The organism is Fibrella aquatica (assembly GCF_041321135.1).
Classification (GTDB): Bacteria; Bacteroidota; Bacteroidia; order Cytophagales; family Spirosomataceae; genus Fibrella; species Fibrella aquatica.
This window is the reverse complement of record NZ_JBGGWF010000004.1, coordinates 115,343-173,013: the sequence shown is the minus strand read 5'-3', so window position 1 is coordinate 173,013 and position 57,671 is coordinate 115,343. Positions and strand designations below refer to the sequence as shown.

Genomic DNA, 57,671 nt, shown 5'->3' with positions numbered 1-57,671 from the left:
GATGGCTCTTTGTGATAGTGCACCTATCTATGTCGGGTTGTGCTTAAACACCCTTCAGGAGTGCAGGAATCCGTAGGCCATCAGAGCTACCAGAACGGATTCGGCTACCCAAATGTGCAGCGTGTTGTCACGGGCTATGCGGCGCACAACAACGTGCAAGCCGAATGCGCCGACCGCGATGGGAATACCGAAGAGAAATTGCAGGATGTTGTTCTCCTGCTTCATATCGATAAATCCATAGAGAATAATCACGACACCCATCAAAGCGACCAGGATGAGTGGCGTGATAAGACGGGCAACTTTCGAGATATCCATCGACCTGATATGTTGAGCTTCCGCTTGTCATAATTTTAACATGAACATAAATAGATATGTTTGATTCGTGTGTGCATCCTGAATCTTGTAAGCAGATGGGATTATCGTTACACAATCCGGCAGTTTCGCCGAAACACAGCGGCCTATAGTAAGTAAATAATGGATATGAGTAGACTTTTGTGGTCAGTGACGGTGAAGTACTTCAGCATTAATTACAGATTGATAATGAGTGTAATACAGAAAAAAAAGTACGTGAGTTTGACTGGAAGCCTGGCTATCTGGTTGTTTTTAGGCCTCAGTATGGCGGCACAGGCCCAGCTACGGTTGCCTAAATTGATCAGCGACGGCATGATTTTGCAACGCGACACCAAATTGACCGTGTGGGGATGGGCTAAGCCGGGTGAAAAAATCACGGTGCAGTTTAAAAATAAGAAGTATACGACGGCGACGAAGCCAGATGGACGGTGGCAGGTCGAGATGCCACCCATGCCATCGGGTGGGCCGTTTACCATGGATATTGCCGGAACAACTAAACTGCAGGTGAAGGATATTCTGATTGGTGACGTCTGGTTTTGCAGTGGGCAGAGTAACATGGTACATCAGCTGAATATTCATGATGTCACGTATGCCAATGAAATCAAAACGGCCAACTACCCTCAGATCAGGCAGTTCTGGGTACCTACCCTGACCAATCTCCAGGGTCCGCAACGTGATATTCCCAACGGTCAGTGGAAAGCTGCTGTGGGCGAAGACGTGCGGCCGTTTTCAGCAGTAGCGTATTTTTTTGCCAAGAAAATTCACGAGAAATATAAAATACCCGTTGGTATCATCAACGCCAGTGTGGGTGGTACGCCCATAGAAGCCTGGCTTAGCGAAGAAGGATTGGTTGATTTGTCGGCCCTGAAAGCAACGGCGGAAAAGAATAAAGACACCACCTATATCAATCAGCTATCGCGTAGGGCGGTCCCTACTACACCCCGTCCTGCGGCACCCGTTGATTTGGGCTCGTCGGGCAGCACGAAATGGTTTGACGTTGCATATGAACCGAAAGGCTGGCGGCCAATCAATGTTCCCGGTTATTGGGAAGATCAGGGCGTAAAAGACCTGAATGGGGTGGTTTGGTACCGCCGGGAAATGAACGTACCTGCGGCTATGACCGGTAAACCCGCTACTGTTTTTCTGGGCCGCATCACCGATGCCGATGAGCTCTACATCAATGGTAAACTGGTTGGTAGAACCACGTATCAGTATCCACAACGCCGGTACCCAGTGCCAGCCGACGTGCTGAAAGCGGGTAAAAACACGTTTGTCGTTCGCGTGACCAACACCGCCGGGAAAGGGGGATTTGTGCCCGATAAACCATACTGTTTATTCTCGGGTGCCGATACGCTCGATTTGAAAGGCACATGGCAATACAAGGTGGGTACAGCTTATCGTCCGTTCGGGGGAGGGGGTGGTTCTGGAGGGGGCGGAATCAATGCCCAGAATCAGCCAACGGCGCTGTATAATGCCATGGTAGCCCACGCCATCAACTATGCTATTAAAGGATTTTACTGGTATCAGGGAGAAACTAATGCCGGCCGGCCACAGGAGTATGCAAAATTACAGTCGGCACTGATTCAGGATTGGCGGCAGAAGTGGAATCAGGGCTCGTTGCCGTTCTTATTCGTCCAACTTCCCGGCTATATGGACTATACGTACATGCCCGGCGAAAGCAAATGGGCCGAATTCAGGGAGGCGCAATTGAGTACGTTGTCTGTGGCCAATACGGGCATGGCCGTGGCTATTGATCTGGGCGAATGGAACGATATTCACCCCGATAACAAAAAAGATGTAGGCGAACGCGTGGCCTTGTCGGCGCTTAAAGTAGCGTATGGCGAAAATGTGGTTCACGCCGGTCCGTACTACCAATCGTCGACCGTCGACGGCAATAAAATGGTGATCAGCTTCACCAATGTTGGCGGTGGTTTGCAGACAAACGATGGCGAAGATCCCGGTGACTTCGCGATTGCGGGCAGCGATAAAAAGTTTGTATGGGCAAAGACAAAAATCGAGGGCGACAAAGTGATTGTCTGGAGCGATGAGGTTCCTGCGCCGATGTACGTCCGTTACGCCTGGGCCGATAACCCGGTCCACGCAAATCTGTACAATAAAGAGAAGCTCCCCGCTTCCCCGTTCAGAACGGATAAATAGGTGATTGGGTAATTGCTGACGCGGGGCCCTTCGACAGGCTCAGGGTGACATCAGTCATCACCATGTTCAGGCTAACATCCTGATGGTAATTGTCACCCTGAGCCTGTCGAAGGGCCCCGCGTCAGCAATTACCCAATTACCAATCACAACTCCACCGGAACGGCTACCATCGTGGTGTCCCAGCCTATGTACATGGTTGCAGTTTTGGCGTCTTTTTTGGCAAACTGAATCGAGAAATTTTCGATGGGCGTTTCTGATTTCTGAACAGGTACGTTCACCCGAGCTACGTCGAGCGATTGGTTGTAACTATACGCTCCCCACTGATCTACGTCTGAGCTAAGAATGATGGTCCATTCAGTCTCGTTCGGGATGGTCAGTAAGGCGTAGCTACCGGCGGGAATTTTCTTGCCGCCAATCGTTACATCCTGATAAAATTTGATTTCCGGTGCTTCGTTGGCACCCGCCCGCCACACTTTGCCGTAGGGCACCAGCTTGCCAAACACATCACGTCCATTTTTAGCCGGTCGGTTATAGGTTACCCGAACCATGGCTTTGTCGGTGCCAATTTTAGCAGGTGCAAATTTGCGGTCATGGGCGTAATCGTCCGGGTAGTAAGCCATGTCCATCGGCGTTTTGTCGACACCCCGGAAGGTTTGGGCCAGAGCTCCGGTAGCCGTGACGAACAGGAATCCAAGTAAGAGAATGGTTTGTTTCATGCGGTGATTTGTAGGTACGCTATTTTACGTTCAGAATACGACGGACAATATGCTCGTCTCCCTGCCTGATGTCCACCAAATGTAAGCCATAAGGTAATTTGCTCAGGTTGAGGGTGGTTGAAAAGTTGCGCTCTTTTTTCTGAAATGTCGACGATTGGTGAGTGATACCCAGGTTGGCGTCAACGAGGCTGATGGTTACGTCGCCCACATAGTCGCTCCCCCAGCCAATGGTCAGCTCACCGCTTGCCGGATTTGGATACACGCGTACGGTGGTTAGCCCCTCAATGAGTTCGGTGTTGGCCGCCATACGGGCCGAACCTGTTACGCCCATGACAAAAATGGGGGTTTCGGTAAGGGTCAAGTCCAGTTTGCCATTGGTGGTGGGCATCAGTTGAACGGCCATGGTGTCTTTGCCGGCTTGTGGGCTGTATACCCGCGCGGCCGATTTGCCATTCAGCTCTAATGTGTATTTGCCCGTCCGTCCGGTTTCGTCGGGGATCCAGAGGGCATAGGCCGATTGGCCGTTGTGCTCGTAGCGGTCCACGTTCGGATTGGTGCTGATGGTTTCCTTGAAGGCATATTCTCCCATCAGCTTTTTAGTCTGGTAGAAATAATCGGCGGTTAGTTTACGGCTGAAATCTTCGTTAATGAAGCCCATCGAACAAAACTGAGTGGCACAATCGAGATTCAAGTCGTAAGTCTGGTAAAAATCAACGCGGTCGATACCTTCGCGACCATATAGCAGGGCGGTGCGGAGGTTCCAGTCGGCCTGAGTTTGGCTTACCGATTTGTTGCCAATCGCGATGGCTTTCAGCGGACTGCCCTGGTGGAGGTCATAGCCCGTTTCTGAAATGTAAACCGGCATATCGTAACAAGCTTCATGAGCCAGTTTCAGCACGTTGCGGGCTACCTGTGCCGCCACTGACAGTTCGGGAGCTGACCCCCGCGACGAAGTGCCGCTTTGCATCGAGTTGGCATTGTCGGGGTACAGGTGATAGTTGATCACGTCCCAACAAAGGTCAACCCGTCCGTCAGCTTTGTAGCCTCTAAACTCTTTGCACCAGTCAATCATACCCCGGATATAGTCAGTGCCATTGGAAATAGAAGCTAACCCCCCCATTACCACCGTCATGCTTGGATCGGCATTCTTAACGCCCACGGCTGCCCCCATCGTGTTTTTATGACCGTCGTAAAAGGCTGACATGTTAGCGGCATATTCGCGGCCTGTCTGGTAAGCGGTCCGGCCGCGCCACCATTTGTCGCGTTCGTTTTCGCACTCGATATAGTTGATTAAGCCCAACCCGATTTTTACTACGTTAACCGGGTCATTTGTCCAGCGCGAAAAGGTACTGACCTTCATCAGAGCGGGGTCGACCTGTGTGTTTTTACCATAGCGGGCGGCAAACTGAAACGCGGCCCGGGCCTGCTCCACGTACGATTGTGGTTTGCTGTAATCACTGCCAAAACGTACGGGTACGTTGTCTGTTCCCTGCTGATCGGCTGGGTACGTTCCTTTCAGGTATGGCGAAATGTCTTTGAAACAGGTCATGATCTCAATGCCTTCCGCTTTGCTGCGTTCATACATCAAATCATAGTTCCAGCCGCCGGCATGAGTTGGGTTGAAGGTGTAATTGCCTTCGGTCAGCTCCAGCTTTTCCCAGTCCATGTAGTGTCGGATGACGCCGAAGGATTGCAGGGCCTTTAGTTTCGGAGCCGATATGCCCGGTACGCCCGACTGGTAAAAATCCCACTCGAAGGCGTTGATACCCAGTAGCCGTTTCATCGTCGGCGATTTTCGGGGGGCTGTGCTTACCGACGGGGTACCTGCTTCATGCGTGCCGTACAACTCGATCTCGCGCGGCCAGAAATCAGTAGTGTTGATAACCAGATACCGAGCGTCTGAAATAACATTGTCGAGCAGGAATTTACTGTCACCGTCGGGCTGCTTTGTTGGATAAGGGCCAACCCATTCGTTGTATTCTAAACCCTGAAACTGGGCTATCTCAACGCGCCGCCAATCGCTGGTAATGATCGATAAGCGAAGCGGATGGTTGGGGCTACTTCCGTTGCCGTCGTAAAATTTAATGGCTTTAATCGCCATCGATTCGCCTGCATTGAGCGGATAATAAGCATCGTAGGTCGGCAGAATCTTGCCCCAGCCCGTTTGAATATCCGTGTCGGTGTGGCCGTCGAAAAGGCCACCGAGGCCACCACTGGTGTTGTTGAGCTGATACCAGCGGCTGGCATCCAGCGGAATTTTGTTACCCAGGGAAACCACCACCGTAGTCGATGATTCAGGCGTGGTCTCGGCTGGTTCGGCCGGGTGGCCGAATACCTTTATTTTCAGGGGCAGTGCATTGCCATGTTTTCGAATCACGATGGCGTCGGCCGTGAGGGTTTGAAAGGTCAGCGGGAGCCAGGCCATATATTCTGGTCCGGTGAAGTGACCGAGTAGGGTGCGACTGGTGCCGTTGAGCGCATAAATTTCGGCGGGTTTGTGCCCCCAGGTGTTGCCCCCGTCGAACAGCTCGAGCTTGTGAATGTCGCTGCGGCCTTCCAGTTTCAGGGTTAGCTCGATCCAGCGCTCGTTTTCGCCGCTGTAATTGTCGGCTACGAGGCTGTTCATGTCGTCGTTCAGGTAGGCCGAATATTGCTGCGGAGTGGGCAGGTCGGTGGTTACCGAAATAACCTTTACGCGCTCTTCAGCACGCAGAATAGCGTCGAGCGGGTCGTGAGGAAGCGCTTTACCATAAGCCCGTATTTTCACCGGAATGGCGTTGCCGAATTTATGGATTAGTATGGCGTCGGCAATCAGGGGTTCGGTGGGCGAATACGGTTTGAACGCCTGGTAGTCGTTGCCTGTGAACTGGCCAATCAGTGTTTTCTCTTTGCCGTTGAGCAAATAAACCTCCGCGGGTGTTGCCTCGAAGGTACCTTCATAATCGTACAGATCGAGGCGGGTAACCAGGCTTTTTTTCTCCAGTTTGATCGTCACATCGGTCCAGCGCTGACTGCCGGGTTGCCAGTAAGAAGGTACTAGCGCCGACATGTCGTTGTTAAGAAATGCCGAATAATCCTGGCCTGTAACGGGCTTGTCGGTGGCGGCAACGAGTTTCAGGAGATCGAGCGCCTGAGGGAGGGGTGTGTTGCTGGTGATGGGTTGCCCGTAGACCTTTATTTTTTGCGGAATATTATTGCCGTATTTATAGATCATGATGGCATCGGCCACCAATGGCTGAAAGGGCGTAACGTTGACCCAGGTTTTGTAGGTCGATCCGTCGAAAGAGCCGATTAAAATCCGTTGCTTCCCGTTCAGGGCATAAAGCAGGGCCGGTTTATCGGTGAAACTGCCCTGATAATCGTAAAGCGAGAGCCGGGTGATGATCGATTTCTGCTGAAGGGTCAACGAAACCTGCACCCATTTCTGGTTCGCCGACCAGGCATCCTGCACCAAAGTAGACAGGTTGTCGCTGAGCCAGGGCTGGTAGTTCTGACCCGTATTTTCAGCGGGCGTAATAGCGGTGATGGTAATGCGCTGTTCGGGAGTACCTGCCTGTGCCGTAGCTAGTTGAATCGATGTTAGCCAACAAAGAATAAGTAGTAGTAGTCTCATCCTGTTTTTCGTATAGATAAAATAATATGTAAAAGCAGTCATGTAAAAGTAATCAGTATTACCCGATCTAATTGATAGATGATACCTACCAATTCGCCTTTTTATTAAACGAAGATTGGCAGGCAGTAAAATTCAGAGGATCAAAAGCCGTGCCGGTCAGTATGTGCTATGCTAGTGGCTCTTTAACAGACTGTATCAAGACCATCATCGCCCCTTTATTCCCAGCATGATCACAAGTAATCCCGACCTTAAACCGGCCGATTTATCCACAAAACTCCAGCGTTTCTGGGAGCTCTCCGCCCAAAAAATTAGACTCATCGAGCGTACGTACGATCCGGCAAAAGGCTCACCGGTGTTCACCATGCAAGGGCGTTATACCACACGCGGCTGGACAGAGTGGACACAGGGATTTCAGTACGGGGGTGCCATTCTTCAGTTCGATGCCACAAACGACTCCGAATTTCTGGAACTAGGTCGCCGGAAAACGCGGGAGATGATGGCTCCGCATGTCAGCCACATTGGTGTTCACGACCACGGATTCAATAATGTGAGCACCTACGGAAATCTGCTGCGGCTGATGACAGAGGAAAGAATTCCGTTCAACGAGTGGGAAAAGAATTTCTACGAACTAGCGCTTAAAATTTCGGGGGCCGTTCAGGCCAATCGCTGGACACCGATCCGGCCGTCTACGCCGCAACTACCTACCGCTGGATTTATTCACTCATTTAACGGGCCGCATTCATTGTTCGTCGATACTATTCGCTCGTGTCGCTCTTTGATTGTCAGCTACCTGTTAGGCCATTCGCTTCAGGGGGAGGGCGATGTTCACGTCAATTTACTCGAACGGGCGCTGCTCCATATCAAAGCTACTGCTGATTTCTCGGTTTACTATGGCGAAGGCCGCGACACGTATGATACGTGGGGCCGCACGGCGCATGAGAGCGTGTTCAACGTGACAGACGGAAATTATCGCTGTCCGAATTCACAGCAGGGCTACACTGGTTTCAGTACCTGGACACGGGGGCTGGCCTGGGCTATGGTTGGTTTCGCCGAAGAACTTGAGGCTTTAGCTACCATTCACGACGATGAGCTGACCGGTTTGGGTGGCCGCGAATCGCTGGAGGCTATGATGCTGAAAGCGGCCCGCGCCACCTGCGATTTCTACATCGAAAACACGCCCACCGACGGGGTTCCCTATTGGGATACCGGCGCGCCGAACCTGCACCTGCTGGGTGATTATCTAAGCCGCCCCGCTAACCCGTTCAATGCGCACGAGCCGGTGGATAGTTCGGCCGCTGCCATTGCCGCTCAGGGTTTACTGCGGCTGGGCAACTACCTGATGAACAAACAGCGGATCAGACCCGACACAACGGATGAGATTGGCTTGTTGGGGCAAACGTTCTGGCAAGCGGGACAAACCTACTGGCAGGCCGGCCTGACGGTGCTAAACACGCTGCTGGGCGAACCATACCTGAGCACAGACCCAAATCACCAGGGTTTGTTGCTTCACTCGATCTACCATCGGCCCAACGGCTGGGACTACGTACCCAAAGGAAGCAAGATACCCTACGGTGAATCGAGTATGTGGGGCGATTATCACCTCCGCGAGGCGGCCCTCTATGTGCAACGCGCCATAGACCAGGCTCCCTACTACCTATTTTTCAACTGCGTCCAGGCATGAAAAAGAACTAGTCAACTTCACCTGAAGCTAATTCACTACAAAGCATGAGCGGTAAATACAAGCCGAAGTACACCCGAATGGCGCAACTCAAAACGGCGTCGGAGTTGGCAACGTACCTGGAAAGAAATGGCGTTGCCTTGCCATTCGATGAGGTATTACTGCCCCCCGCCGAAAGCCCGTTTAACAAGCCTATCCAACTCCGGTCGGGTAAGACCATTGGTAATAGCCTGTGCATTTTGCCGATGGAAGGGTGGGACGGTACGCTGGACGGGAAACCAACGGATTTTACCCGAAAACGCTGGCTGAAATTTGCCGAAAGTGGCGCCAAATTGCTATTCGGTTGCGAAGCCGTAGCCGTATGCCATGAGGGGAAAGCCAATCCCAATCAACTCGTTATTAACCCGGATACCATCGGTGAACTGACAGAGATGCGCCAACTGATTCTCGACAAGCACAGCGAGCAGTTTGGCCGCACCGATGATCTGGTTATTGGCCTCCAACTCACGCATTCCGGCCGGTTTTGTAAGCCAAATAGCCACAAAAAGTTTGAACCCAAAATCCTGTATTCGCATCCATTTCTGAACCACAAATTCGGGCTGGAGGCTGATTACCCAACGCTGACCGACGATGAGATCGACGCGATTATTCAGCAATACATTGCTGCGGCAGTACTGGCTCAGCAGGCCGGTTACGATTTTGTGGACATCAAACACTGCCACGGCTATTTGGGCCATGAGTTCCTGAGTGCCGTTAATCGAGCCGGAAAATATGGCGGAAGTTTCGAGAACCGGACCCGTTTTCTGCGGACTATTGTCGACGGGATTCGGCGGGCGGCTCCAGGGCTCGAGCTGGCTATTCGACTCAGTGCGTTTGATCTGCTACCCTTTCGGAAGGGCGTAAACGATATTGGCGAACCCGAACAGGCCGATACGTACCCACATGCGTTTGGTGGGCAGGAATCGGGGTTATCCATCAATCTGGATGAACCGAAAGCGTTTCTCGAGCTGGCGCAATCGCTGGGTATCCAGATGATCTGCATCACGGGGGGGAGTCCGTACTACAATCCGCACCTGATGCGCCCGGCTCTGTTTCCGCCTTCCGACGGTTACCTGCCTCCCGAAGATCCACTGGCCGGTGTCAAACGTCAGATCGACGTGACCTGTGCCTTAAAAAAAGCCTTTCCTGAACTCGTTATCATTGGTTCGGGGTATTCATACCTGCAGGAATGGTTACCCCACGTGGCGCAATACGTGTTGCGCACCGGCATGGCCGATAGCGTGGGATTCGGGCGAATGGTGCTTTCGTACCCAACCATGCCCGCCGATATGACTGCCGGTCGATCGATGATCCGAAATCAGATTTGCCGCACCTTTTCTGACTGTACTACGGCTCCGCGAAATGGTCTGGTGTCGGGTTGCTATCCGCTCGATCCGCTGTATAAGAAGTTACCCGAAGCTGACCAGTTAAAAGCCATCAAGGAAACACTGTGACGAAGCCTGAAAATCGGCCGGTGGCGCTCATCACGGGAGGGAGCCGGGGAATTGGTCTGGGTATTGCCGTTCATCTGGCCCGTAAAGGGTTCGATCTGGCTATCAATGGGGTTCGATCCGAAGTTGAGGTAGGGGATATACTCGCTCAACTGCGCAGCGAAGGGTCGGAGGTAATTTACTGCCAGGGGAGCATTGCTGATGCCACCGAACGGGCGGCAATGCTAGCAAAGGTAAAAACACACTTTGGGCGGTTGAATCTGCTCGTGAACAACGCCGGCGTGGCTCCACAGGTACGTGCCGATGTATTGGAGGCTACCGAAGAAAGCTTCGATCGGGTAATGAACATCAATCTGAAAGGCGCTTATTTTCTAACGCAAGCCGCCGCTATCTGGATGATAGAGCAGAAAACCGACGATGCTGGCTTTCAGGGATGTATCATCACTGTTTCGTCAATTTCAGCCACGGTGGCTTCTATTAATCGGGGTGATTACTGCATCTCGAAAGCGGGTCTGAGCATGGCCACGCAGTTATTCGCGGTGAGGCTGGGTACGTTCGGGATTCCGGTTTACGAAGTGCGGCCGGGGATCATCAAAACAGACATGACGGCCGGTGTTGCCGGTAAGTACGATACGCTTATTGCCGAGGGGATTACCGTTCAACCGCGTTGGGGAATACCCGACGACGTGGGCCGCGCAGTAGCAGCCATTGCCGGGGGCAATTTTCCGTATTCGACCGGCCAGGTATTTATGGTCGATGGTGGGCTAACCCTGGCAAGATTGTGAATAATGCGATTACCAGTAATAAGTGCGAGTACCTATTCCTAACAGATAAATCCTTCTCTATTCATGGAAAATGCCCCTTTCTCCCGGCGCAAGTTTATACAGACCGCTGCTGCAGGTACGGCTGTTCTCGGACTGCCCACCTTTATTCCGAATACGGCCTTCGGGGCCAATGACCGACTGCGTGTAGCCGTTATTGGCCTCAATGGGCGGGGGAAAGACCATATTGCCGGCTTCTCAAAACTGGCCAACGTAGAGGTCGCTACACTTTGTGATGTCGACGACGTAGTGCTTCGTAAATCTGCTTCGGAGTTTGAGGAGAAGTACAAGAAGAAGGTGAAGATTGAGCAGGATTTGCGCAAGGTGTATGACGACAAAGACATCGACGCCGTAAGCATTGCTACGCCCAACCATTGGCACGCTTTGGCCGCGATCTGGGCCTGTCAGGCCGGAAAAGACGTGTACGTGGAAAAACCGGCTTGTCATAACCTGTTCGAAGGTCGAAAACTGGTTGAGGCAGCCACAAAGTACAACCGGATTGTGCAGCACGGCGTACAGCTCCGTAGCTCGGCGGCCATTCAGGAAGCCATTCAGCACCTGCGCGACGGGCTGATCGGCAAGGTATATATGGCGCGGGGCACGGTCTATAAGTGGCGCGCCGACATTGGTAATCTGGGTAATTCACCCGTTCCGCAGGGCCTCAACTGGGATCTCTGGCAGGGACCGGCGCAGGCACGGGAATTCAGCAAAAACTACGTGCATTATAACTGGCACTGGTTCTGGGATTACGGTAACGGCGACATCGGCAATCAGGGTATTCACGAAACTGACCTTTGCATGTGGGGCCTTGACGTAGGTTTACCTGAGAAAATAACCTCCGCAGGGGGCAAATTTCTCTGGAACGACTGCAAGGAAACGCCCGAGGTACTCACCTCGACCTATCATTACCCCAAGCAGGGCAAGATCATCGAGTTTGAGGTTCGTCCCTGGATGACCAATAAAGAAGATGGCGTTGAAGTCGGCAATATCTTTTACGGCGACAAAGGCTACATGGTCATCAACGGATACAACGACTACAAAACGTACCTGGGACGTACCCGCGAACCCGGTCCGGCGCGTAATGCTGGTGGCGATCACTACAAAAATTTCGCCGACGCTGCTCGGGCTCATGATAAGAAAATGTTGAACGGACCCATTGAAACGGGACATCTGGCCTCTTCGCTGGCGCACCTGGGCAACATCGCCTATCGCCTCGGTCGCACCCTCGACTTCGATCCGCAGAAAGAGCAATTCATAGGCGACAAGCAGGCCAACGCCATGCTCACTCGCAAATACCGGGCACCCTACACGATTCCTACAAACGTTTAGTATTTAATCTTCGGCGTAGCCCCCCGCCCTGAAGGGAGCCTTGCTTGCGCATAACGACTTCGCGCAAGCAAGGCTCCCTTCAGGGCGGGGGGCCACGCAGGAGAGTGATCCCAACCTACTACCATGATGTCTCCGCCTGTTTCGTCGCGTCAGCACTTACTTCAGATACCGGTTTTGGTGGCTGCGCTGGGCTATTTTGTCGATATGTACGACCTGTTTCTGTTCAGCGTGGTTCGGGTGCCCAGCCTTAAAGCGTTGGGTGTGGGCGCCGATCAGTTGCTACCAGAAGGGATTTTTCTGCTGAATATGCAATTGATCGGTTTGCTGATCGGCGGCGTGTTGTGGGGTGTTCTGGGCGATAAACGGGGGCGGCTGTCGGTGCTGTTTGGCTCTATTCTGCTCTATTCGCTGGCCAACATCGCCAACGGGATGGTTACCAATCTGACACAGTATGCCGTTTTACGCTTCATTGCCGGTGTTGGACTGGCTGGTGAACTGGGTGCGGGTATTACGCTGGTCGCCGAGATTTTGCCCAAACAGTTGCGGAGCTACGGGTCCATGCTGGTGGCTACGATGGGGGTTCTGGGGGCGATCACCGCCTATTTTGTGGCCGATTTGTTTGCCTGGCGCATGTCGTATTTCGTAGGCGGTGGACTCGGCCTGTTGTTGCTCGTGTTGCGCGTCAACGTGTTTGAGTCGGGTCTTTTCGAAAATCTCAAGATGAAGCAGATCGAACGGGGGAATTTCCTGAAGCTATTCACCAATCCAAACAGTCGACGCAAATACCTTCAGGCCATAGTGATGGGCATACCGCTCTGGTTCGTGGTCGGTATCCTGATTACGTTCTCTCCGGAATTTGGCCGAAATGCCGGGCTACTTGAGCCAATTATAGCCGGTAAAGCCGTTATGCTGGCTTTCGCCGGTCAATCGGTAGGCGATATCGTGAGTGGGTTGCTCAGTCAACGATTACAAAGCCGTAAAAAAGCAATCCGCCTCTTTATTCTGCTGTCGTTTGCCATGATGCTTGTCTACCTGCTGGTGCCGATTCAGAGTACGGCTCAGTTCTACTTTTTCTGTATCTGTCTGGGTTTCTGCAACGGGTACTGGACGCTCTTCATTGTACTGGCCGCTGAGTTGTTCGGTACCAACCTACGCGCTACGGTGGCCACGTCGGTGCCGAATTTTGTGCGGGGAGCTACCGTACCGCTTACCTGGCTTTTCGTGTGGCTCAAACCCTCGTTGGGACTCACCTACGGCCCGGTGCTTATTGGTGCGGTCGTTGTTGGTGGTTCCCTCTTGGCGCTCCATTTCCTGGAAGAAACATTCGCTAAAGACATGAATTACGTGGAGGTGTAGAGAGAAAGCCTGGAGAGTTGTATTTACTTTCGCCCTTCTGCATTCCATCACAACCTGTCATCAATGAATCGGTTCCCATCGCGCTTGGTCAGCTTTTTTTTTAGTCTGGTCATTTTCCTCAGTGTCCATTCAGTAAACGGTCAGTCATTCAGTAAGGCCGATATTGCCCGTTGGCAACAGCAGGCCAAGCAAGTCACCATCACCCGCGATACCTGGGGTGTTCCGCACATCTACGGGAAGACCGATGCCGACGTGGTTTTTGGGCTGATGTTCACCCAGTGTGAAGACGATTTTGGCCGGGTCGAAGAAAACTACATTACATCGATTGGTCGACTGGCTGAGATAGAAGGGGAATCGGCCCTGTATCACGACCTTCGGGCGCGGCTGTTCATGGACACTACGCAAGCATTAGCAATTTATAAAAAGAGCCCTGCCTGGATGAGATCACTGCTCGATGCTTTTGCCGACGGGATGAATTATTACCTCTACACACACCCCGCCGTTAAGCCTAAACTGCTGACGCGTTTCCAGCCCTGGATGCCGCTTATGTTCAGTGAAGGCAGTATTGGCGGTAATATCAGCGTGGTATCGACCGAGCGGCTGAAAGCCTTTTACGAGCAACGTAAATCGACCTCTTTTGTACCAACGTTCGACCATTATGAACGTGAATCGATTGGCTCGAACGGGTTTGCCATTGCACCGTCCAAAAGTGCCACTGGTAACGCTCTGCTGCTGATCAATCCGCACACGTCGTTCTATTTCCGGTCAGAAGTACACATGGTGAGTCAGGCCGGACTCAATGCCTACGGGGCCGTTACCTGGGGGCAATTCTTTGTTTATCAGGGTTTTAATGAAAATTGTGGCTGGATGCACACGTCGAGTTATGCCGATTCGATGGACGAGTATCTGGAAACCATCGAGAAGAAAGGCGATAACCTGTTTTACAAATATGGCAGTGAGTTAAAGCCGGTTCGGGCGCAGAAAGTGCGCTTGCCGTACAAATCAGGTAACGGTGTTCAGTACAAAGACTTCACCATGTATTTCACGCAGCATGGCCCTATTGCGGGTGAAAAAGACGGGAAGTGGATTGCCATCAACATGATGAACACGCCGCTGAACGCGCTGTCTCAGTCGTATCTACGTACGAAAGCGAAGGATTACGCGAGCTACAAAGACGTGATGAAGCTGAACGGAAACGCGTCGAATAACACCGTTTTTGCGGATCGGAACGGGACAATCGCCTATTGGCACGGAAATTTCATGCCCCGCCGAAACCCTAAATTTGACTGGGAAGAGCCCGTTGATGGCAGCAACCCCGAAACGGACTGGAAAGGACTCCACCCGATCGAAGACATCGTGCAGGTACGTAACCCGGCTATCGGCTGGATTCAGAACTGTAACGCCACGCCGTTTACCGTTGCCGGGATCAACAGCCCCGACCCGAAAAAGTACCCTGCTTATATGGCTCCCGACGCCGAAAACTACCGGGGAATCAACGCTGTAAATGTGTTAAGCCGCCGTTCGAAGTACACGCTCGATACGCTGATCGCCGCTGCCAATGACCCGCACTTGGCCGCTTTCGATGATCTGATCCCTCCTTTACTAGCCGCGTATCAAACCGTATCGGGCGATGCGCTCAACCAATCGAAAGATCTGGCTGAAGCCATTCAGGTGTTGACAGCCTGGGATAGGGGCTACGGAAAGGCTTCAGTTGGGCAGACGCTGGCTATTCTGTGGGGCGAAAAAATACAGCGTATGGCCCGGACTCGGGCAGCGGCTAATCAGCGGTTCGATAACCTGGGGCTGTCGGCTTTCGTCGTGGAAAAGACAACAGCCCAGGAAAAAGTAACCGCCCTGTCGGATGTTCTAAAAGACCTGACGCGTGATTTCGGTACCTGGAAAACGCCCTGGGGCGAAATCAATCGCTATCAGAGACTAACCGGCAAAACGCAGGAAACCTACGACGATCTTAAGCCGAGCATCCCTGTTGGGTTTACATCGTCGGCCTGGGGTTCACTGGCCGCGTTCGCGGCCCGAACGTACCCGGGCACAAAGAAGCGATATGGTAGCGTCGGCAATAGTTTTGTGGCCGTGGTCGAATTTGGCAAGCGGGTCAAAGCACGCTCGGTCGTGACGGGCGGACAGAGTAGCATCCCCGGCGAAAAACACTTCACTGATCAGGCACCGCTATACACCGAAGGTAAATTCAAAGACGTCTGGTTTTACCCCGAAGACGTGAAGCAGCACGTCGAAAGAACATACCACCCCGGCGAATAGTAACACGGACTTCAGTCCGTAATAAACCAGCCGTCCCTGACAACAGAAGTCCGTACTCCAATGCATATGAAAGCAGGCGAACCCATACCCAAAACCATTGATGAATACCTGTGCGATTTTCCGGAGGCCGTTCGGGTGCAATTAGAGTATCTGCGGCAAGCTATCAGAGATGCTGCTCCAGATGCGCAGGAAGCGATCAGTTATCAAATGCCCGCCTTTATGCTGGCGGGCAAACTGGTTTATTTCGCGGGGTATAAAAACCATATTGGTTTCTACCCAACCCCATCCGCCATCACCGCTTTTGCCGATGAACTGACGGGCTACAACTGCGCCAAAGGCACGGTACAATTTCCACTCGATAAGCCGCTTCCGCTCGACCTGATCACCCGTATGGTCAAGTTCAGAGTAGCCGAGAACCTGGCAAAAGCAGTGGCAAAAAAGAAATGATGGGCACACGGATTCGAATGGGACACGGATTTCGCTGATTTAACGGGATTGACGCTGATTTTTGTCATCCCGACGACAGGAGGGATCTTGAAATGATGTACAACATAGCTGATGAGCGGTCAAGGGTGGTGAACCACCGTGAAACAGGCTCAAAACAACGACCTACCCAGCTCTAAACGCTTGACATATATCAATTTCGGGAATGCTTGACTAGTTGAGGCTACCACTCACTTAAAAATAGGTGCGGTGGAAAAAAGCGCGTTAAAGTTACCGGGTACGTTTTCGCGGATATTCTGAATCTTAAACATGCCCAGGTAATCGATGGGGAAGCCGCGTAGCCAATAGTCGAGCCCATTGCGCATCTGGTTTACGGGCGAGTAGGGCATCATCACCATCAGGTCTGACATGCGCAGCGGTATCTGGCCGGTGGTCCACCAATGAATTGATCCTTGTTTGCCCTCTGTCAGTACATATTTTCGGGTGCGGTAGAGTTTCTCGTGAACGCCACGGGCTTTGATGTGGTCATTATCGAAAGCACGCCGGGCCTTTCGGGTTTGCCAGAACGCAATCTCAGAAACAGGTATTTCGCCCTGCCTGAGGGTGTCAAGGGTTTTCTCGGCTTCGACGCGCCCCTGTTTCATGTCGTTCAGGTGTTTTTCCAATACCGGTATGCCCGCATCGAGTTGGGCCCGGCGTTCGGCCGATGTACCAAGGGCATTACGTTCGGCACGAGCTTCTTCCAGCTGTGTTTTCATAAGCAGCTCCGTAGCGGGTAGTGTCTCTTCCACTGCTTTCTCCATAAGCTGAGTAATGGATTTAGGCACCACTGCCGTGTTGATGCCATCGGCATTCTGCACGACCATAGATAGCATGGGATTACTTCGGCTGGTAAACGACTTGACAATCCCGTCGGGGGTATTTGTAACAGCCACTGCGCTGTCACCTTTAAAATAAAATTGGGTTTCCACCCGCTCGGTGCCGTTACTCATCACCATATCGAAGCTCCAGCCGGGGGCGCAGCGGGGCGGTTCATCGTCACGAACACCCACCGCATACCACGCGTTGCGTATCGAACAGGTTACAGCCGATTCTTCGCCATGTAGCTGAACGGCAACCGTTTCGGTCGCCAAAGAAAACGTTTTGAAATCGCAGGTGGGGCCAATCTGAAACAAGGCATTGTACACAATCCGGGCGGCTACATCCTGGCCTACACGATCTACTTTATATGCATCGTTAAGGTCGTTGGTGCCCTCACCTCCTTCAGAAAGAAGATAAAACCAGTAGCTGATCACACCAGAATTTGTATGAACGCCACCGTAGTCGTTATCACTCTTATACGTAGAGACGTTGGTGTTTTGCCAGTACTTACCCTCATACGTTTTGGGTTGTGCTCCTTGCCGCGAAAGGTGGGGGTTGGCAAGGTTTCGACCCGAGCCATCGGGCACCTGGTTACCATGCCGCCATACGTCGCCCCGCCCGGTCTTGGCATCGGTTATAGATCCCATAATGTCGGCAATGGCTTCGTTTAGCGCCCCCGATTCGCCCCGATATTCGAGTTGGGCGGGGGTTCGGTCAACAACGGCGTGGGTGAACTCATGCGCAGCAATATCCTGCGAAATGTAGGGAGAGCCGTCTGTAGATCGGCCAAACCGGAGTGTTCTGGCCGGTTCGTCCCAATGGGCGTTGGCATCAGTCAATGGTTCGAGAAATAATCGACCGTTTTTGTCGTCGTATCCCCGCCGGTTAAACTGCTGACGGTACATGCCCATTACGCCACGCAGGGCCACAATCTGGTCGAAGTACCCGGCCCTGGTGAATGAGGAGTTGGTCCATTTGGCACTGGTATCGGTCACCGTTCGGCCTTTTATGTCATGTACGTATAGATTTGGCTCAGCCAGATCAATCAGATAAGTGCCATACTTTGTATTGACGGTTTGCTCGCCAAAACGAAATGTCTTTACCTTTTTGGGAGATATCTCCAGGTCATCGGCAGTGCTGTTGCGCTGATTATGATCATGCCCCGGCACCCGACAGGTGCGGATATACGTAGCCTGATAGACGATCAGCTTCTTTACGGGGTCCAGATACACGTATGACTTCAGAGGACGTACCTGATATTGATACACCACCTGAAACGTAGGCGCGTCTGGCTGTCGGCCAGTCTTCATCAGCAACGGCCCGGCCACCAGCTTCACTGCCGACGTGTCGCGGGCATCAATGCCCTGTGCCCGCAATAGGGCAGTGAGCACAGCCAATGATTGACTGGCTGTTGGCGCGGGTGTTCTGGGTAGCGGTAGTTGGTCAAATAATTGACCTGTCGCCAGTGTAGCTATCCCATCGGCGTTGAGTTGAAGCGTGTAGTACGCCGGATCAACGCGGTAATTACCAGCCACCTGATCATACCGGATATAGGTTTGGTTGTCTGGTCCTGCGTAGGTTTCGGCTTCTTTCAGTTGAACGCTGTACTGCTGTTGCATAAAGGCCACAAAGCGGGTGGGTGTCAGTTTGGCCTGCGCGTAGAACAGTATCTGAAACGGCACACCAGCATAGCGCCCCGGTATGGTGTTGCGAATCGGGGGAACTGAATCTGGATTGGCAGTGCGCCGTCGAAGCGACGCCATCAGATCGGCTTCGGGTTTGTCGGCTATAGCGTTATCGGCGGGTTGAGCCGCGGGCTGCTCTTTCTGTTGAGATGCTTCTTTTAGATGGGCGCGGAGTTGTTTTAGCGCCTCAGCTTTGCCTTCTTCGAGTTCCTTTATCTGTGCGGGAGTAGCGCCGTTCTTTCTGGCTTCGCGAATCTGTTCGTCAAATATCCTAGCCATGTTGTCGGGATCGAATGCTTTCTTAAGGGCATCCTGTGCCTCACGTATCTGTTTTTCCTGCTCGGCTTTCTGAGCAGGGGTAAGCTGTTGCGAGAAGCCCAGGCCAACCGATGATAAAAAGAAAATAAGTGTGAGTAAATACCTGATAATCATAATTTTGCGTCGGCGATTCGGTAGGTTTTCAGGTCAATGAAATATTCCGTCGGGGAGATATTTTTCAGCCGTATACCATCCGGTAACTCTTCTGACACCACCAGCCGGTTGCGTGGCACGATCGACGTGTAATCGACCGACTGAAAAATGGGCAGACCGATTTCCAGCCCCAACAGCGTGTTGTAGGCGTAGAGCGGATAGCAGTTGAACGGAACCGTGGTTAAATGGGCGTTCAGGCTCATGCGCCCCGCCTGAAGCTGATAAGCTGAGCCTGTAAACACGGGCCAACCGTATTTATTGGCCCCAAACTGTGCTCGTTTGCCCGTTGGTTTACCCGTCACAGTTTTGGTGTTTCGTAGGGCGGCTTTATTCCTGAACCGCTGGCACACGTTGGCGTCGCTATCATCGGTGCTGCACAGCAGGTAGATCCCGTTGGGGTAAGCCACCACAAAGGATAGCCCCTCGGCGGTGCCGCCAAAAGAATCGTCGTTGGTGAATAGCCAGGTTGATGTTTTCCGGTCGAGGTACACGCTCGTCTCGCGAGGCTGTCCGTTTTGGGTGTGGCTGAAGGTGAGCAACTCGCTGAATTTAAGACTTCCCTGTGCCACACTCACTTGCGTGAACAACAGCAATACGGCTACGTACCTGATCATTGGCGACTTATTTTTCCAGTTTAGTCAGTATCATAGACGACTGTTTCTGGCCTTTTTCGTTGACCTGTTCCGACTTCACCACGCCGATTCCTTTAGCCAGGTATTCGGTTCCTTTCAGCGTGCGATTACCCATCAGGCGCATGTTCATGGTGTAGGTGATCTTCACGCAGTCGAAGGTGCCCGCCGGGGTCTCTACGGTTTCCATGCCCGCCACCTGCCGATCAACGATGTTGGCGGTCAGGGTCATCAGGGTCATGCCACTTTCGAGACCTGATTTTACGGTGATGCTGGCGTCTTTCAATTTATCGCCCACGCTGAGTTTGGCTGGGTACGTTAGCTGATCGCCGGTAATGTCCATGCGGAGGTTAGCTGCTTTCGGAATCATATCGGAGCTAATGTTCCTGACGTCGGTGTAATAATTTCCGTCGACACACTTGCCGAATGATTCGCCTTTTGCCAGCAGTTTACCTTTGGGATCGTAGGTTTCGTTGGAAAAAACGAGGGATGTGCCGCCGTTGACGGGCTTGTAATCAATAATCTGATATTTGAGCAGGGCGGCCGGTTTGTCTTTTTTGTCGTAGCTGGTCATCTCAAATTTCAGCCCTTTCTGAAAAGCAAAATAGCCACCGCAATCCTGCGCGTGAACGATAATTGTAGATAAGAGGATGCCAAAACACACAAGTACTGTTTTCATAAGAAGACGGGTGAAAGAGGTGATAGATTCTACAGTTTGATGAATTCGACGCGCCGGTTGTTGGCCTTTCCTTCGGTAGACGTGTTGGGACCAACAGGCGCGGCTTCACCCTTGCCGTCGGTATCCATACGGCCTGCCTCGATGCCAAATTCGGCCGATAGAGCCGCTTTTACGGCTGCTGCCCGCCGTTTCGAGAGGGTCAGGTTGCTGGCATCGTCACCGTCGGAATCGGTATGCCCGATGATCTTCACGCGCACCCCGGCATTCTCTTTCAACACCGTACCAATCTCTTTCAGCACCCCGTATGATTCGGGCCGGATCTTATCGGAATTGACATCGAACAGAATGCCCGTTGTGCTGAATTTGCCTTCCGTGATCAGTTTTGACCGCGTGTCGGGTGCGCCCACGGCCAGGCGGATATTGGAGATAAACAGCTGAATGCGATCTTCCGACATTTGGGAGTGAAAGCGCATGGCGTTCAACTTCGCATCGGCCGGGAAAATACGGGGTAGGTCAAATACTTTCAGCTCGTCGACGTACACCCGAAGCCGCTGTTTCTGCCGCCACAGGGCCACGTGAAAAACCTTGCCGTTATTTTCTGGATTAATGGTTTGGTCCATGTCACGATCGCCGCGCAGATCCGTATAGCCTCCTCCTTTGTCGGTCTGGTACAGCCCCGCGCTACCTGCGCCCATGCCGCCGTTAAACAGAAAGGTAGCGCCCCGGCCTGCCGCAATGTGGGTAATCTTATCGTCGTTGGTTTTAGTCTCGTGTATGGTGGTGTACAGCTTATTTGAATAGGTATAGCCTTTGTCTACACCAGTATATACCACGTCGTACTCCAGGGTGAAATTGTCGGGCAGGTCGTTCACAAAGTCAGGAATGAATGACGCATGATCGGTCTTGCGCAGCATGAGCCACTTACCGGGTTTACCATCGATGGTAACTACCTCCGCCGAGCCATTGGTATTCCACTTAGCCGGGAAATCACCCACAGCATCCTGACTAAAATCTTCAATGGATACCACCTTTTCTCCCGATACAAAATCAAACTTACTGTATGCCTTCAATGAAGCAGGTTCGGCAGGGCGGCCAGCGACTCCCGACGACGTACCTGTTGGGGTCTCGCCGTTGGGTACGCTGCTCTGCCCATCGGCCGACTGTCCGTAGGCGTCATCGGCTGGTTTCTGCTCTTTGGCTTTTTTATCTTTCTTTTTAAAGATGTTGCCAATGCCTTGCTCCACTTTATCGAGGCCGCGGTTTATGCCCTGATCTACCTTGTTGTTCACCCGATTTTCTACGCTGCGTTCGGTGGTTCGTTTTGGGTCATATACCCGAACTTGTGCTTGCAGGCCTGTGAGGCTAAGTGAAGTGATCAGGAGAATCCCGGCTAGTCTGATCTGGTGCATATTTCGTTGACAGTTAGTTGGTAAGAGTTGATCTTTAATACTGGAGAATGTGACAAATATGGATTAGCGGGTAAGTTAGTCGACAAACTAGTTGATAATACAGTGGTTTGAGTGTGCGGTAGTGGCATTTGAGTATATCGCTGAGCGAACGGTCGATAATGGCCTGATATGCACTGAAATAGCCTATAGGTTTACTCAAATCAGGCACCGATAGGGTTTGCCTTTTTCGCCTTTATACCTTTTTGTAGTATTGCAGTCAAAGCCTCAAGTTTTCTGATACATCATGGTGCGCTGGCTCCTTTTTTTTGCGCTGTTTCTGCCTTTCCACGGCCGGGCTAACCCGTTTCCTCATCAGTCAGATACACTGTACCTGAGTCGATTAACGCGCGGCTACACGTACCTGCGCGATCAAGCTTACCTAACAGTCACTGATCCCGGTACTGCCTGGCAGGATGTTTCTCGAAAACCAACCAGCATCCGGCCCCATCCCTCTTTACTAACCTCAGCCCGGTCGGCTTACTGGTTGCGACAGTGGGTAAAAAACGATACCGATTTGTCCCAGACAACGTACCTGTTCACGGGGAATAATCAGACCGCCACCGCCTATCTGATCGAGCCTGATAACCGTTTTGTTGACTCGCTACAGTGCGGTACCATGATGCCCCGGCAACGGTGGGCCAATCTAAGCGATGACCAGTATTTGCCGGTTACGATGCGTGCCGGTCAAACGCTTCTGCTGCTGATTCGGGTAGCCCGTCAGCCGGGCACACTGCCCGCGCTGACTCATGCTGACCTGCCCCGGCCGTCTATACATCTTCGTTTCGAGGCCGAACTATACCACGCCCAACAACTCACGCGCCAATATCAGCGAAACCTCCCCGAACTTCAGTATCGCTCGTGGGTACAGGGCGGATTACTGTTCTTCTTGCTGTTTGTGGTGCTTATTTACATGCAGTACCGACAGTCGCTTTATGGGTATTATGGCCTGTATGTGCTGGCTGGTTGCGTGTACTCGTTGTTAAAAACCCGCACTTATACGCCCGTTGGTCAACTGCTGGCTGATTTCCCGTTGTTTCGATTTCACGCTCTCGAATTGGTGGTGTGGGCGGGATGGGGGGCCTACATGTTGTTTCTGGTCGAGCTATTAAATCTCACCGTCACCCATCCCGTTGCGGCCCGGCGGTTGCGGAAATGGGGTAGGCTCGCCGTTGTTTATAGCCTGTTTTCAGGTACGTTGCTGATGTTGACCAACGACGGTGGCCTCTATCAGGTCAATTTCTGGCTGTGTCGGATCGTATTTGTCTCCGTACATGTCATTGTGCTGGTCTGGCTGCATAGGCATGTACCATCCGTGCTCACCCGCTATGTAGTACTGGGAAACGTGCTGTTAACAGTAATCGGCGTGTTGGCTTCGCTACGGGCGGGGGAGTTGATTCTGAAAAATACGTCGCTGCCCGGTTTGGTCGATAACCTGCTGATGCTGCCCTTGGGCGTACTGCTCGAAATCATTGTTTTTGCTCTCGCGTTGGCCCATCGCATTCGGCTGGTTGATCGGGAACGGCAGGCCAGTCAGCAGGCCTACGTAGAGGAAATTGAGCAGCGAACGGCCTACGAAAAACGACTGGCTGAAGTGGAAATGCTGGCCTTGCGCAGCCAGATGAATCCGCATTTCCTGTTCAATAGCCTAAATACAATTGAATATTTTGTGTTGAAAGGCGACGAAGCCAATGCCACCCGTTATCTGTCAAGCTTTTCACGCTTACTCCGACTCATTCTCAATCATTCTAACGAAGAAACTGTCCGGTTGTCGGAAGAACTGACCGGATTGAAGCTGTACCTGGAGTTGGAAAGCAGCCGGTTTGATGAGAATTTTCGGTACACGATCGAGGTTGATTCAGCGGTCGCTCAGGACGATGTCATTATTCCGCCGTTGTTGCTTCAGCCTTTTGTCGAAAACGCCATTTGGCATGGTCTTCAACATAGCCTCCGCGCCGACAAACGGCTATGGGTGCGGGTAATGCTGGTGTCAGAAGCACTGATCCAGTTCGAGATTGAAGACAATGGCATTGGTCGAGAGGCGGCCGGGCAGTTAAAAAGCCGACTATCTACCCGCCGTACGTCGCTGGGCATGAACATTACACAACAACGCATCGACCTGTTTAACCGAAACTACCCGGCTCAGCTTCACGTGCAGTTGATCGACCTTAGCCAGAATGGACAATTAGGTACGATCGTTCGAATTACCTACCGCCTTAGCTACACCCAAACACCTGTGAACGCACCAAACTATAGCCGACTATGAACGTGATTCTAATCGACGATGAGAAATACGCCACCGAGTTGCTGGTCATGAAACTGCGTAAGCTGAACATGGATGTGCAGGTGCTGGCCACCTTCAATCAGCCTGAGGCGGCGGTTGAGTTCATCAAATACACACCATTTGATCTGCTTTTTCTCGACATCGAAATGCCCCGGATGAACGGATTTGAGCTGCTGGAACAAGTGACGGGAAGTTTCCATTTCGATGTCATTTTCACCACTGCCTACGACCAATACGCCATTCGGGCGTTTCAGTACAGCGCCCTGCATTACCTGTTAAAACCGGTGCAGGAAGACGAATTGCGCGCGGCCATTGGCCTATGGCAGAAACGAACCCTTCGTCAGTTGCAACAGGCGCAGTTCAGCCTCTTCCGTGAGCAGTACGCTCAGCCTGCTCCCGAACCGCCCAATCGTATTGCCCTGCCGACGCACGAAGGTCACGAAATAGTGAACGTACCTGACATTATCCGTTGTGCGGCCGACGCGAGTTACACGCACTTCTTCCTGAAAAATGGTAGCACCCTACTGATTTGCCGAACGCTGAAAGAAGTGGAGCAGGTACTTGAACCCAACGGCTTTATGCGCGTACACCACTCGCACCTGATCAACCCAATGTACCTGAACAAAATTGTCCGGCAAGATGGCGGATACCTGCTCATGGCCGATGGTGCTCAGGTGCCGGTCACGAAACCCAAGCGTGATCTGCTCCTGGCCCAATTCAGCAGCATTGAGCGCAATGGGTGAGGGGGATTGGGGATGTAGGATTTTGGACGTTGATAAGCAGCGCTTTTGTCATTCAACACGTTAAATAATAGGCCAAAACGTCCAGTATCCAACATCCCAAATCTTACCTCACGCCCACACCTCTTGTTTTCCGCAGCACTACGGGGACGCAGACCTGTACCGGACAATCGCAGGTAGTTGGGCTGAGGGTCACGGTTACGTCGGTGAAACAACCGGCGCTGTTGGTAACCCGAACGGTATACGCCTGCGCCACCACCGGATTCAGCAAATTGGTTGCGATGACACCGTTAGCAGGAATAGGCTGTGGTGCGCCCGAAACCACGTTGGCCGCATCAAATGTAATTCCGGTAGCATACTGGAAGGTATGCGATGGGTTGAACCCACTCAAAACGATCTGCCCGTTTGCCTGTACACTGTTTCCTATGCAGGTGGCCGCAATAGTAACGGCTTGAAAGACAGGCATGGTGTCGGCTTCTACAATGAACGGACAGCACGAGAAGTTGGGACACTGACTGCCTGCTTCATCGATGCCGAGGCTGTAAGAGCCCGGTTCGCTGACGGTCAGTTCGTTGGTGAGTTGTCCCGCAATGAATACGCCGTCTTTATACCAGCGGTAAGTGGCGCTACCCGCTGGCACAGAAAGCACGTATTGGTCGCCCTGGCAGAGTTTGACAGGCACAGAGGTACAAACCCGAACCGTGTCGCCGGGAATAAAGGCGGTGTTGTACAGGATGCCCGATTGGTCGGCGGTAGCCTGGAAGGTAAGGGTCAGACTTTGTCCCGCTGCCAATGTAGGAACCAGCCAGTTGCTGATGGGCGAACCGGGCGTAAAGGTGGTGCCGGCGGGGGCTGTGGCTGAATTAGGTACGTAGCTGAGGCCCGCCGTGGTTGAATCGCGCACCACTACATTACTGGCCGGACCATTGCCGGAGTTAGTCAGCACCAGCGTGTAGGTGAGCGTGTTGCCCGGCCTGATTACTGATTTGTCGACCAGGAGGTTAAGTGTCAGGGTAGGCGCCAACAGCACGTACCCAGCGTTAACAGCCGTTGTGTTAGCACCTGATGACAACGAAAAAGGACCGGCAACTCCCCCCGTTGGCGTAGTAGCAGAGTAACCCGTTGGGGTGCTGAAACTCAGCGAATAGGGCGTTCCGGGCGTGAGACCGGTAAAACTGTACACACCGGATGGGCCTGTTGTAGTTGACCCTACTACGGCACTGCTGCTATCGAGCAGCGAAACGACCACACCGGTAATCGGTCCTTCTCCACCGTCCCGAACGCCGTTCGTATTCGTGTCGGTATACACGATGCCGCTCAGGCTGGCGGGTGAAGTTGGTGCTGTGGTGCATGAAGCTGGTGCGGTATATGTAGCCGAAGCCGTAATACAACCCGGACCTGTTACAACGACGGTACGCGAACCTGTTCCAGAATTAAGTGCCGCTAAACCAAACGCGACCGACAATTGCCCCGTGGTTACCGAAACGGTTGTGGTGCTGCTTCCGTCGGTGATAGTAAACGTACCTGCCACTGCGGAAGTGAGCGATAGGGTACCCGTTAGGTCGTAGGCATTCGTGGCGGTGTTGCAGGTAGCGCCCGACGTGATGGCTACTGATACCACAGGGGCGTAGTTTGTTACGGTATTGTCGCTGATGGAGATGGCTCCGGCAATAGACAAGGCTCTGCCTTCAAGCGTGGCACCGGACGCTAAACTGATGGCTCCGTTGGCCAGAATGGTGCCCCTGAACACGGAGCCCGTACCCAAATCGACAGCGCCGTTTATCTGAAAATAAACGTCGTTGATGCAAGCGCCGTTTGTAAGGGCAACAACTGACCCTGCGTTGGTGGTCAGTGCGCTATTCAGCTTGATGATATACGTACCTGGCCCATTCAGGGTTAGGGTGCCGTTGAGAGACGAAGCGGCGGCCAACGGTTGGCAGTAAATGCCCGGCGTTAACACCTGACCGTTGCCAAGTAATGGATCAATCACCTTACCACAACTGAGTGAAGTTATTGATGTATAGGCAGCCGTCACATCGGTGGCCGCTTGATCAGCCTGCGTGCTGCCAGCCAGGCGAATTTGTCCGGTTACGCTGCCTGGCGGAAAGGCATTAAAGGTTCCTACATTAGTGCCCACATCGCCGACAACCGTCGATGCGCCCGTACTGGCAAAGGCTCCATTGGCAGTGAAAAGCGCAAACGCCGACGCGGTTCCCAGGTTTGGAGACTGACTATACCCAACAAGTGGCAAAATCAGCAAGAGAATACAAGTGAGTAACGAGCGTAGTTCTTTCTTCATGATAGCGGGGATTGGCAGGCAAAACGACTGCTGTGATACGATTGAGTGGCTTATTACTAATTAACGGTTCCCTGTAGCCGAGAAACCTACGCGTTGGGTACTTCACTGGTGCATGTCAGGCCGTATAGGTCTGATTTTGACACTGTATCAACGTAAAAGAAAGACTGATTGGGAGAGGATAATGACCAAAATAAGGCCACCAAAAGTTGATTTCCCCGGTAACTTAGAGGTGTTAATCTACGAGGGCTATCTGGCGAATGGGGTTGGCAAAAGTCAGGCCAATTCTAAATTTGATTAGGGAACGGTACCGTGTTATGGAAAATACTTAAGTAAATACTATCTGTTTTTTATGTTAATAAAAGTTTTCTGTATTTGTAAATCGTAAATATTATCGTGCCAAAGAGTGATTATTTGTTCAACTCATAACTACATCACTTGCGGGAAGGTTAGTACAGATAGCTAGCCGTTTACAGCTTACTCAACGTTTTCAGTACGGCCTGACAGTCGTGATATACTATGGACAAGTCCCCGAACAACGAAAAAAAGCCCAGCAACCCAACCGAACAGCATGCTGGCAACGTACCTGAGAGTGGTGAGCGTCCGGAACAGGGTTCCGAAATGGTTGCTGATCACTACGACCCGCAGAAAGAGGCTGACCAAACGGGCAGACCGGCTGATACTCGTACTCTAATCGCCCCCGATAACTTGAGCGCTAAAGATAAAAACCCAGTACTGGCCCAACCGCCCGAAGCATTTACTGGTTTAACCCTGGGCAAACCAGCTACAGTAGCGGCCGGTGTTACGGCCGTTCTGAAATCCATGCAGTTTTCGTGGAGCGAAGCGGGAATTGGTCGCGGTACACACGCCTTGCTGAAACTCAATCAGAAAGATGGGTTCGACTGCTCATCCTGCGCCTGGCCCGACCCAGATGACCACCGGTCGGTAGCGGAGTTCTGCGAAAACGGAGCCAAAGCCACCGCATCGGATGCCGATACCCGCCGCGCCGACCCCGAGTTTTTTGCTAAACACAGTTTGGTTGATCTGTCGCGTATGACCGATCGAGACCTGAATAATGCAGGCCGACTGACTCACCCGATGGTACTTCGTCCGGGCGCCACGCACTACACGCAGATAAGCTGGCCCGAAGCGTTTCAGATTGTGGCCGATGAACTGAATGCGCTGCCATCGCCCGACGACGCGCTTTTCTACACATCGGGTAAAGTGCCCAACGAGCCTGCGTTTCTGTACCAGCTATTCGTGCGGCAATTTGGTACCAACAACCTGCCCGACTGCTCGAATATGTGCCACGAGAGCAGCGGATCGGCCCTCAGCCCAACGCTGGGATTGGGGAAAGGATCGGTCACGCTCAATGATATTCACGAGGCAGAAGTCATCCTGATTATGGGCCAGAATCCGGGGACGAACCACCCCCGTATGCTGTCGGCCCTTCAGATTGCCAAGCGCAACGGTGCCCAAATTATTGCCGTCAATCCCCTCTTCGAAGCGGGGCTTAGTCACTTCAAAAATCCGCAGGATTTCATGAATCCGATCAAGGCGGTGGGTACGTTACTCAGCAAAGGAACGCCTATGGCCGATCTGCATTTGCAGGTGAAAATCAACGGCGATATGGCGGTGTTACGCGGTATCATGAAGCACCTTATCCGTGCCGAAGAGCTCAATCCGGGTGTCGTGATCGATCATGCGTTCATCAAAGAATTTACTACGAAATACGACGATTTTCTGGATACGATTCGGAATACGAGTTGGAAGGAGATCGAGGAAATAAGCGGCCTTACGAAAGAGCAACTACTCGAAGCCGCTAACATCATTGCCCCGAAACAAAAACTGGTGACGTGCTGGGCGATGGGTCTGACGCAGCAGAAAAACGGTGTTATGTGCATTCAGGAGATTGTGAACCTGCACCTGATGAAGGGAGCCGTGGGCAAACCCGGTGCCGGTACGTGTCCGGTGCGGGGTCATTCCAATGTGCAGGGCGACCGCACGATGGGTATTTGGGAGCGACCGCACAAAGAGTTTCTGGATGATCTGCAAAAAGAGTACGGTTTCGATCCGCCCCGCGAACACGGCTATGATACGGTTGAGGCGATAAAGGCCATGCATGACGGTAAAACCGGTGTGTTCATTAGCCTCGGCGGTAATTTCCTGTCGGCCTCGCCCGATACCGAATTTGTGGCCGAAGGGTTGCGCAAGCAGCGCTTAACGGCGTTCATTAGTACCAAACTAAACCGTGGCCACCTGGTGACCGGAAAAACGTCGTTGATTCTGCCTTGCCTCACCCATGTAGATATTGACAGGCAAAAGTCGGGGCAGCAGATTACATCCTGCGAAAATTCAATGGGTGTTGTCAGTCAGAATAAAGGCGTGCTGGAACCGCTGGAAGGCGAAATGCTCAGCGAAGTAGCCATTATTTCGGGAATCGCCATCACCACACTGGGCGATAAATCGAAGGTGGACTGGGTTGGCTACACCGAAAATTATGACACCATCCGGGATGCCATTTCCCGCGTGATTCCAGGTTTCGACAAATTCAACGAGAAGCTTAGAATGCCGGGGGGCTTCTACCTGCCCAACGGCCCCCGCGAACGGAATTTCACCACCGAAAACGGCAAAGCTAATTTCACGGTAACGGAGATGGTCAAACACGTTCTCGAACCGGACCAACTGGTGATGATGTCGATTCGCAGTCACGATCAGTTCAACACGACGATCTACGATTACAATGATCGGTATCGGGGTGTATACGGTGAGCGCCGTGTCATCTTCATGAATACCGACGATATGAAAGACCGTGGTCTTCGTGAGCGGCAGCTAGTGAACATTACCAGTCATTTTGAGGGGCAAAAACGTCATCTGGAACGGTTCGTGGTTATTCCCTACAATATTCCGAAGGGAAACACGGCGGCCTATTACCCCGAGGTAAATCCGCTGGTGCCGGTGGCAAGCGTGGCGGACGTAAGCAACACGCCCACGTCAAAATTCATCATCGTCACGGTAGAACCAGTAGCGGAACAACTGCCCGAAGGCAAAACCGAAACTGTTTCGCTTGAACTGGCGGTGTAAACGTAACGCGGACTTTAGTCCGCCTGAGCCTAGCTACTGAGGGTAAATTCAGTTACAGGATAGCTGGCCTCAGGCGGACTGAAGTCCGCGTTACGTTACTTTCCTTCTCCGCCGCCTTCGGCTTCTTCCTGTTCGCGCCAGGCCTCGAACTCATCGGGCGAAGCGAATGTAACGGGTCGGCGTGTGCGGCGTAGGGCGGCTTTTACCTCCATATCGCGGCTGACAGACTGCCCGTTCTGCGTCAGGGTCAGTTTGTATTTGCCGGGCTTGATATACAGCTTTTTGTTATCAGCCAGCGTCAGGTCAACGGCTGGGGCGTCTTTCTTTTTGCCGTCGTTCAGGTACGTCAGGTACGTTGCTCGCTGTGTGGTATCAATGCTATAATCGAAGCTGAGGTAGTTCAAACCGGCTTCGGTGGTATCTGTCAACGTGCGCAGCACCAGCCCTTTATCGGTAGCGATGGTGGCCGTGGTTTTCCCCGATTGCTTAGACACGTACGGAATGGTCATCGAGTAAGAAGGAGTTTCTTCGTAAAGCACTTTTCGGCCCCAGGCAGGGCTGGCCGTAACGGGGCTAAGCGCAAACAGATGAAGCGATTTGCTCAGAATCGAATCGCCAAGTTGCTGAATGTGCTCCAGATTAACCGTGTACAATGACCGTCCGTGGGTACCCACCAGCAATTCCGCGTCGCGCGGGTGCACCATTAGGTCGTGTACGGCCACAGCAGGCAGTCGAGTGGCTGAACCTTCGCCGCTAATGGGCATGAACGACTGTCCTTTATCCAGCGACATATACAGGCCGTGGTCAGTGCCTACGTAGAGCAGATTCGGGTTCTTTGGATCTTCTTTTACTACGTTGACGGGTTCGGCGGGCAGATTTTTGCCGAGGGCGGTCCAGGTTTGGCCGTAGTCGGTCGATACGTATACGTAGGCCGCGAAATGATCGTCGCGGTAGCCGTTCAGCGAGATGTAGACGGTGCCTTCCTGATGGGCAGACGCAGCAACCCGGCTCACCCACAGGTTTTCGGGCAGGCCATTGGTGATACGTGTCCACGAGTTGCCGCCATCTTTCGAGACGTGAATCAGGCCATCATCAGAGCCCGTGTAGATCAGGCCAAAGCGCAACGGCGATTCATCGATTGTCGTCAGCGTGCCGAACGTAACATCGCCTTCGCGGGGGCCTTTGGTCAGGTCGCCCGACAGTGTTTTAAACTCATCGCCCCGGTTCAGGCTGCGGTGGAATCGGTTCGAACCGAAATAGATGACATCCTGATTGTGGCGTGAAATCAAGATGGGTGCCTGCCAGTTCCAGCGGAGTTTAGCTTCACCTACTTCGGTAGCCGGTACCACTAGCCGCTTCATTTCGCCACTCGTTTTGTTGACCCGGAAGTAGTTACCGAACTGGAAACCAGAATAAACGGTGTTGTTGTCGCGCCAGTCGACCTGCACCTGCATGCCATCCCCGCCCACCAGCGAACGGTACGGATAGCGGCCGTTTGCCTGCCAATCGGTGTCGGCGCGGTAGGTGCTAGGGCCAGTCCAGACGCCGTTATCCTGCAAGCCTCCATAGACATTATACGGTTTGGCCATATCAACGGCTACGGCGTAGAACTGCCCAACGGCGGGTGTGTTGGCCTTCATCCAGCTTTTGCCCGAATCGTAGGTGATGTTGATGCCGCCATCGTTACCCAGAATCTGGTGCTTGTTATTCGTAGGATTAATCCAAAGAGCGTGGTGATCAGAGTGTACGTTGCCCTGATCCATAGAGCGATAGGTTTTGCCGCCATCTTCTGAGCCAATAACCGGTACGCCCGCAATCACGACTTTATCGGCATTGTCGGGGGCTACCCAGATGTTTCCGAAATAATAGCCGTAGGTGTTGAACACGCCATCGAGGAAATCGGCGTTGACTTTGCGCCATTTGGCACCGCCATCATCAGAGCGATACACTTCAGCACCAATCACCTCGGCGTTGATCAGCCGCGAATTGGCGTCGTCGGTATATTCCAGAATCGAGACAGGCTTGATCTTATCGGCGAGAATCATCTCTTTCAGCACCTTTGGCGTGTACTTTTCTGGAAAATTCTGCTCTTCCAGGTATTCGGCGATAAATGAGTCTTCTGATTTCAGAAACTCGTCTTTCGAAATGACTTTCAGGCGTTCTTTGGTCAGCTTCCGGGCATCGACAACTGCTTTTTTGTCGGTCGCTTTCTCTGGTCGATACGCCTGATTGTCCAGAATCATGTACAGCGTTTTGGTATTGCCGGGGAAAATGGTCAGGCCCATCCGTCCGGTTTTATCGTCATTCGGAAGGCCGCTCTGCCCACCCGAAATGAGTGTCCAGGAATCGCCGCCGTTGATGCTTTTGTAGAGGCCCGATGTTTTACCGCTTTCCACAAAATCCCATGCCTTCCGTTGCTTATGCCACATAGCTGCATACAATACCTGCGGGTTAGTCGGGTCAACGTCTACATCGATAGCACCGGTTTGATTATCAATAAATAAGGTCTTTTTCCAGGTACGTCCTCCGTCGGTTGTTTTGTAGATACCTCGATCGGCGTTATCGGTGTAAAGATGGCCCACGGCGGCTACCCAGGCCGTGTTGGAGTCGGTGGGGTGAAGGGCAATCTTGCCGACGTGGTGTGTATCGTCGAGGCCGGGCAGGTGTTGCCAGGTACGTCCTTTATCCGTGCTTTTGTAGCAACCCATCCCGGCGTACGACGATCGGCTCGAATTGGCTTCGCCTGTACCCAGCCAGATAGCGCCTGTTTTCCAGTCAACGGCAACGGCACCAATCGTCATTACCGCTTCGTGCTGAAAAAGAGGCGAAAACGAAATGCCGTTGTTGTCGGTGTGCCATAAACCTCCGCTGGCGTAGGCCACGTAGAACTCGCTCGGGTTCTGCGGATTCACCGATAAATCGACCACTCGGCCGCTCATGACCGTGGGGCCAATCGAGCGTACAGGTACGTTCTGGAGCAGCGATGATTTAGTGAGCTGGGTACGTTGCGTAGCACCGGCCATACGGTCAGATGCCAGCGTGGCTGTGATACCAATTGGGGAAGGAGTCGCCGATTTTTTGGCTTTCTTCTGGGCAAACGCCCCCGACGCCAACGAAAGTGCGGCGAGGGAAAGTAGTAGTTTGTGCATGATGACGGTCCGACGGTTCGGTTGGGGAAGCTACTAAGTTATGATTTTTTGCGTTTACTGACCAGAAAAGCCATTATTCCCATCGCCAGGGCGCAAATGGCCAGTCCACCCGCTTCCCGCGCCAGTTCGATATTGACTGTTTTCATGCCCATCTCATTGAGCACGAAACCCTCGAAAGCTGGTGGCCACTGATAGATGGCTACAACGCCATAGATCAGCGCCATTAGTCCAAAGAACCAAACTTGTCCAATGCGTGCATATGCCATAATACAGGCCATAGCCGCGAAACCATAGATGGGTACCCAAATCTGAGGATCGGGATCATTATACTGCACCCCTGCAAATAGAACGAATACGATGGCGAAAACAAGGGGAAGGACTTTAGTCATGGGAGTCAGTTGTCGATAGTCTGGAAAGTTGTTTTTAGTCGGGAGTCAATAGGCTGGATAGTCGTTTTTAGTGTTGCTCACGCGTCAGCAACGGGCTTGCTTGAGCAACACTAAAAACGACTATCCAGCCTATTGACTCCCGACTATCGACTTAATTACAATACGCGACCAGCGCATTGGCGGCGTCGGGGTAGTTGAGTTTCTGAGCCTGTTTGAGACTTAGGCAGGCGGCATCGCGTTGATTGGCCAAAACCTGAGCCAGACCAAGGCCATAGAACGCTTTACCAAACGTAGGATCGATGGCCACACAAGCCTGAAAGTCGGCAAGGGCGCCGGGCAGGTCTTTTTCGTTGAAACGAAGATTTCCCCGGTTGTACAGCGCCAACGCGTTTTTTGGATTCAGCTTGATCGACTGATTGAAGTCGGTGAGGGCGGGCTGGATTTGATCTTGCAACGCAAACAACTGTCCCCGGTTCAGGTACGTCTCCGAGGTTGTCAAACGGGCGGTATCAGGGGCCAACCGAATGGCTTCTGAGTAATCGCCCAACGCTGCCTGAACGTCTCCCTGCGCTGTTTTTAGTAGCGCCCGGTTGTAGTAGGGTCGGTAGAAGTCGGGTTTCAGTTTCAGTGCCTGGTCATAATCGAGCAGGGCGTTACTGTATTCTTTCAGCTCAAAGTAAGCCACACCCCGCGTGTTAAAGGCTTCGGCATTGTCGGCGTCGGCTTCTACCGCCTGATTGAGCGCCGTTAAAGCTTCGCGAGACTTGCCTTCTCGGAGTAATGCCCTTCCCTGATCGAGGTAATCGTTGGATGAGGTGCAGGAAAAAAAGAGGTACAGGGTACAAAGAGTACTAAATAGGGGGAGCTTACGCATGGGTTGGTTCTATCTGCTGATGCCAAATGAGACATGATGCAAAAGTAATGCGTGGCGGCTGTTTTGGGTTCACCTCGAGCGGTAGTCGTCGAGGATACCCTGCATCATCCAGTTGGCGAGCGCCAGGCGGTTTGATGCCATCAGGAATCGCCGCTGATCGAGTGGGTTCTGAATGTTGCCCAGTTCAATAAAAACCGTGGGCGGGTGGCTGTTCTTTACAACGTACAGCGAATTGCGGGTAGAGACGTTACCCGAATAAGGCCGGTCGGGCTGATGGCGCTTGTAGTTTGCTTTGAAGCGCTGATGAATGTGTTTAGCGAGCCGCTGGCCGGCCTGACTATTACTGTGGTGGTAAAAGAAAACGTCGATCTTTTGCCCCTGACTCCGGCTGTCAACATGAATCGTGATAAACCGCTGGTAAGCCGATTTATGGCGGGTATGTAACTTATTAACGGCGGTAGTGGTCTGATTGAGCCGGGCTGTCTGGTTCAGTGGGATTGGTCTGTTTCCGTAAGCTACCTCGTCACGGTCGAGCTTTAAAATGGCATCATTCCGTACACCATCGTTCGGGTCTTGGACGAGCATATACACCGTGGCTCCCTGTTGTTTAAGCAATTGTTCAAGTCGAATGGTGACGTCGTAGGCGTACTCATCTTCGGGAAGCAGGCTTTTGCCAAACTTGCCAATTGCCCCAGGGTCGGGGCCTCCATGCCCGGAAGCGAGGTAATAAACCGCACCGCTAAGGGGCTTTTTGGGGCGTACAATGGCTGCTTTGGATTTCTCTGAACGCGCTTTCTGAACCGTTTTTTTTGCTTTTACCTGCTTTTTTTGCTTCGCTTTCCGGCGTTTGCCGGGTTGCGAAGACGCGTGGTCAGTCGTGGCAGACCGGAGCGTTACAGCGCTTGGGCGGAGTGGCTCGGGCAATCTGGGCAGGTGCAGGAAAGGCAATAGAGCCACGCCAATGAGGCCGAGAAGGTGAGGGAAGGAAATGAGCAAGACGACGATTCACTGTTAGTTAAAAAAACAGGCCAGAGCAGTCTGGCCTGATTCTACCGCAAAAGTAGGGAACAACGAAGCGGAGGCCAAGCCACTCGCTCAGGCAGTAACAAAGACGGTCCCGTCGTCAACAGGTCACCATTAGCTGGCCAATCTCTTCCGATATGCGGTTGGCGTTTGGCCGGTAAGGCGCTTAAACGTCTTGTTAAAATGCGACAAATTCGCATAGCCTATGTCGGCGCCGATAGCAGCAATGGGTTGGTCGGTATGCAATAACCGGCGTGCCTGACTAATTCTGTATTCGTTGACAAAATCAGAAAAGGTCAGTTGCGTCATCCGCTTGAAATAACGGCAGAAGGCCGGAACAGTCAGATTGGCCAAATCGGACACCATGCGCAGGTCAATGGCTTCGGCATAATGGTCGGCTACATAGGCGTAAATTCGATTAATCCGTTGCTCTTCCCTGGGGTCAACGGTAAACTGAATGCCATCGGCTTGTAGCGGCTGTACGTCGGTAGCCTGACCCAATTGCTGAAAAATCAGTAACAGCGAAACCAACCGCTCGAAACCCGTCTGGTGGGGTAGCTTCATCAGCAGTGAACCGACCCGATGCTTAGTTTCCAGCCCAAAAACTAACCCCTGACTGGCTCGGGCAAACAATCGTTTCACGGCTGTCATTTCTGGTTTGTGCAAAAAATCCGGGCCCATGAAATCGTCACGTAGCTGAACAACAATTTCTTCGTAAGGGCCTTCTTTATCGTAACTGAAATTGAGATGCGGAATGTTGGGGCCAATAAACAGCAGTTCTCCCTCTTCATAAGCCGACACGTGCTGCCCAATATGTCGTCGGCCGTTGCCTTCAGGAATAAAGACGATCTCATATTCGGGGTGATAATGCCAATACACCCAGCACGTTTGCGGGCTGGTCAGGTGAACAACCTTAAATGAACTGCCGACCTCGGGCTCTATTTTCTCAAATTGTAGGCGCATACGATACATGGTAGGGCTAGCCACTTACCAACTAATATAGTGCTAAATTAACGTGCCTGAATTCAATTCGAGTTCAAAGGGCGTTCAACAAGTCAATACAGCATCAGAAACCGTAAATGAGAGAACAGTGGTCTGCCGCTCTGAGGGCTATCTTTGTGGTATGAATTCATCTGTTCAACTTGTTCATTCGTTCACCCGGCATTTGTCTGTCTTCTTTAGCGATGTGCAGGCAAGGGCCGTAGGACTGGTTTTTGCCACCGAAAGCCTGGTGTTTGGTAGTTGGGTAGCGCACATTCCGCACGTGAAAGATACGCTTCAACTGTCGGACGCACAGTTGGGGATGACGCTTTTTGCCATGCCTGCCGGGCTCATTACCATGAATCCGCTGACGGCCTGGGTGGTGGGTAAGCTAGGGCAGGCCAACGCCTGCTTCTGGGCCGCTATGGCCCTGTGCCTGAGTCTGCTTATTCCGGTGACGGCCACCAATATTCCTATGCTGATTATCGGTCTGTATATGGTGGGCCTCTGTAGTGCGCTGCTTAATGTGGCCATGAATACACTGGCTACCGACGTGGAAAAAGCAAAACGAATCGTGATTATGTCGTCGTGCCACGGTATGTGGAGTGTGGGTGGTATTGTAAGTTCGCTTGTCGCCGGCATAGCCATTGCCAGTCATGTTCCGCCTGGCTTACACGTGGCCGGGATTTCCGTTGTGGTGTTGGCAATTACGGTTTTGGTTCGCCCCATTCTACTATCGGTGCCCGTGGTGCCGCCCGAAAAATCAGCGTCGTTTGTGAAACCCAACCTGGATCTGCTGCTGATGATCTTTATTGGCCTGGCTGTGGCAATGGGTGAGGGGCTGGCCTTCGACTGGAGCGCGGTTTACCTTCGCGATTCGCTGAAAACAAGCGGACAGATAGCGGCACTGGGTTTCGGTGCTTTCTCTCTGACCATGACCCTGGGCCGTTTCATGGGCGATGCTATTATTCCCCGCATTGGTGCTAAACGCTGGCTGGTGCTGGGTGGACTTATTGGGGCGGCAGGTCTGGTGCTGGCCGTGGCGATACCTACGCCGGCGGTAGCTCTGCTGGGCTTTGCCATGCTGGGCGCGGGGAGTTCGCTGGGCGCTCCTATACTCTATTCGGCAGCGTTGCGTATCCCCAATATTCCCCCTGCCGCCGGGTTGGCTACGTTTGCTACGTTTAGTTTTGTTGGCTTTTTGGCTGGTCCGCCCATTATCGGTTTCATTGCCGAAGGATTTGGCCTGAATTGGGGCCTCCTGTTCGTTGCCTTTATGCTGCTCGGCTCAGCACTCGTCAGCCGATTTGTTAAGTTATTTTGAAACATGAAGTCTAATGTCTAAAGTCTAAAGAGCTTCGCCAATTGACAAACGGTAAATCAGTGGAGCACTTTGGACTTTAGACATTAAACTTTAGACCCAAAAAAATATGCTCAAAGCAGTAATATTCGATATGGATGGCGTCATTGCCGATACCAACCCACACCATCAGATTGCCTGGCGTAAATATTACGAACAACATGGCCGTACGCTGTCTGATGCTGAATTTGTACAGTACGTTTCAGGCAAACACAACCGGGATATTCTAGGTCATCTCTTTCCCGATCAGACTATTGCCGTGGCTGATTTCGATCAACTCGCCTACGAAAAAGAAGCCCTTTTTCGTGAAATTTATGCGCCCGACGTGGTAGCTGTTCCGGGCCTGGTTGACTTCCTGAAGGTGCTGAAAGAGAACGGTATCAAAACCGCAGTAGCTACATCTGCCCCTGTTGAAAACCTTGATTTTGTGATCGACGCACTGGAACTACGTCCTTATTTCGACGAGCTGCTGCACGAAAAACTGGTTACACGTCCCAAGCCCGACCCTGAGATTTACCTGAAAGCGATGGGCATGCTGGGCGTATCAGCCGAGGAATCGATTGTGTTTGAAGATTCGATGACGGGCGTAAAAGCGGGTCGGTCGGCCGGTGCCCGGGTTATTGGGCTTGCCACCACCCATACGATTGAAGAACTGACTGAAGTAACCAACGACGTGATCACCGACTTCACCGAAATGAACTGGGAACGGTTGACGAAGCCTAGGTAAGTTTGGTTTGTAGTTTGTAGTCTGTGGTTTGTTGTTGCGCTGCTAAATCGAGCAAAGGGCCCTCAGCAGCGCAACAACAAACCACAAACTACAAACCAACACTATCTCCCACCCGTACCTGACCGCCCTGGATTACTTTAGCGGTGATGCCACCGTGGCCGCGCAGGGCGTTGTAGCCGCCTTTACCCAGCGCCGTCTCCATTTTCGAACAGGGATGACATTCGCCTGTGTATTCCAGAATCACGTCTTCGCCAATCCTAAATTGGCGGCCTTTCAAGGCAAGTAAATTAATGCCCGATACCACCATATTTCGGCGCAGGAGGGCAGGGTCAAGGTTGGTGATGCCTACGAAAGCGGCAATAGCTGGCAGGTGCTCCGCCTGAATCAGGGTGATGTGTCGCTTCCCGTTCTGCCCGGAATAATGATCGCCTATCAAACCATTCTGTTCGGAAACGGTCACCACCTCCACCGATTCTACAGGTACGTTCCTTTGTGGACGAACACTAATCCAATCCACCCGGCCGGGATGGGCAACGGTTCCGAAAAGTTCGCTGATGTTGAGGGGCATTTTTTTGAGGTCTAATGTTTAAAGTCCAATGTCTAATGTTCAACGTCTAATGTTCAACGTCCAAAGGGCTTCGCTGACTTACCATTGGTAATTTTAGCGAAGCCCTTTGGACGTTAGACATTAGACATTGGACTTTAGACTTCTTTAAATAGAAGGCGCAAACTCTAGATTGACGTCGGTTTTCTGACCATCGACGGTTGTGTTTTGCCGGATAATAAGCTTAGTGCGCGAGAGGTCGATGATGGGGAAGATGCCTGTAAAACCCGTTACCTTGATGTCGAGAGCGGCGTTTTCCTGAATCATAAACCAAGTGCCTGCATTGATGATCTGTTTGGTAGAACGATCAATGGCGCGGGCAACATTTTTATCGGTAAACTGAATATCGGCAAAATTCAGCGCCAACGCACCTACCCCAAGCCGATTTACGGCAATAGCGCCACCACTCGTGTCGGTAATGCGAGTTAATCGCCAGTCATTGGCAACCAGTAATTCAGGCCGGGCGGCAACAGTCTGAACTGAATTATCTTCTTTGCAGGATAATAATCCTGAGAGTAAGATAAAAGAAAGAACAAATAGGCTTTTCTTGACGAAGTGAATGCGGTTCATAGGCGGAGAGAACTGTTTTTTTTGCTATTTTACTAACTCAACGAATCAATTACAGGTTTCACATACACCATCGCTTCTCAACACGTTGTCAAGATGAAACGGCTCTTTCTTTTTCCTGTACTTTGCGCAGTACTTTCGGCCTGTGCCACTAGTCAGCCAACGTCGGGTCATCAGCCTGTCGATGAAACCGAGTACTATGTAAAAGCCGCGCCGATAGAGGAATTAAACCATCGACTTTTGCCCGACCCCATCGGTGGATTAGGGCACAGTAGCGATAGCCAGCTTCGGGTAACCGATATTCGACTGACGGCTAAATATACGGTGCTCTACCTCACATTCGATCTTAGTAAGGGACAGTACGGTAGTAGCGCTACCTCCCAGATTTCAATCGATCCTAAAGCGCAGTTGGTGAGTCTCGACGGGAAAGAAACCTTCAACTTCGTTAAAGCCGAAGGAATACGCTTATCGCCGGATACCAGTGAAATTCAGGCTGGAAGCAAAGCTAAATTCGTTCTCTACTTTGAACGGCTAACCCCCGGCGTCGATCAGTTTGCCCTGTTTGAATGCAAAGATTCGCCGGGCCTTTCCTGCTGGAACATCACCGATATGCACGTAGAAAACCCCGCTAATCAATAAGCTAGACTGCCGGATCAGATGGCGTGTTCAGGCACTCGGCGGCGGAAAAAATCTGCTTTGTCAGCGCAATGGCCTCGTCCTCGCCCAACTTCTCGGTAAATTTCTCCCAGTTTTTCTGCCAGGCACTGCTCACGGCTGGAGCCATAGCTGCTCCCGCTTCAGTGGCGAACACCATCGTGTGCTTACCTACCGTTTCCCGTCGCGCAAGCCCTTTCGCTTCTAGTTTTTCGATGAGCCGGGTAATCGTTGAAGGAGACAGCAATAGTGTTTCGCTCAGGTACGTCGGTGAAATACCGGGTGTCAGGGCAATTTCGCTTAGCAGGTACGCGTGCGAATACGAAAGTCCCATTTTGGCAAACTCACCATCACCAATTGCCGTTACAGACCGCGCGAGTGCATTGGCCGCAAACAGCAGACAGGCACCAAAGCGCGTAGGTACGGCCGGAATGGGCACCGGTTTTTGCGGTGAGCAGCCAGGGTCGGTCGGGATGGTTGAGTCTGTTACTGTTCTCATAGCAGGGTAACAACAAGGGCAAACAAAGCGTTTGCTTTCTACTTCGAGGGTAGATGCACTTCGGTCATCATACACCGTGCCGATCCACCACCGTTTGCCTCAATCGTCGACAAATCGAAAATTTGCAGGGTTGCGTAATCATCCAGCACATCAATCTGCTTGTCGGTCAGCGATTGGTGCGCCTGCTTCGACATAACCAGTAGTTTCTGTCCTTTAATCGTGCTCACCAGCAGCATGTTGCCCGCAAAAGCATTCATTTGCTCGGGTGTAATCTCGATGACGCGTTTCCCCAGCCGCTCCAACTCCTGACGAACCATCAAGCGTTCGTCGAGGTCCTGAATGGCTTGCAAACAAATAACGGCGAAGGTGTCACCAATGCTCATCAGTACGTTAGTATGATACACGGCGCTCCCTGTATCGTCTACCGCCCGGAAAGATATTGTTTTGTACCCGGTTCGGTTACTGAATTCGGTCAGCACATCTGCGTTGGTGCGTGGCGACAGGCAGGCAAAAGCAACGCGATTCATGCGATCGAGCACCAAACTGCCTGTTCCTTCCAGGTATTTTCCTTCGTTTTCAAAAGTGGTGAGATCAACCACTTTCGAGACGTGAAAATGCTGCGACAGATCATCGATAATATCCTGCCGACGTTCGAGGCGGCGGTTTTCGGCTTGCATGGGGTACAACACCACCGTGCCGCTGTAGTGAAATGATACCCAGTTGTTCGGGAAAATTGAGTCGGGTGTGTGTGGGTCAGCGGTATCATCATAAACCATCACATCTACGCCACTGGCCCGAAGTTGCCGAACCATTTCATCGAATTCGCGCTGTGCATTTGCCTGCGATCGTTCAATGGGCTGACCAGCCAGGGAAGTATCCTGAAATGTGTTCGACGAGGCTGTTTGCTCATTAAAGCCAAACCGAACTGGCCGAATCATTAATATTCGCGACGTAGTTTGTGATTGCATAGTGAAGAAAGAATAAAAGCAAAACCGCTTTGAAATAGGTAACGTTTCGTTAAAAATACAGCTAAATCGGTCAAAACCCGTCGCGGAAAAGGGGCAAACTCATGCAATGGCTACCACCACGTGCCCGACTCAACTCGGCGGAGGGTAGCATAACAAACGTGTTTTCAATGGTTTCCGGCGAGGCGTCTCCCCGTTCGAACCGGTCGAGCAGGTCGGCGGCGGTGACCACATCGAAACCGGCTTCGCGGAAGGCCTGTGCGGTGTAGTCGTTACGGTCGTAACCCACCACGACGCCATCTTTTAGGGCCAGCAAATTGCACGAATCGGTCCACTGTTCACGATCGCCGAAGGGAAATTCGTTATTTCCGGAATAGATAAACCGCACGGGTTCTGTAGCCCCGAGGTCGTTTGTGCTGATGTCGGCCAGCAAATCTTCCAGGTTATCAATTTCAGTTGGTTTCTGCTCGTGCCCTTTTCTGAACTGAAGAATTTTAAGGTCTTCCGATAGGTCTTTGGGCGCAAAGAAGTGCATCACATCGCGTTTTCTGGCTTCGTCGCCGGTTCGGCCCAACGTACCCAGCAATACCCACACGTTTCGTTTTACCTGCGTGAAAACAGTGTCGATATGCATGTAATCACGCTTTTTTGGAATTTTGACAATGGTCACTTTATCAACGACGCCTTTCTCAAATACCAGCCGCATTACCTGCTGCGCCGCGTAGAGGGTAGTGCGTTCGCTGCAACCCACCATCAGGTGCCGGGGGGCAATCATCATCACGTCACCACCTTCGAGGGTAGACCGGTTCAGGTCGCGGGCCGTCTCCGATTCGGGGAGCAGAAAAGCATGCTCGTTGTCGGGAATCTCGATGATTTTATCCCGGTAATTGGCAAAGAACGGGTGATTGAAAAAGATGTATTGAGCCAGCAACGCCTCACGGGTACGTGCCTGCATAGCAGGTTTGTTCAGCAGAATATGGTCGTTGATAACAATGCCGATATCGCGGGTGAAAATGAAGTTCGGCAGTGGAGCAAACAGCATTTTCTTATCGGGCAATGAACCAGAAATCAGAATTTTAGCCAGTTCGGTAGGCGACACGTCGGCCAGTTGCTGCTGGGTTCTGAACGAGGTACGTTCAATGCCACAAATAGCCGCAATAAGTTTGGTTCTGATTACCTCGTCGGCCAGAATATCGGAGAGCAGGCACTGAACATCAATTACTTTTTCTGACGCAAAATAGTCGGGGTGATCAGGTTTGAAAAACCCGCGATCGGTACCGGGAGCGAGGTCGGCTACCCGCCCTTTTATTTTGTCGGGATCCAGGAAATACAGCAGCAGCTTAACGTAGAAATCATATTCATCGCGGCGCATCATATCGAGGTTCACGATATCTTCAAAGAGCCAATCCTGCGCTTTAGACGGAATAACCTTGCCTAATCCTCGGTCGGGGCTGTGAATCAGTAGGCGCCGGAGCGTACCTATTTCAGACGAAACGCGGATAGATTCGGTGGTGGCAGGCGATGAATGGGGAAGCATACAGACAGTCATTAATTTATACCGCAAGGTACGTGATTGGCCGTAAAACTCCCGACCCCAAGTAGATCACGACAACTGAGTTAATGGTTTTAACAAATGGACTTGTTCTTAGTTACAACAGTAGACCATTCGCCGAGAATGAGTCTGTTTTTAGTCTGATTGCAAAACCACTCAATAACGATTATGAAACCCAACATTGGCCTAGAGCAAGACGTATTGAAAAAAGACAATGAACTGCTAAACGCGTTCCTTGCCGATTTGCACGTACTATATATCAAAACCCGTAAGTTTCACTGGGACGTTAGCGGCCCAAGTTTCAAAGAGTATCACGAGTTCTTCGAAGAACAGTATACCGCTCTTGAGGTTGAAATCGATCAGGTGGCCGAACGTATCCGTCAGCTGGGTGGTCGGCCCATTGCCACGATGCAGGATTTTCTGAAGGCAGCAAGCCTGAAAGAAGATCACGATGGACACATCGAAACCAAAGAAATGTTCAAACGCCTACTCGACGACCATGAGCAGGTGATTCGCGAACTACGTAAAGATGTAGACACAACCGACGAAGAGTTGGGTGATGCCGGTACCGCCGATTTTCTGACAGGTTTGATGGAAGCCCACGAAAAAATGGCGTGGATGCTGCGTAAATACCTGTCGTAGAAGATGTTGAATTAGTCTAGTGCCGGGCTGTCTGAGGTGAAAACGTCGGGCAGCCCTTTTTTGTGTTTCTTTGTAGCCATGATTTCTCCTGCCCCGCCCGCCCTTGTTGAGGGTGCTCTTGCCCTGCTAAAATCGTTGATTGCCACACCTTCGTTAAGCCGTGAGGAGGGACCAACCGCTGACCTGATTGAGACGTACCTGAGTCAGCAGGGTGTTGCCTGCCAGCGGATTGGGCATAACGTGTGGGCGAAAAATCGACATTTTGACCCCGACAAACCGACGCTGCTCCTCAATTCGCACCACGACACGGTGAAGCCCAATGCTTCGTATACCCGCGACCCGTTTTTGCCAACGGTCGAGGATGGCAAGCTCTACGGACTGGGAAGTAACGATGCGGGTGGTTGTCTGGTGAGTTTGCTGGGTACGTTCGTCTATTTTTACAATCGGTCTGATCTGACTTATAATCTGGTAATGGCCGCTACCGCCGAAGAAGAAATCTCGGGTCGGGGCGGGGTCGAAATGCTGTTGCCTCACCTGCCCCCGATTGATGTGGCGCTGGTGGGCGAACCGACCGAAATGCAACTGGCCGTTGCCGAGAAAGGGCTGATGGTACTGGATTGTACCGTTCATGGCCGTGCCGGACATGCAGCCCGCAACGAAGGGGATAACGCCATCACTAAAGCGATGGCCGATCTTCAGTGGTTTCAAACCTACCACTATCCGAAGGTGTCGCCCGTACTGGGGCCGGTTAAGCAATCGGTAACGATCATTAACGCCGGTACACAGCACAATGTGGTGCCCGACACCTGTACCTTCACCGTCGACGTGCGGGTAACCGAGCAATACACGCTGGAAGAGGTGCTGGAAATTGTTCGGGCCCATGTACAGGCGGAGGTCGTACCACGATCAGTGCGGTTACGGTCGTCGGGCATTCCGCTCGATCATCCGCTGGTACAGGCGGGGCTAGCTCTGGGGCGAATCACTTATGGATCGCCAACGCTTTCTGATCAGGCGCTGTTGCCCATGCCTTCGCTGAAGTGTGGCCCCGGCCATTCCGAACGTTCCCACACCGCCGACGAATTTGTCTATGTTCACGAAGTCGCTGATGGAATTGCCGGGTACGTTGCCATGCTGGAAGGGTTGACCGGACTGTAGACACACGTAACACGGAATTTAGTCGGGGACGCCTAGTCCGTTTTTTTAAGTTGTGAAGAGCTGATTATGAGCATATCTCCCAACTTGAAAGGGTATTAAGGCTTCGCGGACTCAATTTCCAAAGCTTCAGTATTACCGTGTGGCTTACTCTCAATAAAAACGGACTGAAGTCCGTGTTACGCTATTTAAAACAGTACCTTGCCCAGTAATTAGATAATTGTCTAAATACTTAAATGTAAAAGAGATGAATGCGCTGTTTAAAGCGTTGAACGATCCGACTCGTCGGCAGATGCTGGAGTTGTTGCGGAAAGGTGATCTGACAGCGGGTGATATTGCGGATCAGTTTGCCATGAGCAAACCCAGCATTTCGCATCATCTCGATTTGCTCAGGCAGGCCGGTCTGGTCGATTCTACGAAGAGTGGGCAGTTTGTGACTTACACCTTGAATACAACGGTACTCGACGAGTTGCTGGCCTGGCTCATGGGCTTCACCGGATCATCAGTACTCAATACATCGCCCCCAACCGAAGACATTAATTCAGCTGATAACTCTATTTAACTGTGTTTCTGTCAACTTATTAATCAAGTGTCTCTAATGGAAAATTTTTCACGTAAGCTGGAATGGGTGCTGGCTGTACTTACCCTGTTGCCGCTGGTTTATCTTGCCTTCATCTGGCGTGGTTTGCCGGCCGACGTACCTACTCATTTCAACGCTCAGGGTCAGCCCGACGATTACAATTCCAAAGAGGCCCTCGGTATCGGGGTTGTTCTCTTCTCGGTTTTTAACTATCTGTTACTTCGCTTTATTCCCGCCCTTGATCCTAAAAAAGGCTTGCAGTCGGCTAGTTATGGGCGTATCCGGTTTACTGTAACCATTTTCATGAGCGGTTTGACGATCCTGATTCTGTATATCATCCAGTCGGAGAAATCCGGGCCGGTGGTTGCCGATCTCATTTTACCGTTTGTCTCTTTGTTGCTGGCTGCCCTCGGGAATGTGATGCTGACTGTGCCCCAGAATTATTTTGTGGGTATCAAAACGCCCTGGGCGCTGGCTAGTGAGGCCAACTGGCGGAAAACGCACCGTATGGCGGGCTGGCTTTGGGTTGGTGGCGGTTTGTTGGCTTTCTTCACCACGCTGGTGCTACCTACTTCGTTAAAAACACCCGTTTTTCTGAGCATTACGTTGTTGCTGGCGCTCATTCCCTACATCTATTCGTACCGTCTTTTCAAGCAGGGGCTAGCCGTTGTGTTGCTGGCGTTGCTGGGTGCGTCGGCACAGGCACAGTCGGAAGAGACGCTCAGGTACGTTGTTACGCAACCGGTGGGGATGAGTCTGACCCTCGAAGGTACATTGACATTGCCCGCCACCACCCGCAAACGCGTACCCGTGGTTTTGCTCATTGCCGGCTCCGGTCCCACTGATCGGAATGGTAATAGCAGCATACCGGGTTTTGGGCAAATAAACACGTTCAGGCAGTTGGCCGATAGCCTGGTAAAAAGGGGCGTGGCCGTGTTTCGATACGATAAACGAGGGAGCGGCCTTAATCTGATGACCTATGCCAGGCAGATGAACAACGCACCGCTCGACTTCAATTTCATGGCAGACGATGCTGCGGGTTTTATTCGGCAATTGCAGGCCGATAAGCGTTTTTCGTCGGTAACAGTGGCGGGGCACAGTGAAGGGGCACTCGTGGGCATGTTGGCGGCCGTTCAGACGAAGGCGAACCGATTTATATCCATTGCCGGTCCGGGTCAGAATATTGCCGAGATTTTGAAAAAACAGTTTGCCGATGGGGGAGTAGAGGGCGACGTTTTAGCTACTGCCACCCGCGATCTGGATTCCCTGAAGGCGGGTTTACTAGTGAAGAATCCGCCGAAATCGCTGGTGAGTATATTTTCTACCGCTACGCAACCCTACCTGATTTCGTGGATGAAACACGACCCGGCTGTACTGCTCAACACGTTTAAAGGGCCGGTTCTTATTTTGCAGGGGAGACACGATATCCAGGTAAGTATAACGGAGGCAGAACGGTTAAAGGCCGCCCAACCCAAGGCAAAACTGGTCTTTTTCGACAAGATGAGCCACATTTTGAAAGAAGCCCCCGCTGATCGGGCAGAAAACGCAGCTACCTATAACAACCCTAAGCTGACCATTATGCCAGCCCTGGCCGACACCATAGCGGCGTTTGTGCTTTAGCGGACGGACCCTACATTTCCCGTTCCTGTTTGTATTTCACGGCCAATCCCTCCAGCGAATAGCCATTGGCGGTAGCGGTTGTGAAATACTGATAGCGGACATTAATTAGCGCGTCGGCTCCAAGACGTTGGGCTTGCAACGTCAGTTTACCCATCAGGGCGTCTTTATCAAGCATGGTGTTGCCTCGCCCCAGCATACGACCGCCTTTTATACGTTGACCGGCCTGAAGAGGCGTTTCTTCGTTGATATACAGAAACTTAAGCTCGTCGTACGCCCGGCCGGGTCTTTGTTCGGCGTAGAACAATTCTACCGGGTATTTAGGGCCGGTCGAGATGGGAATAGCAGGACGGAAACAACTGGCCAGCCCCAATGAGAAACAGGCAACAAGGGTGAATAAGGCAGGGTAGCGAGACATAGTGTGATGAGTAAGTTCAGGTACGTTGTCAACTAGGGTTACTGTGGTAATGTTGTCAGTAACTCAGCCACTACGCGCGGGTAATGGGCATATTCCAGCGCGTGCACTTTTGCGGCCACATCGTCGGCTGAATCGGTGGGCGTTACCGGGCATTTTGCCTGGAAGATGATCTGTCCTTCGTCGTAGTGTTCATTCACCAGGTGAATGGTTATGCCCGATTCGGTTTCGCCCGCAGCCACCACAGCCTCGTGCACATGCTGTCCGAACATGCCTTTGCCGCCAAATTTGGGGAGCAGCGCCGGGTGGATGTTAACGATTCGGCCTGGAAATGCTTCTACCAACGCGGCGGGAACCAGCCACATAAATCCCGCCAATACGATCAGATCGATTTGCTGAGCTTGTAATAACTGCACAATACGATCGCTCTGGCGAAAGGCCAGCCGGTCAAAAACAACCACCGGCACGTGCTGTTCGCAACCAAATCCCCGGCGCGAGCGCTCGATGACCCCCGCCGTTGGATTATTGGTCAGGATGAGTACAATCTGTACATCTGTCTGGCTGGAAAAATAACGGGTAATCTCTTCGGCGTTACTGCCCGAACCGGAAGCAAAAATGGCGATACGTTTCACAGGGGAATACTGAATTAGCGAATGTGGGAACTAACCCTGCAAAGGTACGTTCCTGTCCACGTTTTTCGGCCGGGTGATGGTGACAGGTCGATTTCCTCTCTACTTTTGTGGAACGTCTTCACCGGCTTTTATGCTCACAACCCAGCGCCTGACCTTTTCGTATTCGCCCAACAAGCCATTCTCGTTTCCAGATGTACACTGCGCCGATGGCGATGCGCTGTTGATACTGGGACAGTCAGGAACAGGCAAAACCACCTTTCTGCATTTGCTGGCTTTGCTGCTAAAGCCTGAGTCAGGATCGGTGATGATCAACAATACGGAGCTAACGACCCTGTCACCGGCCCAAACGGCCGCTTTTCGGGCAGCTAATGTGGGTATCGTTTACCAGAAGCCTCACTTTGTTAGCTCGCTTTCGGTGATGGACAATCTGTTGCTGGCCAATTATTTGGCCAGCAAAACCCAGGCAAAAGACCGCGCCCGGCAACTGGCCGGTCAGTTGGGCTTCGCCGAACACTTGGATAAAAAGACGAATCAGATGAGTCAGGGTGAGCAGCAGCGTGTAAGCATTGCCCGTGCCATGATGAATCAGCCCGCCGTGATCCTGGCCGATGAACCAACGTCGAGCCTTGATGATGAGAACGCCGACCGGGTCATTGCTCTCCTCCGCGAACAGGCACAGCAAATTGGTGCTAGTCTGATTGTAGTTACCCATGATCAGCGGTTGAAAGACGCTTTTACTAACCGGGTAAATCTGTGAGAAAACTACTGGTACTTCTTGTACTGCTTCCGCTCCTGAGCGTTGGACAGAACAAAAAGAAGAAAGATTATCTGGTGACGTTAACGACTGATTTTGGCGCAATGCGACTGGTGCTTCACGACGAAACGCCTAAGCATAAAGCTAATTTCATCCGGCTTGTCGACAGTTCATATTACGATGGTTTGTTGTTTCACCGCATCATCGAGAAATTTATGATTCAGGGCGGCGATCCCGATTCGCGTACTGCCTTGGCCGGACAGGCGCTGGGCAACGGTGATATTGGCTATCTGGTACCAGCCGAAATAGTGCCTGCCTTATTTCACGGGCGTGGTGCGCTGGGTGCTGCCCGCGACGACCGGCCCGATAAAGCGTCGAGCGCAGTACAATTTTATCTGGTGCAGGGCCGTGTCTGGACTGACGATGACCTGTCTAAACAGATTGAGCGCGCCCGTTCCCGAGCGGCTGATCGCCAGTTTACTGAAGCACAAAAACAGCTATATAAAACTACTGGAGGCTCTCCGCATCTTGATGGTAGCTACACCGTTTTTGGTCAGGTCATTGATGGGCTGGCGGTTATAGACAGTATTGCCAAACAGCCGCGCGACGCTAAAAACCGGCCTCTGTCTGATATGCGGATGCGGATGACAGGCGACTGGGTTAAAAAGAAGAAGATTACCAAACAGTACGGATACACGTATTTACGATGAAGATTCTCATTACCGGTGCTAACGGATTGTTAGGCCAAAAACTGGTTGGGCTGCTGGCTAATCAGCCTGATGTTGATTTAGTGGCTACGGCGCGCGGCACTAACCGCCTCCCTGCAACTGAGGGATATACGTACCTGGCGATGGACATTACTGACCGTCAGCAGGTACTTGATGTAGTTGCGCAGGTACGTCCCGACGCCGTTATTCACGGGGCAGCCATGACCGACGTTGACAAGTGCGAAGTCGACAAAGATGGTTGCTGGGCGCAGAACGTAACGGCTGTTGAGTACATCGTGGAAGCCTGCCGCGCGGTGGGTGCCTTTCTGTGCCATGTCTCAACCGATTTTATTTTCGACGGAGCCGATGGGCCTTACACCGAAGAAGCCGACGGCAATCCGATCAGTTTCTACGGCTGGAGTAAATATGCCGCCGAGAAAGTCGTCATCAACTCAGGCCTTCGTTGGGGCATTGCCCGCACAGTACTTGTCTACGGTATCGCCCACGATATGAGCCGCAGCAATATCATTCTGTGGGTGAAAAAATCGCTGGAAGACGGCAAGACTATCAAAGTGGTGACCGATCAGTTTCGGAGCCCAACCCTGGCCGAAGATCTGGCCGCCGGTTGTACCCTGATTGCAAAGAAACAGGCAACCGGTATCTTCAACATTTCTGGAAAAGAGGTGCTCACGCCCCACGAAATGGCGATTCAAACGGCGGATTATTTCGGCCTCGACAAGTCACTGATCACGGAAGCAACCGCTGCCACGTTTACACAAACCGCCCGTCGTCCACCGCGTACCGGGTTCATCATCGATAAGGCCCGTACTGAACTGGGTTACGAACCGCGCACTTTCGGAGAAGGCATTGCGCTGCTGGCTGCGCAGATTTCAGGCCGGTAGGAGTAGAGGCATGGCCAAAAAGAAACCGAAATATTACGTAGTGTGGCAGGGTCGCGAAACCGGTGTGTTCGACAGTTGGGAGACCTGTAAAAAGCAGGTCGACGGATTTGATAAAGCCCTGTTCAAGTCGTTCGACAGCAAAACCGAGGCCATGAAGGCGTACACCGACAATCCGCGCAGGTACGTCGGTAATAAGCCCAAAACAGCTCCTCAGCTTAAGCTGTCTGATCTGCATCGCCCACCGATCGAGGATAGCGTGGTGGTTGATGCCGCCTGGAACACAGCTACCGGTGATATGGAGTATCAGGGTATTTACCTGCCAACCCGCGAGAAGATTTTCCACCGGGGGCCTTATCATGACGGTACCAACAACATTGGTGAATTTCTGGCGATCGTTCACGCCCTCGCTTTGCTGGATCAGCGGAAGAGCAACCTGCCGATTTACTCCGATTCGCGAACAGCCATCAGTTGGGTGAAAAAACAGAAGGCGAATACCAAACTGGACCCTACGTCGCGCAATGCGGAACTCTTCGAACTGCTCGAACGGGCCGAAACGTGGCTTAAAACACACCGTTTTGCCAATCCGATCTTGAAGTGGGAAACCACCGAATGGGGCGAGAACCCCGCCGATTTCGGGCGAAAATGAGTCGTTATTCCCGTAAATTTGTTTTTGGTTGACAAGATTACGGGAATAATAGCTTGTCGTATTACAGGTTCCATGATAGCCACCCTTGCTGGTAGTTACACCAATGGCCTCTACGTATCAACTTCGTCAGGGAGTAACGGTCTGTGCTGTGGCTGATTTAGTCGATCAGGTAGCCAAATTTTTAAATGAATAATTAGGGTCAATCGCCTGTTTATCACCATTTCAGGCGTTTATCGATCTTTAATCTTCCCGAAATTAGCCAGCGGGCCTTTACAAATCGGTAATAAAGCCCTACGTTTGTACCGGCAAATCGGTGCTACCAGCTCCTGCTGAATCCCCCAGGTCCTGACGGAAGCAAGGGTAGGTGGTCGTAGCGGTGAGACATTCGATTTGCCTTTTTTTTTGCCCTTTCCTCAACTCATGCAGGTTCTCGACACACTCACCTCCACGTTTAGAGGTACGTTCGGCGAAACGCCCACACTCATTCAGTCGCCCGGCCGCGTCAACCTCATCGGAGAACATACCGATTACAACGAGGGCTTTGTTTTGCCCGCCGCCATCGACAAGGCTATTTATCTGGCCGTTGGTCCGCGTCAGGATCAAAAACTTCACTTCGTTTCTGCCGATCTCAACAGTACGTATCAAGGTAAGCTGACCGATTTGCGGCATAGCTCGAAAGGTTGGGTCAACTACTTGTTAGGGGTCGTTGAGCAGGTGCAGCGAGAAACATCTCTTCCCGGTGGTCTGAACGTTGTTTTTGGGGGGACTATTCCCATTGGCGCAGGGCTGTCTTCGTCGGCCGCGCTGGAGAACGGCATCATTGTGGCGCTCAACGAATTGTATACTCTGGGCATGGACCGCGTGCCGATGGCTTTGTTGTCGCAGCGGGCCGAAAACCAGTTTGTGGGTGTACAGTGCGGTATCATGGATCAGTTTGCGTCGATGATGGGCCGTGCCGGGCACGTAATCAAGCTGGATTGCCGGTCGCTCGAGTATGCCTATGCACCGCTGGCAATGGATGGCTTCCGGATTGTACTCTGCGATTCTCGGGTAAAGCATTCACTGGCTTCAACCGAATACAACACGCGCCGGGCCGAATGCGAAGCAGGCGTGGCTATGATTCAGGCGGTGTATGGCGATCAGGTACGTTCGTTGCGCGATGTAACGATGGAGATGCTGAACAAGCACGTTCGGGATCAGGAGTCGTTGCTCTATAAGCGTTGTGCCTATGTGGTACTCGAAAATCAGCGCCTGCTGAACGGTGTGGCCGATCTGGAATCAGGCAATATCGAGGCGTTCGGACAGCGGATGTACGAATCGCACGAGGGCCTTAGTAACTGGTATGAAGTGAGCTGCCCTGAACTCGATGTACTGGAAGATATTGCCCGTGCGCATCCTGGTGTGCTGGGATCACGCATGATGGGCGGCGGTTTTGGTGGTTGCACCATCAACTTGGTTCGTGAAGATGCCCTGGCCGATTTTGAACAGGTTGTTCAACAGAAATACCTCGAACGGACCGGCAAACAAACCCTGATTCACAGTTGCCGGATCGAAAACGGAACGCATGTTCTTTAATATTGAGTCCTCTGTCATCTGTCTTCGGTCCTCTGTTGCGTTGCTAATGGACCTTGTGATAGATTAGCAGCGCAACAGAGGACCGAAGACAGACGACTCAAGTAAAATAAAGAAAGCACTAATTTTGTCTCACACATAAATCCAGTTTTGCACATGAAGTTTTTTATAGATACAGCTAACCTTGCCGATATTCGTGAGGCACAGGATATGGGTATCCTCGACGGGGTAACCACCAACCCTTCATTGATGGCCAAAGAGGGCATCACCGGAAAAGATAATGTCTTGCGCCATTACAAACAGATCTGCGAAATCGTGGAAGGTGATGTAAGCGCAGAGGTGATTGGTACCACGTTCGACGAAATGGTACGCGAAGGGGAAGAATTAGCTGAACTCGATGATAACATCGTTGTGAAAATTCCAATGACTCGGGATGGCGTGAAAGCCCTGAAATATTTCTCGGAAAAAGGCGTTCGCACCAACTGTACGCTGATCTTTTCGGCTGGTCAGGCACTGTTAGCCGCTAAAGCGGGTGCTTCATATGTATCACCGTTCGTTGGTCGTCTGGATGATATTTCGACCGACGGTATTGAATTGATCGAGCAGATTGTAACGATCTACCGTAACTACGGTTATACGACTGAAGTGCTTGCCGCCTCAATTCGTCACCCAATGCACGTGATTCAGTGCGCTGAAATCGGAGCCGATGTAATGACCGGTCCTCTGAGCGTAATGACCGCTTTACTCAATCACCCCCTGACCGATATTGGCCTCGCCAAATTCCTGGCCGACCACAAAAAGGCGGGAACAATGTAATTTACGAATTACGAGTTACGAATTATGATTTGAGTGCGCTAGCTTATTGGAAGGTAGTAACAAATCGTAATTCGTAACTCGTAAATCATAATTCAGACCATGTTCAACTCCGATCCCGTTCTTTCGCTGTATCAGGCTGATATTTATCAGGGTACCAAACTCGTGTTAGGCGATGTATCTTTTGATATTTATAAAGGCGAATTCGTGTACCTGATTGGTCGAACAGGCAGCGGTAAATCGTCGTTGCTGAAAACCATGTATGCGGATTTGTGGCTACAGCAGGGTAAGGGAAAAGTAGCCGGATTTGCGCTGGATAAGCTTAAACCAACCGATGTGCCGTTTCTGCGGCGTAAAATCGGGATTGTTTTCCAGGACTTTCAGCTCTTTTTCGATCGGAATGTGGAAGAGAACCTGAAGTTTGTATTGCGGGCCACCGGGTGGACGGATAAGACGAAGATGAGCAATCGTATTTCGGAAGTGCTCATGCAGGTAGGTATGGGTACGCACCAAAAGCGAATGCCACACCAATTATCGGGTGGTGAACAGCAGCGGATCGTTATTGCCCGTGCCATGCTCAATGAACCCCTGATGTTGATCGCCGATGAGCCAACGGGTAACCTGGATCCCGGCGTAGCCGATCAGATCATGGCCGTTTTCAAACAAATCAACAATGCCGGGACTGCCATTTTGATGGCTACCCATAATTACGACCTGATCCACAAATTTCCTGGACGTACGCTGCGTTGCCAGGATGGGCAGGTTATTGAGTTGCATGGCTAAGAAGCCTTGCTTATACTACCGCCGGAGCACTACCCATCCGTTTTAGTACCTGATAATGAGAGGTCAACGCCGAGAAAAACGTTGGATTTTCCAGGTATGGCAGATCATATTCCCTAGCCGTTTGTTTCACAATATCGGCAATGGCAGGATAATGAATATGACAGATTCGCGGAAACAAATGGTGTTCGATTTGCCGGTTTAGTCCACCACAGAAGAACGTAGCCAGTTTACTTTTTGGAGAAAAATTAGCGGTGGTCTGCATTTGATGTGCGGCCCAGGCTTCTTCAATGGTATTGAGGGAAGTAGGTACAGGAAACGAAGTACCCTCTACAACGTGAGCTAGCTGAAAGACTAAACCGAGTACTATGCCTTCGGCTACATGCATCACCACAAAGCCCAAAAGGATCTTCCACCAGCTAAGCTCAACGAATACCAGCGGTATCACAATGAACGCGATGTAATAGGCGCCTTTGTATAAAAACAGATTGATGTACTCGCGACGGGGATGATTGGTGTTGTTATGCTGCCCAATCTTTTTCTTGAAAAACTTGATATAGTCTTTTCTGAATACCCACGATAGCGAAGCAAGGCCATAGAGAGGAAACGCATAGAGATGCTGAAACCGTTGCCAGGGTCGGTACGGCTCGTCGGCATCGAGGCGAACAAGGCCGGGGGCTACTTCAATGTCTTCGTCGTGGCCGGGAATGTTGGTATACGTATGGTGCACGACATTGTGCATAATACGCCACAGATATGGACTGGCACCTATCAGACAAAAACTGCGTCCAAGAATCCGGTTTAATCGGGTGTTGCTGGTAAACGCGTCGTGCAATGCATCGTGCGATACGTTGAAACCAATAAAAGCGGCGAAGAGACCCAATAGGGTAACCATACCCAACATGACGAGCTCGCCAAACTGATTCGACAGGATAAGACCGTACAGAACGAGGTAGGTGACCAGGAAGAAGACGGTTTTTAACCACATGGCATTATTCGCGTGAGTCGATAGTTGACGGTCGGTAAAGTAGACGTCGACTCGACTACGGACGGTAGCGAAAAAGTCTGTTCGTTTAACTGGAATAAATTTTAGACCCGCGAGAGACTTATTAGGATTATTTATCATTTAAGTTAATCTATAGGTTTGATAGTTTAATATATTTTTGACAGAACATCAATCAGTAAGCTTAAGTTACAGCTACGTTTTTTACAGGGTCAGCGATTCACTGTCAGCGTGTCGTGTGGCTTAGGTAGTGAGCAGTTACTTACGTGGGAACAAACACCCGTATTTCACCGTTAATAGGCAGGAATGAAGAACTTGTTTTGTTTAGTCTTTTACGTAAAAAGTTGAACAAAAAAGCCTTCTCTGCGGTTAGTATATTAACCATAGCACTCCTCCGGGCGTAGCGTTAAATCGCTGAATACCAACGCACTTAGGTCTGCCTGTGTTGTACACAAACTTTGTAACGACAGGTTGGATCATTGATTTGATTCATAACTACACATGACGGAAAATTCCGGGGAAAACACCCCCCGCGTAGCTGTGTTTCGTAAAGAACACTTTAACGCCGCCCATCGTCTGAACAACCCGAATTGGTCAGATGAGAAAAATGCCCGTGTATACGGAAAATGTAATAATTTAAATTATCACGGCCACAATTATGACCTGATTGTTCAGGTTATTGGCCCGATCGACGCTGAAACGGGGTACGTCATTGACATGAAACACCTCGGTGACTTGATTAAGCTGCACGTCACTGATCGGTTCGACCACAAAAACCTGAACCTGGATACCGATGAATTTCGGGACCTTAACCCCTCAGCAGAGAATATTGCCATCACCATTTACAACATACTAAGAACCCAACTAGAGCCAACGCTCGACTTGAAAATTCGTCTTTATGAAACCGAACGGAACTTCGTTGAATATCCCGTCTTATGACGCCCTGTCAACTAATGGCATTCACTTGAACGGTAATGGCCATAACCACGGCCTGACCGATGAACTGGTGGACGACATGGGAGACAACCACGCCAGTGCGAACCTCGATACGCCCTTGCGTGACGATGCGTTCGATCTGGACGATAGCTTAAAAATTGATCTTATTGAAGCCCATTTCCGGGAGATAATGACCATTCTGGGTCTCGATCTGACCGACGATAGTCTGAAAGGTACCCCGCGTCGGGTGGCCAAAATGTACGTGAACGAAACGTTCAAAGGGCTTAACCCAGCTAATAAGCCCAGCACTACATTGTTTGAAAACAAGTATCAGTACAATCAAATGCTGGTTGAACGGGATATTACGGTACAGTCATACTGCGAGCACCATTTCGTGCCCATCATGGGTAAAGCGCACGTTGCGTATATCTCAAGCGGTAAAGTAATTGGTCTATCGAAATTGAACCGGATTGTGCAGCACTTTGCCAAACGGCCACAGGTGCAGGAACGTCTGACCATGCAGATCGCCGATGAACTGAAAAAGGCATTGCAAACCGAAGACGTAGCCGTCATTATTGATGCCGCTCACCTTTGCGTCTCTACACGTGGGGTAAACGATACCGCCAGTTCAACCCTGACGGCGGCCTACAGCGGTAAGTTCGACGAAGAAGCCACCCGCCAGGAATTCCTGAAGTATGTGGGCATGAAACCAACAATGTAATGGAGTTCAAGGTTTAATGTCTAAGGTCCAATGTAGCGTTGCTATCCAA

At 51.7% G+C, this 57,671-nt stretch carries 48 protein-coding genes; 27 read left to right on the top strand and 21 right to left on the bottom strand.

The window, feature by feature from the left end; translation table 11 throughout:
* Positions 1 to 54: 54 nt before the first annotated feature.
* On the bottom strand, positions 55 to 315 hold the full coding sequence (locus tag ACAW87_RS11580) for a hypothetical protein (RefSeq protein ID WP_370723557.1): 261 nt from the start codon (positions 313 to 315) through the stop codon (positions 55 to 57).
* 300 nt (positions 316 to 615) lie between these two features.
* Between ACAW87_RS11580 and ACAW87_RS11575 the strand changes: the two genes are divergently transcribed.
* Complete coding sequence (locus tag ACAW87_RS11575) at positions 616 to 2,508, top strand: sialate O-acetylesterase (RefSeq protein WP_370723908.1); 1,893 nt, start codon at positions 616 to 618, stop codon at positions 2,506 to 2,508.
* Positions 2,509 to 2,651: 143 nt separating this feature from the next.
* On the opposite strand, the gene ACAW87_RS11570 is transcribed toward ACAW87_RS11575, so the two are convergent.
* Together ACAW87_RS11570 and ACAW87_RS11565 are read right to left on the bottom strand one after the other, a co-directional pair.
* Positions 2,652 to 3,224, bottom strand: a complete 573-nt coding sequence (locus ACAW87_RS11570) for a DUF2911 domain-containing protein (RefSeq protein ID WP_370723556.1) — start codon at positions 3,222 to 3,224, stop codon at positions 2,652 to 2,654.
* 19 nt (positions 3,225 to 3,243) lie between these two features.
* Positions 3,244 to 6,837 (bottom strand): T9SS type A sorting domain-containing protein, encoded by a 3,594-nt coding sequence (locus ACAW87_RS11565; protein WP_370723555.1) that lies wholly within the window; start codon positions 6,835 to 6,837, stop codon positions 3,244 to 3,246.
* Positions 6,838 to 7,063: 226 nt separating this feature from the next.
* Between ACAW87_RS11565 and ACAW87_RS11560 the strand changes: the two genes are divergently transcribed.
* The 7 genes from ACAW87_RS11560 (at position 7,064) to ACAW87_RS11530 (ending at position 16,235) form a co-directional block, all read left to right on the top strand.
* A complete protein-coding gene (locus ACAW87_RS11560) occupies positions 7,064 to 8,518 on the top strand; it encodes a glycosyl hydrolase (RefSeq protein WP_370723554.1) in 1,455 nt (484 codons plus the stop codon).
* 44 nt (positions 8,519 to 8,562) lie between these two features.
* A complete protein-coding gene (locus ACAW87_RS11555) occupies positions 8,563 to 10,008 on the top strand; it encodes an oxidoreductase (RefSeq protein ID WP_370723553.1) in 1,446 nt (481 codons plus the stop codon).
* The gene (locus ACAW87_RS11550; RefSeq protein WP_370723552.1) at positions 10,005 to 10,790 is read left to right on the top strand and encodes a 3-ketoacyl-ACP reductase; all 786 of its coding nucleotides are present in this window, start codon (positions 10,005 to 10,007) and stop codon (positions 10,788 to 10,790) included. Before ACAW87_RS11555 ends, ACAW87_RS11550 begins: the two co-directional genes overlap by 4 nt.
* Positions 10,791 to 10,853: 63 nt before the next feature.
* Complete coding sequence (locus tag ACAW87_RS11545; protein ID WP_370723551.1) at positions 10,854 to 12,155, top strand: Gfo/Idh/MocA family oxidoreductase; 1,302 nt, start codon at positions 10,854 to 10,856, stop codon at positions 12,153 to 12,155.
* Between the two features lie 123 nt (positions 12,156 to 12,278).
* The gene (locus ACAW87_RS11540; RefSeq protein WP_370723550.1) at positions 12,279 to 13,511 is read left to right on the top strand and encodes an MFS transporter; all 1,233 of its coding nucleotides are present in this window, start codon (positions 12,279 to 12,281) and stop codon (positions 13,509 to 13,511) included.
* A 63-nt stretch (positions 13,512 to 13,574) separates the two neighbouring features.
* The gene (locus ACAW87_RS11535) at positions 13,575 to 15,788 is read left to right on the top strand and encodes a penicillin acylase family protein (protein WP_370723549.1); all 2,214 of its coding nucleotides are present in this window, start codon (positions 13,575 to 13,577) and stop codon (positions 15,786 to 15,788) included.
* A 66-nt stretch (positions 15,789 to 15,854) separates the two neighbouring features.
* The gene (locus tag ACAW87_RS11530; RefSeq protein WP_370723548.1) at positions 15,855 to 16,235 is read left to right on the top strand and encodes an iron chaperone; all 381 of its coding nucleotides are present in this window, start codon (positions 15,855 to 15,857) and stop codon (positions 16,233 to 16,235) included.
* Between the two features lie 227 nt (positions 16,236 to 16,462).
* Here the strand turns inward: ACAW87_RS11530 and ACAW87_RS11525 are convergent, their stop codons facing one another.
* From ACAW87_RS11525 to ACAW87_RS11510, 4 genes are read right to left on the bottom strand one after another with little or no spacing between them, the layout of a single operon-like run.
* Positions 16,463 to 19,210 carry a M4 family metallopeptidase gene (locus ACAW87_RS11525; RefSeq protein ID WP_370723547.1) on the bottom strand — a complete coding sequence of 916 codons (2,748 nt, stop codon included), beginning with the start codon at positions 19,208 to 19,210 and terminating at the stop codon, positions 16,463 to 16,465.
* Positions 19,207 to 19,863, bottom strand: a complete 657-nt coding sequence (locus ACAW87_RS11520; protein WP_370723546.1) for a hypothetical protein — start codon at positions 19,861 to 19,863, stop codon at positions 19,207 to 19,209. Before ACAW87_RS11520 ends, ACAW87_RS11525 begins: the two co-directional genes overlap by 4 nt.
* Before the next feature lie 7 nt (positions 19,864 to 19,870).
* Positions 19,871 to 20,557 carry a TapB family protein gene (locus ACAW87_RS11515; RefSeq protein WP_370723545.1) on the bottom strand — a complete coding sequence of 229 codons (687 nt, stop codon included), beginning with the start codon at positions 20,555 to 20,557 and terminating at the stop codon, positions 19,871 to 19,873.
* Between the two features lie 29 nt (positions 20,558 to 20,586).
* The gene (locus tag ACAW87_RS11510; RefSeq protein WP_370723544.1) at positions 20,587 to 21,966 is read right to left on the bottom strand and encodes an OmpA family protein; all 1,380 of its coding nucleotides are present in this window, start codon (positions 21,964 to 21,966) and stop codon (positions 20,587 to 20,589) included.
* Between the two features lie 283 nt (positions 21,967 to 22,249).
* Here ACAW87_RS11510 and ACAW87_RS11505 point away from each other — a divergent pair, with 283 nt between their 5' ends.
* A complete protein-coding gene (locus ACAW87_RS11505) occupies positions 22,250 to 24,268 on the top strand; it encodes a sensor histidine kinase (RefSeq protein ID WP_370723543.1) in 2,019 nt (672 codons plus the stop codon).
* Positions 24,265 to 25,029, top strand: a complete 765-nt coding sequence (locus ACAW87_RS11500; RefSeq protein WP_370723542.1) for a LytR/AlgR family response regulator transcription factor — start codon at positions 24,265 to 24,267, stop codon at positions 25,027 to 25,029. Before ACAW87_RS11505 ends, ACAW87_RS11500 begins: the two co-directional genes overlap by 4 nt.
* 103 nt (positions 25,030 to 25,132) lie before the next feature.
* On the opposite strand, the gene ACAW87_RS11495 is transcribed toward ACAW87_RS11500, so the two are convergent.
* Positions 25,133 to 27,325: an ice-binding family protein gene (locus tag ACAW87_RS11495; protein ID WP_370723541.1), complete on the bottom strand. Its 2,193-nt coding sequence runs from the start codon at positions 27,323 to 27,325 to the stop codon at positions 25,133 to 25,135.
* A 516-nt stretch (positions 27,326 to 27,841) separates the two neighbouring features.
* On the opposite strand from ACAW87_RS11495, the gene ACAW87_RS11490 reads away from it, so the two are divergent.
* Positions 27,842 to 30,406 (top strand): FdhF/YdeP family oxidoreductase, encoded by a 2,565-nt coding sequence (locus ACAW87_RS11490; protein WP_370723540.1) that lies wholly within the window; start codon positions 27,842 to 27,844, stop codon positions 30,404 to 30,406.
* Between the two features lie 95 nt (positions 30,407 to 30,501).
* On the opposite strand, the gene ACAW87_RS11485 is transcribed toward ACAW87_RS11490, so the two are convergent.
* The 5 genes from ACAW87_RS11485 to ACAW87_RS11465 all read right to left on the bottom strand — a co-directional run bounded on the left by ACAW87_RS11485 (position 30,502) and on the right by ACAW87_RS11465 (position 36,804).
* Positions 30,502 to 33,555 carry a WD40/YVTN/BNR-like repeat-containing protein gene (locus ACAW87_RS11485; protein WP_370723539.1) on the bottom strand — a complete coding sequence of 1,018 codons (3,054 nt, stop codon included), beginning with the start codon at positions 33,553 to 33,555 and terminating at the stop codon, positions 30,502 to 30,504.
* 38 nt (positions 33,556 to 33,593) lie between these two features.
* The gene (locus ACAW87_RS11480; RefSeq protein WP_370723538.1) at positions 33,594 to 33,944 is read right to left on the bottom strand and encodes a transmembrane 220 family protein; all 351 of its coding nucleotides are present in this window, start codon (positions 33,942 to 33,944) and stop codon (positions 33,594 to 33,596) included.
* Between the two features lie 151 nt (positions 33,945 to 34,095).
* On the bottom strand, positions 34,096 to 34,818 hold the full coding sequence (locus tag ACAW87_RS11475) for a tetratricopeptide repeat protein (protein ID WP_370723537.1): 723 nt from the start codon (positions 34,816 to 34,818) through the stop codon (positions 34,096 to 34,098).
* Between the two features lie 69 nt (positions 34,819 to 34,887).
* Positions 34,888 to 35,814 carry an N-acetylmuramoyl-L-alanine amidase family protein gene (locus ACAW87_RS11470; RefSeq protein WP_370723536.1) on the bottom strand — a complete coding sequence of 309 codons (927 nt, stop codon included), beginning with the start codon at positions 35,812 to 35,814 and terminating at the stop codon, positions 34,888 to 34,890.
* Positions 35,815 to 35,955: 141 nt separating this feature from the next.
* The gene (locus ACAW87_RS11465; protein WP_370723535.1) at positions 35,956 to 36,804 is read right to left on the bottom strand and encodes an AraC family transcriptional regulator; all 849 of its coding nucleotides are present in this window, start codon (positions 36,802 to 36,804) and stop codon (positions 35,956 to 35,958) included.
* Positions 36,805 to 36,964: 160 nt separating this feature from the next.
* On the opposite strand from ACAW87_RS11465, the gene ACAW87_RS11460 reads away from it, so the two are divergent.
* Together ACAW87_RS11460 and ACAW87_RS11455 are read left to right on the top strand one after the other, a co-directional pair.
* Positions 36,965 to 38,146, top strand: a complete 1,182-nt coding sequence (locus ACAW87_RS11460) for an MFS transporter (protein WP_370723534.1) — start codon at positions 36,965 to 36,967, stop codon at positions 38,144 to 38,146.
* 106 nt (positions 38,147 to 38,252) lie between these two features.
* The gene (locus ACAW87_RS11455; protein WP_370723533.1) at positions 38,253 to 38,909 is read left to right on the top strand and encodes an HAD family hydrolase; all 657 of its coding nucleotides are present in this window, start codon (positions 38,253 to 38,255) and stop codon (positions 38,907 to 38,909) included.
* A gap of 88 nt (positions 38,910 to 38,997) precedes the next feature.
* Here the strand turns inward: ACAW87_RS11455 and ACAW87_RS11450 are convergent, their stop codons facing one another.
* Entirely contained in the window at positions 38,998 to 39,477 is a 480-nt protein-coding gene (locus ACAW87_RS11450; protein WP_370723532.1) for an MOSC domain-containing protein, read from the bottom strand.
* 144 nt (positions 39,478 to 39,621) lie between these two features.
* On the bottom strand, positions 39,622 to 40,083 hold the full coding sequence (locus tag ACAW87_RS11445; RefSeq protein WP_370723531.1) for a hypothetical protein: 462 nt from the start codon (positions 40,081 to 40,083) through the stop codon (positions 39,622 to 39,624).
* A gap of 93 nt (positions 40,084 to 40,176) precedes the next feature.
* Here ACAW87_RS11445 and ACAW87_RS11440 point away from each other — a divergent pair, with 93 nt between their 5' ends.
* Positions 40,177 to 40,719 carry a hypothetical protein gene (locus tag ACAW87_RS11440; protein ID WP_370723530.1) on the top strand — a complete coding sequence of 181 codons (543 nt, stop codon included), beginning with the start codon at positions 40,177 to 40,179 and terminating at the stop codon, positions 40,717 to 40,719.
* Position 40,720: 1 nt separating this feature from the next.
* Here ACAW87_RS11440 and ACAW87_RS11435 read toward each other — a convergent pair whose 3' ends face one another.
* The 3 genes from ACAW87_RS11435 to ACAW87_RS11425 all read right to left on the bottom strand — a co-directional run bounded on the left by ACAW87_RS11435 (position 40,721) and on the right by ACAW87_RS11425 (position 43,735).
* A complete protein-coding gene (locus ACAW87_RS11435) occupies positions 40,721 to 41,233 on the bottom strand; it encodes a MarR family winged helix-turn-helix transcriptional regulator (RefSeq protein WP_370723529.1) in 513 nt (170 codons plus the stop codon).
* Positions 41,234 to 41,271: 38 nt separating this feature from the next.
* The gene (gene ctlX, locus ACAW87_RS11430; RefSeq protein ID WP_370723528.1) at positions 41,272 to 42,201 is read right to left on the bottom strand and encodes a citrulline utilization hydrolase CtlX; all 930 of its coding nucleotides are present in this window, start codon (positions 42,199 to 42,201) and stop codon (positions 41,272 to 41,274) included.
* A 70-nt stretch (positions 42,202 to 42,271) separates the two neighbouring features.
* The gene (locus ACAW87_RS11425; protein WP_370723527.1) at positions 42,272 to 43,735 is read right to left on the bottom strand and encodes an arginine deiminase family protein; all 1,464 of its coding nucleotides are present in this window, start codon (positions 43,733 to 43,735) and stop codon (positions 42,272 to 42,274) included.
* Between the two features lie 183 nt (positions 43,736 to 43,918).
* On the opposite strand from ACAW87_RS11425, the gene ACAW87_RS11420 reads away from it, so the two are divergent.
* The 4 genes from ACAW87_RS11420 to ACAW87_RS11405 all read left to right on the top strand — a co-directional run bounded on the left by ACAW87_RS11420 (position 43,919) and on the right by ACAW87_RS11405 (position 47,744).
* On the top strand, positions 43,919 to 44,392 hold the full coding sequence (locus tag ACAW87_RS11420) for a Dps family protein (RefSeq protein WP_370723526.1): 474 nt from the start codon (positions 43,919 to 43,921) through the stop codon (positions 44,390 to 44,392).
* A 78-nt stretch (positions 44,393 to 44,470) separates the two neighbouring features.
* Complete coding sequence (locus tag ACAW87_RS11415; protein WP_370723525.1) at positions 44,471 to 45,547, top strand: M20 family metallo-hydrolase; 1,077 nt, start codon at positions 44,471 to 44,473, stop codon at positions 45,545 to 45,547.
* 244 nt (positions 45,548 to 45,791) lie between these two features.
* Complete coding sequence (locus tag ACAW87_RS11410; protein WP_370723524.1) at positions 45,792 to 46,106, top strand: autorepressor SdpR family transcription factor; 315 nt, start codon at positions 45,792 to 45,794, stop codon at positions 46,104 to 46,106.
* 36 nt (positions 46,107 to 46,142) lie between these two features.
* Positions 46,143 to 47,744 (top strand): alpha/beta fold hydrolase, encoded by a 1,602-nt coding sequence (locus ACAW87_RS11405; RefSeq protein ID WP_370723523.1) that lies wholly within the window; start codon positions 46,143 to 46,145, stop codon positions 47,742 to 47,744.
* Positions 47,745 to 47,754: 10 nt separating this feature from the next.
* Here ACAW87_RS11405 and ACAW87_RS11400 read toward each other — a convergent pair whose 3' ends face one another.
* Both ACAW87_RS11400 and purN read right to left on the bottom strand, forming a co-directional pair.
* The gene (locus ACAW87_RS11400; RefSeq protein ID WP_370723522.1) at positions 47,755 to 48,159 is read right to left on the bottom strand and encodes a hypothetical protein; all 405 of its coding nucleotides are present in this window, start codon (positions 48,157 to 48,159) and stop codon (positions 47,755 to 47,757) included.
* Between the two features lie 38 nt (positions 48,160 to 48,197).
* Positions 48,198 to 48,788 carry a phosphoribosylglycinamide formyltransferase gene (gene purN / locus ACAW87_RS11395; RefSeq protein WP_370723521.1) on the bottom strand — a complete coding sequence of 197 codons (591 nt, stop codon included), beginning with the start codon at positions 48,786 to 48,788 and terminating at the stop codon, positions 48,198 to 48,200.
* Positions 48,789 to 48,918: 130 nt separating this feature from the next.
* Here purN and ACAW87_RS11390 point away from each other — a divergent pair, with 130 nt between their 5' ends.
* From ACAW87_RS11390 to ACAW87_RS11360, 7 genes are all read left to right on the top strand, one after another.
* Positions 48,919 to 49,545 (top strand): ABC transporter ATP-binding protein, encoded by a 627-nt coding sequence (locus ACAW87_RS11390; protein ID WP_370723520.1) that lies wholly within the window; start codon positions 48,919 to 48,921, stop codon positions 49,543 to 49,545.
* Positions 49,542 to 50,252 (top strand): peptidylprolyl isomerase, encoded by a 711-nt coding sequence (locus tag ACAW87_RS11385; RefSeq protein ID WP_370723519.1) that lies wholly within the window; start codon positions 49,542 to 49,544, stop codon positions 50,250 to 50,252. The genes ACAW87_RS11390 and ACAW87_RS11385 overlap by 4 nt, the downstream gene beginning before the upstream one ends.
* On the top strand, positions 50,249 to 51,151 hold the full coding sequence (locus ACAW87_RS11380; protein WP_370723518.1) for an SDR family oxidoreductase: 903 nt from the start codon (positions 50,249 to 50,251) through the stop codon (positions 51,149 to 51,151). Before ACAW87_RS11385 ends, ACAW87_RS11380 begins: the two co-directional genes overlap by 4 nt.
* A 10-nt stretch (positions 51,152 to 51,161) precedes the next feature.
* Complete coding sequence (locus ACAW87_RS11375) at positions 51,162 to 51,797, top strand: ribonuclease H1 domain-containing protein (RefSeq protein ID WP_370723517.1); 636 nt, start codon at positions 51,162 to 51,164, stop codon at positions 51,795 to 51,797.
* 420 nt (positions 51,798 to 52,217) lie between these two features.
* Positions 52,218 to 53,372: a galactokinase gene (galK, locus tag ACAW87_RS11370; RefSeq protein ID WP_370723516.1), complete on the top strand. Its 1,155-nt coding sequence runs from the start codon at positions 52,218 to 52,220 to the stop codon at positions 53,370 to 53,372.
* A gap of 153 nt (positions 53,373 to 53,525) precedes the next feature.
* Positions 53,526 to 54,185, top strand: coding sequence for a fructose-6-phosphate aldolase (gene fsa / locus ACAW87_RS11365; RefSeq protein WP_370723515.1), 660 nt, complete (start codon positions 53,526 to 53,528; stop codon positions 54,183 to 54,185).
* Positions 54,186 to 54,284: 99 nt separating this feature from the next.
* Positions 54,285 to 54,965 carry a cell division ATP-binding protein FtsE gene (locus tag ACAW87_RS11360; protein WP_370723514.1) on the top strand — a complete coding sequence of 227 codons (681 nt, stop codon included), beginning with the start codon at positions 54,285 to 54,287 and terminating at the stop codon, positions 54,963 to 54,965.
* A 10-nt stretch (positions 54,966 to 54,975) separates the two neighbouring features.
* On the opposite strand, the gene ACAW87_RS11355 is transcribed toward ACAW87_RS11360, so the two are convergent.
* Complete coding sequence (locus tag ACAW87_RS11355) at positions 54,976 to 56,088, bottom strand: fatty acid desaturase family protein (protein ID WP_370723513.1); 1,113 nt, start codon at positions 56,086 to 56,088, stop codon at positions 54,976 to 54,978.
* Positions 56,089 to 56,466: 378 nt separating this feature from the next.
* Between ACAW87_RS11355 and ACAW87_RS11350 the strand changes: the two genes are divergently transcribed.
* Together ACAW87_RS11350 and folE are read left to right on the top strand one after the other, a co-directional pair.
* Positions 56,467 to 56,904 carry a 6-pyruvoyl trahydropterin synthase family protein gene (locus tag ACAW87_RS11350; RefSeq protein ID WP_370723512.1) on the top strand — a complete coding sequence of 146 codons (438 nt, stop codon included), beginning with the start codon at positions 56,467 to 56,469 and terminating at the stop codon, positions 56,902 to 56,904.
* Entirely contained in the window at positions 56,864 to 57,622 is a 759-nt protein-coding gene (folE, locus tag ACAW87_RS11345) for a GTP cyclohydrolase I FolE (RefSeq protein ID WP_370723511.1), read from the top strand. The genes ACAW87_RS11350 and folE overlap by 41 nt, the downstream gene beginning before the upstream one ends.
* Positions 57,623 to 57,671 lie beyond the last annotated feature (49 nt).

Bases quoted from the DNA above. Each gene is read 5' to 3' on its own strand.
- ACAW87_RS11580 (WP_370723557.1), bottom strand. From the start codon at position 315: ATGGATATCTCGAAAGTTGCCCGTCTTATCACGCCACTCATCCTGGTC.
- ACAW87_RS11575 (WP_370723908.1), top strand. From the start codon at position 616: ATGGCGGCACAGGCCCAGCTACGGTTGCCTAAATTGATCAGCGACGGC.
- ACAW87_RS11570 (WP_370723556.1), bottom strand. From the start codon at position 3,224: ATGAAACAAACCATTCTCTTACTTGGATTCCTGTTCGTCACGGCTACC.
- ACAW87_RS11565 (WP_370723555.1), bottom strand. From the start codon at position 6,837: ATGAGACTACTACTACTTATTCTTTGTTGGCTAACATCGATTCAACTA.
- ACAW87_RS11560 (WP_370723554.1), top strand. From the start codon at position 7,064: ATGATCACAAGTAATCCCGACCTTAAACCGGCCGATTTATCCACAAAA.
- ACAW87_RS11555 (WP_370723553.1), top strand. From the start codon at position 8,563: ATGAGCGGTAAATACAAGCCGAAGTACACCCGAATGGCGCAACTCAAA.
- ACAW87_RS11545 (WP_370723551.1), top strand. From the start codon at position 10,854: ATGGAAAATGCCCCTTTCTCCCGGCGCAAGTTTATACAGACCGCTGCT.
- ACAW87_RS11540 (WP_370723550.1), top strand. From the start codon at position 12,279: ATGATGTCTCCGCCTGTTTCGTCGCGTCAGCACTTACTTCAGATACCG.
- ACAW87_RS11535 (WP_370723549.1), top strand. From the start codon at position 13,575: ATGAATCGGTTCCCATCGCGCTTGGTCAGCTTTTTTTTTAGTCTGGTC.
- ACAW87_RS11530 (WP_370723548.1), top strand. From the start codon at position 15,855: ATGAAAGCAGGCGAACCCATACCCAAAACCATTGATGAATACCTGTGC.
- ACAW87_RS11525 (WP_370723547.1), bottom strand. From the start codon at position 19,210: ATGATTATCAGGTATTTACTCACACTTATTTTCTTTTTATCATCGGTT.
- ACAW87_RS11520 (WP_370723546.1), bottom strand. From the start codon at position 19,863: ATGATCAGGTACGTAGCCGTATTGCTGTTGTTCACGCAAGTGAGTGTG.
- ACAW87_RS11515 (WP_370723545.1), bottom strand. From the start codon at position 20,557: ATGAAAACAGTACTTGTGTGTTTTGGCATCCTCTTATCTACAATTATC.
- ACAW87_RS11510 (WP_370723544.1), bottom strand. From the start codon at position 21,966: ATGCACCAGATCAGACTAGCCGGGATTCTCCTGATCACTTCACTTAGC.
- ACAW87_RS11505 (WP_370723543.1), top strand. From the start codon at position 22,250: ATGGTGCGCTGGCTCCTTTTTTTTGCGCTGTTTCTGCCTTTCCACGGC.
- ACAW87_RS11500 (WP_370723542.1), top strand. From the start codon at position 24,265: ATGAACGTGATTCTAATCGACGATGAGAAATACGCCACCGAGTTGCTG.
- ACAW87_RS11495 (WP_370723541.1), bottom strand. From the start codon at position 27,325: ATGAAGAAAGAACTACGCTCGTTACTCACTTGTATTCTCTTGCTGATT.
- ACAW87_RS11490 (WP_370723540.1), top strand. From the start codon at position 27,842: ATGGACAAGTCCCCGAACAACGAAAAAAAGCCCAGCAACCCAACCGAA.
- ACAW87_RS11485 (WP_370723539.1), bottom strand. From the start codon at position 33,555: ATGCACAAACTACTACTTTCCCTCGCCGCACTTTCGTTGGCGTCGGGG.
- ACAW87_RS11480 (WP_370723538.1), bottom strand. From the start codon at position 33,944: ATGACTAAAGTCCTTCCCCTTGTTTTCGCCATCGTATTCGTTCTATTT.
- ACAW87_RS11475 (WP_370723537.1), bottom strand. From the start codon at position 34,818: ATGCGTAAGCTCCCCCTATTTAGTACTCTTTGTACCCTGTACCTCTTT.
- ACAW87_RS11465 (WP_370723535.1), bottom strand. From the start codon at position 36,804: ATGCGCCTACAATTTGAGAAAATAGAGCCCGAGGTCGGCAGTTCATTT.
- ACAW87_RS11460 (WP_370723534.1), top strand. From the start codon at position 36,965: ATGAATTCATCTGTTCAACTTGTTCATTCGTTCACCCGGCATTTGTCT.
- ACAW87_RS11455 (WP_370723533.1), top strand. From the start codon at position 38,253: ATGCTCAAAGCAGTAATATTCGATATGGATGGCGTCATTGCCGATACC.
- ACAW87_RS11450 (WP_370723532.1), bottom strand. From the start codon at position 39,477: ATGCCCCTCAACATCAGCGAACTTTTCGGAACCGTTGCCCATCCCGGC.
- ACAW87_RS11445 (WP_370723531.1), bottom strand. From the start codon at position 40,083: ATGAACCGCATTCACTTCGTCAAGAAAAGCCTATTTGTTCTTTCTTTT.
- ACAW87_RS11440 (WP_370723530.1), top strand. From the start codon at position 40,177: ATGAAACGGCTCTTTCTTTTTCCTGTACTTTGCGCAGTACTTTCGGCC.
- ACAW87_RS11435 (WP_370723529.1), bottom strand. From the start codon at position 41,233: ATGAGAACAGTAACAGACTCAACCATCCCGACCGACCCTGGCTGCTCA.
- ctlX (WP_370723528.1), bottom strand. From the start codon at position 42,201: ATGCAATCACAAACTACGTCGCGAATATTAATGATTCGGCCAGTTCGG.
- ACAW87_RS11425 (WP_370723527.1), bottom strand. From the start codon at position 43,735: ATGCTTCCCCATTCATCGCCTGCCACCACCGAATCTATCCGCGTTTCG.
- ACAW87_RS11420 (WP_370723526.1), top strand. From the start codon at position 43,919: ATGAAACCCAACATTGGCCTAGAGCAAGACGTATTGAAAAAAGACAAT.
- ACAW87_RS11415 (WP_370723525.1), top strand. From the start codon at position 44,471: ATGATTTCTCCTGCCCCGCCCGCCCTTGTTGAGGGTGCTCTTGCCCTG.
- ACAW87_RS11410 (WP_370723524.1), top strand. From the start codon at position 45,792: ATGAATGCGCTGTTTAAAGCGTTGAACGATCCGACTCGTCGGCAGATG.
- ACAW87_RS11405 (WP_370723523.1), top strand. From the start codon at position 46,143: ATGGAAAATTTTTCACGTAAGCTGGAATGGGTGCTGGCTGTACTTACC.
- ACAW87_RS11400 (WP_370723522.1), bottom strand. From the start codon at position 48,159: ATGTCTCGCTACCCTGCCTTATTCACCCTTGTTGCCTGTTTCTCATTG.
- ACAW87_RS11390 (WP_370723520.1), top strand. From the start codon at position 48,919: ATGCTCACAACCCAGCGCCTGACCTTTTCGTATTCGCCCAACAAGCCA.
- ACAW87_RS11380 (WP_370723518.1), top strand. From the start codon at position 50,249: ATGAAGATTCTCATTACCGGTGCTAACGGATTGTTAGGCCAAAAACTG.
- ACAW87_RS11375 (WP_370723517.1), top strand. From the start codon at position 51,162: ATGGCCAAAAAGAAACCGAAATATTACGTAGTGTGGCAGGGTCGCGAA.
- galK (WP_370723516.1), top strand. From the start codon at position 52,218: ATGCAGGTTCTCGACACACTCACCTCCACGTTTAGAGGTACGTTCGGC.
- fsa (WP_370723515.1), top strand. From the start codon at position 53,526: ATGAAGTTTTTTATAGATACAGCTAACCTTGCCGATATTCGTGAGGCA.
- ACAW87_RS11360 (WP_370723514.1), top strand. From the start codon at position 54,285: ATGTTCAACTCCGATCCCGTTCTTTCGCTGTATCAGGCTGATATTTAT.
- ACAW87_RS11355 (WP_370723513.1), bottom strand. From the start codon at position 56,088: ATGATAAATAATCCTAATAAGTCTCTCGCGGGTCTAAAATTTATTCCA.
- ACAW87_RS11350 (WP_370723512.1), top strand. From the start codon at position 56,467: ATGACGGAAAATTCCGGGGAAAACACCCCCCGCGTAGCTGTGTTTCGT.
- folE (WP_370723511.1), top strand. From the start codon at position 56,864: ATGAAACCGAACGGAACTTCGTTGAATATCCCGTCTTATGACGCCCTG.